The organism is Algoriphagus marinus, assembly GCF_001936475.1.
In the GTDB taxonomy this organism is placed as follows: Bacteria; Bacteroidota; Bacteroidia; order Cytophagales; family Cyclobacteriaceae; genus Algoriphagus; species Algoriphagus marinus.
In genome coordinates this window covers 57,672-115,342 of sequence record NZ_MSPQ01000010.1, presented here as the reverse complement: position 1 = coordinate 115,342, position 57,671 = coordinate 57,672, and the positions used below count along the sequence as shown (strand labels likewise).

55 protein-coding genes (2 of these 55 cut by a window edge) are annotated in these 57,671 nt (G+C 39.5%); 33 read left to right on the top strand and 22 right to left on the bottom strand.

The features are described from left to right. The 3 genes from upp to BVC88_RS16200 all read right to left on the bottom strand — a co-directional run. A protein-coding gene (gene upp, locus BVC88_RS16210) for a uracil phosphoribosyltransferase (protein ID WP_075351768.1) crosses the window boundary here: on the bottom strand, positions 1 to 635 show its 5' portion. Its footprint begins 10 nt before the window's first position; the window shows 635 of its 645 coding nt (coding positions 1–635); it begins with the start codon at positions 633 to 635; its stop codon lies off the left edge, out of view. Between the two features lie 150 nt (positions 636 to 785). Continuing rightward, positions 786 to 2,093: an OmpA family protein gene (locus tag BVC88_RS16205; protein WP_075351767.1), complete on the bottom strand. Its 1,308-nt coding sequence runs from the start codon at positions 2,091 to 2,093 to the stop codon at positions 786 to 788. 274 nt (positions 2,094 to 2,367) lie between these two features. Next, entirely contained in the window at positions 2,368 to 3,654 is a 1,287-nt protein-coding gene (locus BVC88_RS16200; protein WP_075351766.1) for an OmpA family protein, read from the bottom strand. 171 nt (positions 3,655 to 3,825) lie between these two features. Between BVC88_RS16200 and BVC88_RS16195 the strand changes: the two genes are divergently transcribed. The 11 genes from BVC88_RS16195 (at position 3,826) to BVC88_RS16145 (ending at position 15,135) form a co-directional block, all read left to right on the top strand. Beyond that, on the top strand, positions 3,826 to 4,734 hold the full coding sequence (locus BVC88_RS16195) for a M20/M25/M40 family metallo-hydrolase (protein ID WP_075351765.1): 909 nt from the start codon (positions 3,826 to 3,828) through the stop codon (positions 4,732 to 4,734). A 1-nt stretch (position 4,735) separates the two neighbouring features. Beyond that, positions 4,736 to 5,284: a hypoxanthine phosphoribosyltransferase gene (gene hpt / locus BVC88_RS16190; RefSeq protein WP_075351764.1), complete on the top strand. Its 549-nt coding sequence runs from the start codon at positions 4,736 to 4,738 to the stop codon at positions 5,282 to 5,284. A gap of 3 nt (positions 5,285 to 5,287) precedes the next feature. After that, positions 5,288 to 5,860 (top strand): adenylate kinase, encoded by a 573-nt coding sequence (locus BVC88_RS16185; protein WP_075351763.1) that lies wholly within the window; start codon positions 5,288 to 5,290, stop codon positions 5,858 to 5,860. 75 nt (positions 5,861 to 5,935) lie between these two features. Then, positions 5,936 to 6,931, top strand: a complete 996-nt coding sequence (gene obgE / locus BVC88_RS16180; protein WP_075351762.1) for a GTPase ObgE — start codon at positions 5,936 to 5,938, stop codon at positions 6,929 to 6,931. Between the two features lie 106 nt (positions 6,932 to 7,037). Next, positions 7,038 to 7,583: a nucleotide exchange factor GrpE gene (locus BVC88_RS16175; RefSeq protein WP_245803661.1), complete on the top strand. Its 546-nt coding sequence runs from the start codon at positions 7,038 to 7,040 to the stop codon at positions 7,581 to 7,583. A gap of 2 nt (positions 7,584 to 7,585) precedes the next feature. Further along, positions 7,586 to 8,692: a molecular chaperone DnaJ gene (gene dnaJ, locus BVC88_RS16170; RefSeq protein ID WP_075351760.1), complete on the top strand. Its 1,107-nt coding sequence runs from the start codon at positions 7,586 to 7,588 to the stop codon at positions 8,690 to 8,692. A 77-nt stretch (positions 8,693 to 8,769) separates the two neighbouring features. Beyond that, positions 8,770 to 9,657: a hypothetical protein gene (locus tag BVC88_RS16165; RefSeq protein WP_075351759.1), complete on the top strand. Its 888-nt coding sequence runs from the start codon at positions 8,770 to 8,772 to the stop codon at positions 9,655 to 9,657. An 18-nt stretch (positions 9,658 to 9,675) separates the two neighbouring features. Further along, entirely contained in the window at positions 9,676 to 10,569 is an 894-nt protein-coding gene (locus BVC88_RS16160; protein ID WP_075351758.1) for an ABC transporter ATP-binding protein, read from the top strand. Then, complete coding sequence (locus BVC88_RS16155) at positions 10,562 to 11,872, top strand: ABC transporter permease (protein ID WP_075351757.1); 1,311 nt, start codon at positions 10,562 to 10,564, stop codon at positions 11,870 to 11,872. The genes BVC88_RS16160 and BVC88_RS16155 overlap by 8 nt, the downstream gene beginning before the upstream one ends. 207 nt (positions 11,873 to 12,079) lie before the next feature. Further along, entirely contained in the window at positions 12,080 to 13,315 is a 1,236-nt protein-coding gene (locus BVC88_RS16150) for a sensor histidine kinase (protein WP_075351756.1), read from the top strand. Positions 13,316 to 13,554: 239 nt separating this feature from the next. Next, complete coding sequence (locus BVC88_RS16145; RefSeq protein ID WP_075351755.1) at positions 13,555 to 15,135, top strand: peptide chain release factor 3; 1,581 nt, start codon at positions 13,555 to 13,557, stop codon at positions 15,133 to 15,135. Positions 15,136 to 15,355: 220 nt separating this feature from the next. On the opposite strand, the gene BVC88_RS16140 is transcribed toward BVC88_RS16145, so the two are convergent. The 3 genes from BVC88_RS16140 to ade all read right to left on the bottom strand — a co-directional run bounded on the left by BVC88_RS16140 (position 15,356) and on the right by ade (position 18,627). Beyond that, positions 15,356 to 16,561 (bottom strand): DUF4221 family protein, encoded by a 1,206-nt coding sequence (locus tag BVC88_RS16140; RefSeq protein ID WP_075351754.1) that lies wholly within the window; start codon positions 16,559 to 16,561, stop codon positions 15,356 to 15,358. Between the two features lie 60 nt (positions 16,562 to 16,621). Further along, positions 16,622 to 16,849: a hypothetical protein gene (locus tag BVC88_RS16135; RefSeq protein WP_139316591.1), complete on the bottom strand. Its 228-nt coding sequence runs from the start codon at positions 16,847 to 16,849 to the stop codon at positions 16,622 to 16,624. Between the two features lie 152 nt (positions 16,850 to 17,001). Then, positions 17,002 to 18,627, bottom strand: a complete 1,626-nt coding sequence (ade, locus tag BVC88_RS16130; protein WP_075351752.1) for an adenine deaminase — start codon at positions 18,625 to 18,627, stop codon at positions 17,002 to 17,004. Between the two features lie 130 nt (positions 18,628 to 18,757). On the opposite strand from ade, the gene cmk reads away from it, so the two are divergent. The 10 genes from cmk (at position 18,758) to BVC88_RS16080 (ending at position 27,580) form a co-directional block, all read left to right on the top strand. Continuing rightward, positions 18,758 to 19,441: a (d)CMP kinase gene (gene cmk, locus BVC88_RS16125; RefSeq protein WP_075351751.1), complete on the top strand. Its 684-nt coding sequence runs from the start codon at positions 18,758 to 18,760 to the stop codon at positions 19,439 to 19,441. A 3-nt stretch (positions 19,442 to 19,444) separates the two neighbouring features. After that, complete coding sequence (locus tag BVC88_RS16120; RefSeq protein WP_075351750.1) at positions 19,445 to 20,341, top strand: 4-hydroxy-3-methylbut-2-enyl diphosphate reductase; 897 nt, start codon at positions 19,445 to 19,447, stop codon at positions 20,339 to 20,341. Positions 20,342 to 20,474: 133 nt separating this feature from the next. Then, positions 20,475 to 21,830: a Na(+)-translocating NADH-quinone reductase subunit A gene (locus BVC88_RS16115; protein ID WP_075351749.1), complete on the top strand. Its 1,356-nt coding sequence runs from the start codon at positions 20,475 to 20,477 to the stop codon at positions 21,828 to 21,830. Positions 21,831 to 21,835: 5 nt separating this feature from the next. Next, on the top strand, positions 21,836 to 23,050 hold the full coding sequence (locus tag BVC88_RS16110) for an NADH:ubiquinone reductase (Na(+)-transporting) subunit B (protein ID WP_075351748.1): 1,215 nt from the start codon (positions 21,836 to 21,838) through the stop codon (positions 23,048 to 23,050). After that, the gene (gene nqrC, locus BVC88_RS16105) at positions 23,037 to 23,786 is read left to right on the top strand and encodes an NADH:ubiquinone reductase (Na(+)-transporting) subunit C (RefSeq protein ID WP_075351747.1); all 750 of its coding nucleotides are present in this window, start codon (positions 23,037 to 23,039) and stop codon (positions 23,784 to 23,786) included. Before BVC88_RS16110 ends, nqrC begins: the two co-directional genes overlap by 14 nt. 28 nt (positions 23,787 to 23,814) lie before the next feature. Then, complete coding sequence (locus tag BVC88_RS16100) at positions 23,815 to 24,498, top strand: NADH:ubiquinone reductase (Na(+)-transporting) subunit D (RefSeq protein WP_075351746.1); 684 nt, start codon at positions 23,815 to 23,817, stop codon at positions 24,496 to 24,498. A gap of 15 nt (positions 24,499 to 24,513) precedes the next feature. Next, positions 24,514 to 25,125: an NADH:ubiquinone reductase (Na(+)-transporting) subunit E gene (gene nqrE, locus BVC88_RS16095; protein ID WP_075351745.1), complete on the top strand. Its 612-nt coding sequence runs from the start codon at positions 24,514 to 24,516 to the stop codon at positions 25,123 to 25,125. 125 nt (positions 25,126 to 25,250) lie between these two features. Then, positions 25,251 to 25,871, top strand: a complete 621-nt coding sequence (locus BVC88_RS16090; protein WP_075351744.1) for a 3-keto-disaccharide hydrolase — start codon at positions 25,251 to 25,253, stop codon at positions 25,869 to 25,871. A gap of 9 nt (positions 25,872 to 25,880) precedes the next feature. Further along, positions 25,881 to 26,981 (top strand): 6-bladed beta-propeller, encoded by a 1,101-nt coding sequence (locus tag BVC88_RS16085; protein ID WP_075351743.1) that lies wholly within the window; start codon positions 25,881 to 25,883, stop codon positions 26,979 to 26,981. 44 nt (positions 26,982 to 27,025) lie between these two features. Further along, positions 27,026 to 27,580, top strand: a complete 555-nt coding sequence (locus BVC88_RS16080; RefSeq protein ID WP_075351742.1) for a DUF502 domain-containing protein — start codon at positions 27,026 to 27,028, stop codon at positions 27,578 to 27,580. Positions 27,581 to 27,582: 2 nt separating this feature from the next. Here BVC88_RS16080 and BVC88_RS16075 read toward each other — a convergent pair whose 3' ends face one another. Continuing rightward, the gene (locus BVC88_RS16075) at positions 27,583 to 27,777 is read right to left on the bottom strand and encodes a DPP IV N-terminal domain-containing protein (RefSeq protein WP_075351741.1); all 195 of its coding nucleotides are present in this window, start codon (positions 27,775 to 27,777) and stop codon (positions 27,583 to 27,585) included. Between the two features lie 291 nt (positions 27,778 to 28,068). On the opposite strand from BVC88_RS16075, the gene BVC88_RS16070 reads away from it, so the two are divergent. Further along, on the top strand, positions 28,069 to 28,281 hold the full coding sequence (locus tag BVC88_RS16070) for a hypothetical protein (RefSeq protein ID WP_075351740.1): 213 nt from the start codon (positions 28,069 to 28,071) through the stop codon (positions 28,279 to 28,281). Positions 28,282 to 28,397: 116 nt separating this feature from the next. After that, entirely contained in the window at positions 28,398 to 29,465 is a 1,068-nt protein-coding gene (locus BVC88_RS16065) for a BF3164 family lipoprotein (protein ID WP_075351739.1), read from the top strand. A gap of 1 nt (position 29,466) precedes the next feature. On the opposite strand, the gene BVC88_RS16060 is transcribed toward BVC88_RS16065, so the two are convergent. From BVC88_RS16060 to dnaE, 6 genes are all read right to left on the bottom strand, one after another. Next, a complete protein-coding gene (locus BVC88_RS16060) occupies positions 29,467 to 30,369 on the bottom strand; it encodes a TolB family protein (RefSeq protein WP_075351738.1) in 903 nt (300 codons plus the stop codon). A 46-nt stretch (positions 30,370 to 30,415) separates the two neighbouring features. After that, entirely contained in the window at positions 30,416 to 31,477 is a 1,062-nt protein-coding gene (gene selD / locus BVC88_RS16055; RefSeq protein WP_075351737.1) for a selenide, water dikinase SelD, read from the bottom strand. Then, positions 31,452 to 32,486: a tRNA 2-selenouridine(34) synthase MnmH gene (gene mnmH / locus BVC88_RS16050; protein ID WP_075351736.1), complete on the bottom strand. Its 1,035-nt coding sequence runs from the start codon at positions 32,484 to 32,486 to the stop codon at positions 31,452 to 31,454. The genes selD and mnmH overlap by 26 nt, the downstream gene beginning before the upstream one ends. Positions 32,487 to 32,554: 68 nt before the next feature. Next, positions 32,555 to 32,875: a thioredoxin gene (gene trxA, locus BVC88_RS16045; RefSeq protein ID WP_075351735.1), complete on the bottom strand. Its 321-nt coding sequence runs from the start codon at positions 32,873 to 32,875 to the stop codon at positions 32,555 to 32,557. Between the two features lie 91 nt (positions 32,876 to 32,966). Next, entirely contained in the window at positions 32,967 to 33,752 is a 786-nt protein-coding gene (locus tag BVC88_RS16040) for a hypothetical protein (RefSeq protein ID WP_075351734.1), read from the bottom strand. A 95-nt stretch (positions 33,753 to 33,847) separates the two neighbouring features. Then, the gene (gene dnaE, locus BVC88_RS16035; RefSeq protein ID WP_075351733.1) at positions 33,848 to 38,134 is read right to left on the bottom strand and encodes a DNA polymerase III subunit alpha; all 4,287 of its coding nucleotides are present in this window, start codon (positions 38,132 to 38,134) and stop codon (positions 33,848 to 33,850) included. Between the two features lie 343 nt (positions 38,135 to 38,477). On the opposite strand from dnaE, the gene BVC88_RS16030 reads away from it, so the two are divergent. The 3 genes from BVC88_RS16030 to BVC88_RS16015 all read left to right on the top strand — a co-directional run bounded on the left by BVC88_RS16030 (position 38,478) and on the right by BVC88_RS16015 (position 41,876). Continuing rightward, entirely contained in the window at positions 38,478 to 39,188 is a 711-nt protein-coding gene (locus tag BVC88_RS16030; RefSeq protein WP_075351732.1) for a hypothetical protein, read from the top strand. 221 nt (positions 39,189 to 39,409) lie between these two features. Then, complete coding sequence (locus tag BVC88_RS16020) at positions 39,410 to 41,041, top strand: T9SS type A sorting domain-containing protein (protein WP_139316590.1); 1,632 nt, start codon at positions 39,410 to 39,412, stop codon at positions 41,039 to 41,041. A 133-nt stretch (positions 41,042 to 41,174) separates the two neighbouring features. Next, positions 41,175 to 41,876: a hypothetical protein gene (locus tag BVC88_RS16015; protein WP_139316589.1), complete on the top strand. Its 702-nt coding sequence runs from the start codon at positions 41,175 to 41,177 to the stop codon at positions 41,874 to 41,876. Positions 41,877 to 42,056: 180 nt separating this feature from the next. Here BVC88_RS16015 and BVC88_RS21495 read toward each other — a convergent pair whose 3' ends face one another. The 9 genes from BVC88_RS21495 to tilS all read right to left on the bottom strand — a co-directional run bounded on the left by BVC88_RS21495 (position 42,057) and on the right by tilS (position 50,789). Continuing rightward, a complete protein-coding gene (locus tag BVC88_RS21495; protein WP_217694767.1) occupies positions 42,057 to 42,329 on the bottom strand; it encodes a DUF4143 domain-containing protein in 273 nt (90 codons plus the stop codon). Between the two features lie 93 nt (positions 42,330 to 42,422). Next, positions 42,423 to 42,518 (bottom strand): DUF4143 domain-containing protein, encoded by a 96-nt coding sequence (locus BVC88_RS21785; RefSeq protein ID WP_394332888.1) that lies wholly within the window; start codon positions 42,516 to 42,518, stop codon positions 42,423 to 42,425. 87 nt (positions 42,519 to 42,605) lie between these two features. Continuing rightward, the gene (locus BVC88_RS21485; protein ID WP_217694766.1) at positions 42,606 to 42,890 is read right to left on the bottom strand and encodes an ATP-binding protein; all 285 of its coding nucleotides are present in this window, start codon (positions 42,888 to 42,890) and stop codon (positions 42,606 to 42,608) included. A 197-nt stretch (positions 42,891 to 43,087) separates the two neighbouring features. Then, positions 43,088 to 43,153, bottom strand: a complete 66-nt coding sequence (locus tag BVC88_RS21780; RefSeq protein ID WP_394332887.1) for a hypothetical protein — start codon at positions 43,151 to 43,153, stop codon at positions 43,088 to 43,090. A 184-nt stretch (positions 43,154 to 43,337) separates the two neighbouring features. Continuing rightward, a complete protein-coding gene (locus BVC88_RS16005) occupies positions 43,338 to 44,996 on the bottom strand; it encodes a mechanosensitive ion channel family protein (protein ID WP_075351728.1) in 1,659 nt (552 codons plus the stop codon). Positions 44,997 to 45,062: 66 nt separating this feature from the next. After that, positions 45,063 to 47,768, bottom strand: coding sequence for a hypothetical protein (locus BVC88_RS16000; protein WP_075351727.1), 2,706 nt, complete (start codon positions 47,766 to 47,768; stop codon positions 45,063 to 45,065). Positions 47,769 to 47,868: 100 nt separating this feature from the next. After that, positions 47,869 to 48,804, bottom strand: a complete 936-nt coding sequence (gene mdh / locus BVC88_RS15995) for a malate dehydrogenase (protein ID WP_075351726.1) — start codon at positions 48,802 to 48,804, stop codon at positions 47,869 to 47,871. 147 nt (positions 48,805 to 48,951) lie between these two features. After that, the gene (locus tag BVC88_RS15990; RefSeq protein WP_075351725.1) at positions 48,952 to 49,467 is read right to left on the bottom strand and encodes a Crp/Fnr family transcriptional regulator; all 516 of its coding nucleotides are present in this window, start codon (positions 49,465 to 49,467) and stop codon (positions 48,952 to 48,954) included. 2 nt (positions 49,468 to 49,469) lie between these two features. Beyond that, complete coding sequence (gene tilS / locus BVC88_RS15985; protein WP_075351724.1) at positions 49,470 to 50,789, bottom strand: tRNA lysidine(34) synthetase TilS; 1,320 nt, start codon at positions 50,787 to 50,789, stop codon at positions 49,470 to 49,472. A 48-nt stretch (positions 50,790 to 50,837) separates the two neighbouring features. On the opposite strand from tilS, the gene BVC88_RS15980 reads away from it, so the two are divergent. The 7 genes from BVC88_RS15980 to recN form a co-directional block, all read left to right on the top strand. Beyond that, positions 50,838 to 52,508 carry an OstA-like protein gene (locus tag BVC88_RS15980; protein ID WP_075351723.1) on the top strand — a complete coding sequence of 557 codons (1,671 nt, stop codon included), beginning with the start codon at positions 50,838 to 50,840 and terminating at the stop codon, positions 52,506 to 52,508. Positions 52,509 to 52,648: 140 nt separating this feature from the next. Then, entirely contained in the window at positions 52,649 to 53,365 is a 717-nt protein-coding gene (locus tag BVC88_RS15975; protein WP_075351722.1) for a T9SS type A sorting domain-containing protein, read from the top strand. A gap of 65 nt (positions 53,366 to 53,430) precedes the next feature. Further along, positions 53,431 to 54,339: an outer membrane protein assembly factor BamD gene (locus BVC88_RS15970; RefSeq protein WP_083639134.1), complete on the top strand. Its 909-nt coding sequence runs from the start codon at positions 53,431 to 53,433 to the stop codon at positions 54,337 to 54,339. An 18-nt stretch (positions 54,340 to 54,357) separates the two neighbouring features. Next, positions 54,358 to 54,672, top strand: coding sequence for a DNA-directed RNA polymerase subunit omega (locus tag BVC88_RS15965; RefSeq protein ID WP_075351721.1), 315 nt, complete (start codon positions 54,358 to 54,360; stop codon positions 54,670 to 54,672). A 4-nt stretch (positions 54,673 to 54,676) separates the two neighbouring features. Further along, a complete protein-coding gene (gene coaBC / locus BVC88_RS15960) occupies positions 54,677 to 55,885 on the top strand; it encodes a bifunctional phosphopantothenoylcysteine decarboxylase/phosphopantothenate--cysteine ligase CoaBC (protein ID WP_075351720.1) in 1,209 nt (402 codons plus the stop codon). 29 nt (positions 55,886 to 55,914) lie between these two features. Beyond that, positions 55,915 to 56,817: a type IX secretion system protein PorD gene (gene porD / locus BVC88_RS15955; RefSeq protein WP_075351875.1), complete on the top strand. Its 903-nt coding sequence runs from the start codon at positions 55,915 to 55,917 to the stop codon at positions 56,815 to 56,817. A 38-nt stretch (positions 56,818 to 56,855) separates the two neighbouring features. Beyond that, positions 56,856 to 57,671 carry the start of a DNA repair protein RecN gene (gene recN / locus BVC88_RS15950; protein WP_075351719.1) on the top strand. It continues 834 nt past the right edge of the window, so only the first 816 of its 1,650 coding nucleotides appear in the window; the start codon lies at positions 56,856 to 56,858; its stop codon lies off the right edge, out of view.

Here is a 57,671-nt window from a genome sequence, read left to right as displayed (position 1 = left end):
GGACCGAAGGCTAAATCTCCTGCATCCCCCAATCCAGGAACAATGTAAAATTGTTCATTTAATCTTTCATCCATACTTCCAATCCAAAAAGTATGAGGTATGCTTAAATTATCTTTAATAAATTTTATTCCTTCCGGAGCAGCAAACCCTGCCGCAATGTGAATGTGTTTTGGAGTTCCATTTTTAGAAAGTGTATTAATTGACTCTATTAAAGATTTTCCAGTTGCTAGCATCGGGTCTGTTAAGATCAATACTTTTTCTCCTAAAAAAGGACTTGCATGATAGCCAAGATTGATTTTGATTTCTCCATTATTTTCCTCTTCTCTAAAAGCCCCTATAAAAGCACTTTCGGCTTTATCAAAGAAATTCAAAAATCCTTGGTAAAAAGGCAGGGATGCCCTTAGGACAGAAACTATTACAGGATTTTCGGAAGGAGTTAAAATGTTAATTTTAGAAAGGGGTGTTTGAATCAGGTTCGGTTGATAAACGAGAGTTTTGGATATTTCATAAGCCAAAATTTCACCCAAACGTTCTAAGTTTTTTCTGAACCTCATTCTGTCTTTCTGGATGACAGTATCTCTCATTTCTGCCATAAATTGGTTGGCAATAGAAGGAGTTTGAGAAAGGATAAACATGTTTCAAAGATAAAAGAAAAAACCGGCTGTTTAAGGCCGATTTTTATTCTTGTAAAATTTACAAATCTTATCAAATTGTAATTGAAACTATTTAAAACAGGAAAGCCTGATCAATTTTGATCAGGCTTTCCTAATAATATACAGAAAGAATTACTTCACTTCGAAGCTTGCTCTTCTTGCCATTTGTCTTGCATCAGCAGAAGATTTATCAACGCTTGTGTCTTCACCGTATCCTTTGTAGGAAATTCTTGAAGCATCAACACCAGAAGCAACCAACAAATCATATACTGCCTTAGCTCTTCTTTCAGAAAGCTTCATGTTGTAATCTTCTGGGCCTAATTCATCCGCATAACCTTTAACCTCAACACTTACACCTGGATTCTTTTTCAAGAAGTTTGATACGTAGTTAGCTGCGCTAGTAGAGTATCCTAGTGGCTTGTCGCTGTCGAATGCATAGTAAACATTGACAAAGCCGTCATTAATTGCTTTTCTGAGGTAGTCAACTTGTTCTACAATCTTTTCTACTGGACAGCCTCCTGTTGAGGAAGGGCCAGGAAGGAATGGACATTTATCCAGATGATCTGGTGTGCCGTCACCGTCAGAATCCATAGTGGTTCCAAATGAATTAACTCTAGCTCCAGCAGGAGTATTAGGTTCTTTATCCAAATAATCCGGAACACCGTCACCATCAGAATCTTTCAGCATATCTTTAATCCCGCCTATTTGTGAAGCTAATTCTTCTTTAGTCGCATACTTGTCCTCTTGAATATACCAATCTGCATGAGTCTCGTTTTTTCCTAAGTAAAAATTAAGCCCAACGGTGCCAGTCCACCAAGTAGCAGTAGCGTGGACAAAAGGGATTTCTGGAACTAAAGGTCTTCCAATCTGATTAAAGTCATTTCCGTCGAATGTATATCGCTGTCTTCCGTTGACAATCATAGAAATAGTTCCTTGTAAGCTGATTCTATTTGAAAGAGAATACAGCCCTTTTAAAGATGAGTTAAAAGAATAAACATAATCAGGATCGAAATCGGGTAACTTACCTTCTGAGTTAATCCGATTTTCTGATTTTAAAGATCCAATACCTACTCCAAATTCTCCTAAAACAGTAAACCTTTTTGTAAATGTTTCAAACGAAAGGGATCTCCCAATATTCCAGACGCCACTCAAACTAAGACTTAGGTAATCTGTCTTGAATTCAGGACTTACATCTTTGGCTTCACTAAAACTTCCAAATCCAAAATTTCCGGAAAACCCGTAGAATTGGTTGACCATATATCTTCCACCAAAATCGACATGTCCAATATTGAGAGTGGGAGATAAATAGCCGCCTGTGAGTGGTCCCATAGGCTTATTTACACCTAGGTTAGCCTCGATTGACCATTTGTTAAATTCATTTTGGGAGAATACTGTATTGGAAATAAATACAATTGATAAGAATAAGAAAAGGTGTCTCATTTCAAAGGATATTTAATTAGGGTGATTCATTCTCAAAATTATAGAAAAAAGGGGTAAAAAAACTCACTTTCTTTGGTCTTTAATAATAATCAAGCTTAATGATTCAGCACTACTCTAAAACATCAACTTTTAGCAAGAGAATTTTGACTGCCGATGTAAAAGCGAAGAATATTGAGTTTCAATTTCAGTAATAGATTTTTGAAGATCTTAAAATCTACAAAAAAAAGCCTGATCAAATTTGATCAGGCTTTCCTAAAATTATTTCTTGAAAGAATTACTTCACTTCGAAGCTCGCTCTTCTTGCCATTTGTCTTGCATCAGCAGAAGATTTATCAACACTTGTGTCTTCGCCGTATCCTTTGTAGGAGATTCTTGAAGCATCAACTCCAGAAGCAATTAACAAATCATATACTGCCTTAGCTCTTCTTTCAGAAAGCTTCATGTTGTAATCTTCTGGACCTAATTCGTCCGCATAACCTTTAACTTCTACACTTACACCTGGATTCTTTTTCAAGAAGTTAGATACATAGTTAGCTGCGCTAGTAGAATAACCTAGTGGTTTATCGCTATCGAATGCATAATAAACATTCACGTAGCCATCATTTAAGGCTTTTCTGAAGAAATCAACTTGCTCTACAATTTCTTCTACTGGGCAACCGCCTGTAGAGGCTGGACCAGGAAGGAATGGACATTTATCCATGTGATCAGGAGTACCATCACCGTCAGAATCCATTGTCATACCTGAAGAATTTACTCTAGCTCCTGCTGGAGTATTAGGCTCTTTATCCAAATAATCCGGAACTCCGTCACCGTCAGAATCTTTCAACATGTCTTTGATCCCGTTGATCTGAGTAGCAAGCTCTTCTTTAGTAGCATATTTGTCAGCAGCAATGAACCAGTCTGCATGTTCTTCACTTTTACCCAAGTAAAACTGTAGACCAAGAGTTCCTGTCCACCAAGTTCCATTTGCACCATAGAAGCCATTGTCGGTGGAAGGTCTAATAGCTGTAGATCCATCCCATGTAACAGTTTGTCTACCATTCAAGACAGTACTGATATCACCAACCAAGGCGATGTTCTTGCTTAATTTCAACTGAGGTGTTAAACCGAACATAATGGTATAAACATCATCATCGAAATCATTAAACAAATTCTCCTCAGGATTCACTCGACCAATTCCAGCACCTCCATGAAGTAATAATCCAAAACTTCTTGTGAATGATTCGAAATTCATGATTCTTCCAATGTTTGCAACACCTTGAAGATTCATTCTAAAATATTTCGTGTCGAATGGGAGGCTTTGGGAATCATTTCCTTGAGCTTCTCTCATTGATCCAAAACCATAATCCAGTTTTAGGCCAAATTTTTCATTAAACATGTAACGAGCACCGAATTCGATGTGGCCCAAGTTTAACGTAGGAGATAGAAAGTCAGGACCCAGCGGAGCCATTGGCTTGTTGAAACCGCCGCCTACTTCTAGTGACCATTTGTCGAATTCCTGAGCGTTAGCGCCGAATGCTAAGGCACCAGCCATAATTGTTGATAGTATTATTTTTTTCATAACAAAAAATTTTTGTTCAAATTTTAAGTGTTGATAGATGTGAATACAAATTTATAAACTTTTAATTTACTACAAATCTAAATGAATTATTTAAAAGCATATTGCAACAAAAAAATAATTCTAAACTTTTTTTCAAATTAAGTTAATGAATTTAACATATTTTATGCCAAAATGAAATTATTAACTGAAATCCTTAATATAAATGCAGTTTCGGGTGATGAATCTAGCATCTCTGAGTTTTTACTAAGAACAATATACAAACGAAGCGTTACTTGGAAAGTTTCGCCAGAAATATACTTTGGTGAAGAGTTTCATGATTGTATACTTTTGAAATTCGGAAATCCCAAAACTGCTGTTTTTGCTCATATGGATACTGTGGGATTCATGGTTCGATATGCTAATCAGTTGATTAGTATAGGAGGTCCTGAAATAATTGAAGGTTCAGAACTTGTTGGAGAGGATAGACTGGGTGGTATTCAATGTAAATTAATTGGCGATGAAGATGCTATTTTTCATGATTTTCCCAGAAAAATAATTCCAGGAACAAGACTTTCTTTCAAACAAAACCTTAGAATTGATGATCAATTTATTCAGGGGGCTTATCTTGATAATAGACTTGGCGTCTATAATGCACTAAAACTTTGTGAAACTATTTCCGATGGTTGGGTAGTTTTTTCCACGTATGAGGAACATGGAGGAGGGAGTATTCCTTTTCTTTTAGATTTTATCCAGGAAAAAGCACCTATTAAACAGGCGCTTATTTCTGACATTACCTGGGTGACAGAAGGAGTAAGGCATCATGAAGGTGTCGCCATATCTATAAGAGATAAATTTATTCCACGTAAGAAATTTACAGACAGAATTATTGAGCTGGCGACTAGAAGCGGTATACCTTTTCAACTTGAAGTCGAGGCTTATGGCGGATCAGACGGAAGAGAAGTTCAATTTTCCCCCTATGCCATTGATTGGTGTTTCATAGGTGCTCCGGAGGATAACGTACATACTCCAGATGAAAAGGTGTCTTTATTTGATTTAGAGGCCATGATAAATATGTATCAATATCTACTTAAGAACTTATAAAATGAGTATAAGGATCCACAATCAAGAATTTTCACCTTTTCTTGATGAGGCAAAAATTTTAATTGAAGTCAAAAATCTGGGTCAGCGAATCACTAAAGATTTTGAAGGGGAGGAATTGTTGGTGATTGGGGTATTAAATGGAGCCTCCATCTTTATGGCAGACTTATGTAGGGCGATTGATCTTCCTTTGTCTACTTCTTTTATCAAAGTTAAAAGTTATGTGGGCACTGAAAGTTCAGGGAAAATTAGGTCGATTCTAGGTTTAGAAGAGGACATAGCTGGGAAAAATATCTTGATTGTTGAAGATATTGTAGATACGGGAATAACCATGAAATACCTTATTTCAGAAATCTCAAACTTAAATCCAGCTAAGATTTCAATTGCAACTTTGCTTTTTAAGCCAGAGGCTTTTCAGTTTAATTATGCTTTAGATTATGTCGGTTTTGAAATTCCGAATAAATTTGTCGTCGGTTATGGTCTCGATTACGATGGTTTAGGAAGGAATTTACCTTCAATTTATCAGTTATCGGTATCTCAATTAATTATCTAAGGAATGTATAACATTGTACTATTTGGCCCTCCTGGCGCAGGAAAAGGCACTCAAAGTGAAAAGCTTATTCAAAAATATGGATTAACCCATCTTTCAACTGGTGACTTGTTTCGAAAACATTTAGGGGAAGGAACTGAGTTGGGATTGCTGGCTAAAAAGTATATGAATGAGGGTCATCTTGTTCCCGATGAAGTGGTAATTGGTATGGTTGAGGATAAAATCAGCGAGACAAAAGATACCCACGGATTTATTTTTGATGGTTTTCCACGGACCACTGCGCAAGCTGAGGCTTTGGATAAGATGCTTGGAAATCATAAAATGGAGATTTCGGGAATGATTGCTTTGGAAGTTCCGCAAGAGATTTTGAAAGAGCGAATAAAAGAACGTGGCAAGACCTCCAACAGAGTTGATGACCAAGATGATGCTAAAATAAATACAAGAATCAAGGTCTATCTGGATGAAACGCTGCCTGTTGCGGATTACTACTCTGGTCAAAATAAATTAACCAAGATAAACGGTGTGGGAAAAATTGAAGAAATCTTTGCTGAGATCACTTCAGTGATAGATAGCTACTGATTGCCTTTATTTTAGTAATTTTGCATTTCAATATTTGGCTAAGCTTTAAAGCTTAGCCTTTTTCTTTCCAAAAAAATGGCCGATTCCAACTTTATAGATTATGTTAAATTTTGCTCCCGATCAGGTGCCGGGGGTGCTGGCGCTATGCATTTCCGAAGGGAAAAGCATGTGCCTAAAGGCGGACCAGATGGAGGTGATGGTGGAAGAGGTGGTCACATTATTTTAAAGGGAACTACTCAAGTGTGGACTTTACTCCACTTGAAATATAAAAAACATGTCATTGCTGATGGGGGAAAGCATGGTGAAGGTGGACGTAGGACAGGTGCTGATGGGAAAGATATTATTCTTGAAGTGCCTTTGGGTACTGTAGCCAAAGATGCTGAAACAGGAGAAAAAAGATTCGAAATAACTGAAGATGGGCAAGAAGTGATCTTGACCCGTGGTGGTAGAGGTGGACTGGGGAATGATCATTTTAAAACATCTACTAATCAGGCTCCACACTATTCTCAGCCAGGAGAACCTGGAATTGAAGAATGGATCATACTTGAGCTTAAACTACTGGCTGATGTGGGTTTAGTTGGGTTCCCTAATGCTGGTAAATCTACCTTATTGTCATCTATCTCTGCGGCACGACCAGAGATTGGAGATTACCCTTTTACAACATTGGTTCCCAATCTTGGAGTAGTAGCCTATCGAGGGGATCAATCATTTGTAATGGCAGATATTCCAGGGATTATAGAAGGAGCGGCTGAAGGGAAAGGTTTAGGTATTCGTTTTTTAAGACATATTGAGAGGAACTCTATTCTACTTTTCATGATTCCTGCAGATGCTCCGGATTTGACTAAGCAGTATGAGATTTTAATTGGAGAGTTGGAAAAGTATAATCCCGAATTATTGGACAAACGAAGGATTTTGGCCATTTCAAAATCCGATATGCTGGACGAGGAATTGATGAAGGAAATGGAAAAAGAAATCCCCAAAGGAATTCCTTACACTTTTATTTCTTCGGTTTCCCAATACAACCTTGACGTGCTTAAAGATTTAATCTGGCAGGCAATACATCAGGCATAAAGTGCCACATTGTCAGTTTTTGCCAGATGGCAACAATATTGATATGGATGCAAAGCCAACTAGAAGAAATTGAATTATGATTGATGAAGAACAAATAAATCAAGAAATGAACGAACAAGAAGACCAATTAGAAGGGGTAAAAGCAAAGGATAATAAAAATGATGACCCAACTGAATCTTCTGATTCGACCAGTGGAGAAGGTGGGGAAAATACTTTAGAGCTCGAAATAGCAGAATTGAAAAATAAGTATCTCAGACTTTATTCGGATTTTGAAAACTTTCGCAAGAGGACTTCTAAAGAGCGTCTGGATCTGATTTCTACAGCTTCGGAAGAAGTTTTGAAAGATTTGATTCCCGTTGTTGATGATTTTGAAAGATCGCTTAAAGCAAGTGAAAGCGAAAAAGATGCATTTAAAGTTAGAGAAGGAAATCATCTGATTTTTCAAAAATTGGTCAGAATTCTAAAAAGCAAAGGACTTATGCCAATGGAAGATTTGGTTGGTAAGTCGTTTGATGCCGATAACCAAGAGGCAATTACTCAAATACCAGCCCCAACAAAAGAATTGAAAGGAAAAGTAGTAGATGTGGTGGAGAAAGGATATACCCTAGGGGATAAAGTTGTCCGCTTTGCCAAAGTAGTGATAGGAGCATAATTATGGCAAAAAGAGATTATTATGAGGTGCTAGGTTTATCCAAGTCTGCCTCTGCAGATGAGATAAAGAAAGCTTACAGAAAACTAGCAATCCAATATCATCCAGATAAAAACCCTAATAACCCTGAGGCTGAAGATAAATTCAAAGAGGCAGCTGAGGCGTATGAGGTATTGAGTAACCCAGAGAAAAAGCAGCGGTACGATCAATTCGGTCATCAAGGTCTTGGCGGTGGCGGATATGGCGGAGGGGGTATGAATATGGAAGATATTTTCTCCCAATTCGGTGACATCTTCGGCGGTGGCGGCTTCGGATCATTCTTTGGCGGAGGCGGAGGTGGTGGTCGACGGACTAAGAAAGGGACAAACCTTAGATTAAAACTAAAGTTGACCCTAAGTGAAATTGCTAATGGTGTTGAGAAAAAGATCAAAGTAAAGAGACATGTTGTCGCTGATGGTGTTTCTTTCAAGTCTTGCGCTACTTGTCAAGGCTCAGGTCAAATCAAGAAGGTGGTAAATACCATGCTTGGCCAAATGGTCTCTGCCAGCACCTGTGCTGTTTGCGGAGGTAGTGGACAAATCGTTGATAAAAAACCTGCAGAAGCAGATTCCAGAGGTCTGGTTGTCAAAGAAGAAATAATTCCAATCAATATTCCAGGTGGAGTGGCTGAGGGAATGCAGTTAAGCATGTCCGGAAAAGGTAACGAAATCCCAGGTGGAATAGCAGGTGATCTTTTGATTGTAATCGAAGAGCTTGAAGACGATACATTACAGCGAGACGGAAATAACGTCATCTTCGATTTATATATTTCATTCATAGATGCAGCTCTTGGAGCTTCCGTAGAAGTGCCTACGATCGAAGGAAAGGTGAAAATCAAAATTGATCCTGGAACACAAAGTGGAAAAATGCTTCGGCTTAAAGGAAAAGGGATCAAAGATATCAATGGCTACACTCGGGGAGACCAATTAATAATGGTAAATGTTTGGACGCCAACAAATTTATCCAGAGAAGAGAAAAACGTTTTGGAAAATTTGAGATTCTCTGAAAACTTCAAACCGGATCCAGGAAAAGGTGATAAAACCTTTTTTGATAAAATGAAGGATTTTTTTTAAAATTTTAGCCAGAAGCAATTCTGGCTTTTTTTATATTTTTAAAAAACCTTTTGATAGGTAAACCGTAACTTATCCCTATGCTTAAAAATTTGTGTCTGCTTTTCCTATTGCTTGTCGGAGGGGTAAATGCGAGTAAGGCTCAACTAGTCAAGGAGTTCAGAGTCACCGAGTCCAAAGGGTTTGATCTGGTTGCCTTTGAATTCACTTCCTATAAAAGCACTACTCAATTAAAACGGGTTAAATCATCAGACCCCTTATATGTTCATGGGCATCTGGAAAAGGCCAATATTCTTCCTGTTTTTTCCAGTCAAATTTCCAATAATATCCTAAGCGCTTCATTGGTTCATAAAAATGTAGAGTCAGAAAACTTAGGGAAAAGTATCACCTCAAAGTTGTTTGCGGGTGCATCTGAAGACTTTGATCATACTTGGGACCTTGGACTGACCACTAATTTTTTATATCATCTGGATTTTAATCTGGGGATGGGGAAATCAGATTTTGACCTTGCTAATCTGACAGTAAGTCAGCTGAAGATAAGAAGCGCAAGTGCCGATGTACTAGTCCACTACAGCTCAAAAGCACCGAATCAAGTCCTGATGGATACACTTTTGGTTACGCTTAACATGGGGACAGTTCAAGTCGATAAAGCGAATTATACGAATGCCAACAAAATGATTTTCGAGGTAAATTATGGAGCAATAAATCTTGATTTTTCGGATGGAATGTCTAATCAAAGTCAAGTCATCGCTTCCGTTGGTGCGGGTAAACTTTATATTCATCTACCTCCTGATTCTTTTCCAGTTCGAATCAAAATGAAGACTACTCCAATGTGCCGAACTAATTTGCCAAAATATCTAAAGGAATTGGAAAATAATATTTACGTCACCAAAGGTTATAAAGAGTCCGATCCTCGGTTATTAGATTTGATAATTGATGTTGGAGTAGGATCGATTACTGTTGAATAATCCTTACTTTTTGAGCGAATGCTAAAAATCGAAAAATTAAACAAATCCTACGGAGCCAGTAAAGCGCTCACAAATCTAGATCTTGAAGTAAGTAAGGGGGTGGTCTTTGGTCTTTTGGGGCCAAATGGCGCAGGGAAGACGACTTTGATCCGAATCATCAATCAGATTATTGAAGGGGATAGTGGACAGGTATATCTTAATGGTGAACTGCTTGCTCCCAAGCATATCTCTCAAATTGGGTATTTGCCCGAGGAACGGGGCCTGTACAAAAAAATGAAGGTATGGGATCAGATGTTGTATTTCGCCCGATTAAAAGGACTAAGTCCAGCTGATGCAAAATTGAAAATTAAATTTTGGCTTGATAAATTGGAGATGTCTACCTGGAAAGACAAAAAAATCGAGGATCTCTCCAAAGGAATGGCCCAGAAAGTCCAATTTATATCAACGATTATTCATAATCCACCATTGCTGATTTTAGACGAACCTTTTTCAGGGTTTGATCCTGTCAATGCCGAGATTATAAAAAATGAAATTTTAGAATTGAAAGAAAAAGGAACAACGGTGATCCTATCTACCCACAGAATGGAATCTGTAGAATTACTGTGTGATCAGGTTGCTATGATCAATAGGTCGCAAAAAATCCTGGATGGAACGATTAAACAAGTGAAATCCAGCTACAGGCCTGAGGTATTTACGATTACCATTGATCAAATTAAGCAACCTATTCCGCCAGAATGGGCAGCAAAGCAAGATGAAACATCCTATCACTTTACACTTCCGCTGAGTGGCAAGACTCCTAATCAACTCTTACATGAATTGATGGAATATGGAGAAGTGGCTCAGTTTAGAGAGGTCATTCCAAGCATGGAAGAAATTTTTATTCACCAGGTAAAATCAACAGAAAATGGATAAAATCTGGCTGGTGATTCAGCGGGAATACCTCGCACGAGTTAAGAAAAAGTCTTTTTTATTGGTCACACTTTTGACGCCTTTGATCTTCCCTGCCATAATGGGGATTTTTGTCTGGATTGCATTAGAAGAGAAAGACAATCAATCGCTGCGAATCATTGAAGTCGTAGATGATAATAATTTATTCTTCCTTGAAAGTTCTGAACAATATGCTTTCTCATTTTCAAATTTGAGTGAGGAAAAAGCTAAAGAACTGGTTCAAAATGGAGAGCGGTATGGATTTTTGCATATTCCTAACTTTGAGCTGAAAGACCCCAAAGGTATCACTTATTATGGGGAGGAAAACCCAAGCATGAATTTGATTAGCTATCTGGAAAATAATCTAAAAAAGAAAATCGAGGAACAGCGGCTTTTCGAAAGTGGGATTGATCCAAAAATAATCAATGAGGTCAGGACTAAAGTCGCTATCAAATCCATCACTTTGGATGATCAGGGAACTGAAACCGTCAGTGATGCCACAGTAAATTATGCGATCGGTTTTCTTGCGGGGATTTTGATTTACATGTTTATTTTTATCTATGGCAATCAGATTATGCAAGGCGTAATCGAAGAGAAATCTAGTAGAATCGTGGAAATCTTGGTTTCTTCTTTGAAGCCATTTCAGCTTATGATGGGGAAAATTCTCGGAATTGCTGGGGTAGGACTTACACAATTGCTGATTTGGATAGTTTTGATTGGAACGCTGACCACCATTGTCACAGGTTTTCTTGGAATGCAGATGCCTCAGCAGCAAGCTATGGAAATGGCAAACCCTGAATTCTCACAAGGAATGGCAAACAACTCTGACGTAGGTGAGATTCTTCAGGTTCTATCGGGAATCAATGTGACTCAGATTGTCCTTTCTTTTATTTTCTATTTTCTAGGAGGATATCTCTTGTACGGAGCATTATTCGCAGGAATTGGATCTGCAGTGGATGCCCCTTCCGATGCCCAGCAGTTTATGCTTCCGGTTACAATTCCTTTGATTGTGGCGTATATGGGGCTTTTCGTGTTTGTGTTAAATGACCCTAATTCCACTACTTCCTTTTGGCTCTCTATCATCCCCTTGACTTCTCCAATAGCAATGATGGGAAGAGTGAGCTATGGAGTGCCGTTATGGGAGTTAATACTTTCGATGGGGCTTTTGATTAGCGGGTTTTTGTTTACCACTTGGCTAGCTGGCAAGATCTATCGTATAGGTATTCTGATGCATGGTACCAAACCAACCTATAAAACACTTTGGAAGTGGATAAAAACAAACAATTAATATAAAGACCCGGAACTCCATTTTCCGGGTTTTTCTTTTCAACCAGGAAATCACTTCAATTTTTAAATAACTCAAGAAATTTTCATCCAAGTATTTATGGTTTATTTTTACACATAAAGTTTCATATGGAAATCACCATTTTCCAGGCTTGAATCATACTATCCTAAAGATTGCCGAGTTAATTATCCGAGCATCTGAATATTTTGAATGAAAAACCGATTCCAAGACTTGACATCCGGAGATCTTTACAGCAATAAAAAGCAGGTAAAATGGCTTGTGATATTGGTGTCTTTAGTCATTGGTACTGGTTCGATTTGGTACACCAACCGACTTGTTGAAGAACTTAAAGAGCGGGAAAGAAGACAAATCGAGCTGTTGTCAAAAGCATTGGAATATGCTTCTACTACCTCCGAAAACCTCACATTTATTTCACAGGAGATCATTAATCAAAATTATTCGATCCCGATCATAATGGTAGACTCCGAGGGAGATCCATTTGAGTTTCGTAATATCATTTTTAAGAAAAATGCTACCAAAGAAGATTCTGCCAAAACCCTTGAAAAAGAGCTGATTGAAATGCAGGAGGAATATGAGCCGATCTATCTTTCTGAAGCAGATATTCAGGTTTATTACCGCAACTCTGAGCTTTTGCTCAACCTGAAATATTATCCATATGTGCAGCTCGCAGTGATTTTGCTATTTGGAGTTTTGGCCTACACACTTTTTAACCAAAGTAAAATAGCGGAGCAAAATCGGGTTTGGGCAGGATTGACTAAAGAAACAGCGCACCAACTCGGAACTCCAATTGCCTCTCTGATGGCTTGGATTGATTACCTACGAAACTCACCTGTGTGGGAGGAAAATCGAGAAATCATCCAAGAGATGGATAAAGATGTGGTCAAACTGAGAATGGTAACCGAGAGGTTTAGCAGCATTGGGAGTAAGCCAGTAATTCAGCCTGAAAATCTCTACGAAAGCATTGAGGAGACGATTACTTATTTGCGTCCCCGGATTTCTACCAAAGTAGACTTAATTATCAATGCTGATTCCAAAGACCTTGATGCGATGATGAATAAACCACTTTTTGAATGGGTTATTGAGAATATCTGTAAAAACGGCGTAGATGCCATGAAAGGAAAAGGCACCATCACCATTGACGTCATTCAGGATAGCGATAAGTATGTGATTGTGGATATTTCGGACACAGGAAAGGGTATGGAAAAGAACATGTTCAAAAAGGTTTTCAACCCTGGTTTTTCTACCCGTCAGCGAGGTTGGGGATTAGGATTGACCTTGGCAAAGCGAATCATTGAGGGCTATCATGGCGGAAAGATTTTTGTGAAAAACTCTGAAATCGGAAAAGGAACTACTTTTCGAATCGTCCTGCATGGGAGTCAGGAGGGAGCTTCCCAGTTTGTTACGGAAGGAATCCTCGAATATTGAAGATTTACTAGTTTGGCTTAAACGGTTAAAATTTTGGAAAAGAGCTAAATTTTAATAATGAATATGAAATACTAAATGATGAAGGTTTGCCCATTTTATATAAAAACCATCATTTTCAATTTTCAATTTTAAATTCTAAAATCCGTCAATAGGGCTGATTTCTTATAAAACTCCACTTCCAAGCAAGTCCTCATTTTTGGTGGTTTTTCCCTACCTTTGCCCCCTGAAAAACATGACCCATGAGTTTGAATCAAGAAATCCAAAAACGTAGAACATTTGCCATCATTGCTCACCCAGATGCTGGAAAGACGACTTTGACGGAGAAATTACTCCTTTTTGGAGGAGCGATTCAAACGGCAGGTGCCGTAAAATCCAACAAAATCGACACTGCGACCAAGTCTGACTGGATGGCCATCGAAAAACAAAGAGGAATTTCGGTAGCTACCTCCGTGATGGGATTTGAATACAAAGGGATCAAAATCAATTTGCTCGATACGCCTGGTCACCAGGATTTTGCGGAGGATACTTATCGAACCTTGACAGCGGTGGATTCGGTGATCATGGTGATTGATTGTGTGAAAGGCGTCGAGATTCAGACAGAGAAGTTGATGGAAGTTTGCCGGATGCGAAATACGCCTGTGATCTGCTTTATCAATAAGCTTGACCGTGAAGGCCGTGATCCCTATGAATTATTGGAAGAAGTTGAGCAAAAGCTCAATATCCAATGCCATCCGCTTTCTTGGCCTATCGGTATGGGCAAGACTTTCAAAGGGGTTTACAACCTTTTTGATCATAAGTTGAACCTATTTACGCCTTCTCAGCGAAAGCTGAGTGATGTGCGTCAGGAATTTGAAGATGTAGCCGATCCCGAACTTGATAAATTGATCGGGCCAAACTTCGCGAGTCAACTTCGTGAAGATGTGGAGTTAATTGAGGGAGTGTACCCTGAGTTTGATACGGAAGCTTACCTATCGGGGAAAGTTGCCCCTGTTTTCTTTGGTTCGGCGGTGAATAACTTCGGCATCAATGAGATGTTGGATACTTTTATTAAGATTGCTCCAAAGCCAAAAAGCAGAAAGACAGATACGCGTGAAGTGAAACCAGATGAGTCTAAATTCTCTGGATTTATATTCAAGATTCACGCTAATATGGATCCGAACCACCGAAACCGAATTGCTTTCTTGAGAATCTGTTCCGGTAAGTTTGAGCGAAATAAACCCTACAATCACGTCCATGGACCGAAGCCGCTTCGTTTTTCTAACGTAACGCAGTTTATGGCACAGGACAAGGAAATCATCGACGAGGCATTTCCTGGAGATATTGTTGGTCTTTATGATACTGGAAATCTAAAAATCGGTGATACGCTGACTGAGGGTGAAGACATGGTTTTTACAGGTATTCCAAGTTTCTCCCCTGAGATTTTCCGTGAAGTGGTGAATAAGGATGCAATGAAAACCAAGCAGCTGGAAAAAGGCCTCAAGCAACTGATGGAAGAGGGAGTTGCGCAGCTATTTACATTCGATATGGGGTCTCGAAAAGTAGTCGGTACAGTCGGTCAACTTCAGTTTGAAGTAATCCAATTCCGATTGAAAAACGAATACAATGCGACGGTGGAGTTTCAGCCGATGAATCTCTATAAAGCCTGCTGGATTACCTGCAAAGATAAAAAGCAGCTCGACGAATTTGTCCGCTCCAAGAATCGTCACATCGCACATGACAAAGATGGAAAGCTGGTCTTTATGGCCGAGTCCAAAGCCTGGTTACAAATGGTGCAGGACAATTATCCGGATATAGAATTTCACTTCACATCCGATCTTTAATAAAACAGATTGGTAAACACGAATTTCTCTCCACTAAACAATCCCTTATCACTCAGTTTCAGGTCAGGAATAACCAGCATCTACCAAAGCTTCGCTTGGAAGTAAAGTAGCTCAAAGGAGAATAGGTGGTTTTGGAATAGGGGGACGAGGAGACGGTGATGTTGATTCAAGTTCGGACATAATTACTTGGTATCATCCACCTATTTAAGAAATACACCTACTATTTCTCAGAATCTTCTCCGATGCTTATTGGGTTAAAAAGATCAAAAACAAAAAGGTCTTCATTTTGAAGATAAAGGTCTTTCCTGAAGATGGCCAATCCCTTCCTTGTTAGAAAAATGGAAGAAGGATCATGGGTATTTGTTGTGAATGGACTTTCTCCAACCTTTTCAAAATTTTCATTGAACGTTATAATTGAAAATGAAAACTTTTTGTCCCCTGCGAGAACTTTGTCTCGTGACGGTCTTAGGATGGCTATTCTATAAAATATATTTCTCCAATGATCATATATTAGCCCCCGGTATTCTGATGTAGAGAAAGCATGAACATTTTCTTTCTCGTCTCGTTCATTTGGGTTCCTTGAGGTAAAAAATGCAGGATCATCTTGATATGGAATTATCTCTTGGATAAAATCAGACTTAATAATATGTTTTTCCTCTACTCCATTGATTAGGTCTATTTCATAAACTTGATGATCCACAGGGTAACTGATGATGACTTTGTTTTTACCCAAATTCAAAGCAATACTAGGATCATATTTGAAGTAGGCTCCCCAAAAGGCCTTAGAGTAAATTTCTGGGAGAGTGGTTAAGTAATCAATTTTACCATTCTTTAAATCCAGCTTTAAGAGACTTGGGTAACCGGTAAAGTCTTCTTCATAATTTTGGATTCCACAGGAGAGAAGCAGGAAGTTGTTCCAAATATGTATGGGACTCATAGTAGAACTATTTGGAACTGGGAAGTTTGTGGAGCCTGAATAATCAGTCACCGTATACTTTTTGATAATTTCTCCTTTTCCATTGATCAGATAAAGCGGACTCGTCTGTCTATTGAATAAGAAAATAGAATCAGGACTATGGTGATAATGGGCTGATACGTAACCAATGTTTCCAACTCCGTTTGGACCTTCAATTTCTAGTGTGATTTGATCAAGAAGTTCACCTGAATCGCTATCAAATGTGATAATTTTTTGACTGTCTGAATCTAAGTAGCTAATGATTTCCTCTCCATTATGAAGAAAAGTAGAGATTGAGTTAGTCCCAAAACGCATGGTTGGATTAGCTTGTAATTTCAATTGGCCCACAACTTTCATAGCCATTTTTTCGGTGGACATTGTAAGGTTGCTGCTTCTGTTTTTTTCTTCCGTATCCTTCGGTACTGAACAAGAAATGCTGATCATCAAAAAAATGTATAAATGTTTTTTCATAGTTGGATTTTAAATAAAACTTCCATCTCCATGTTTGGGAGATGGAAGTGAGAAAGAAGATCATCCGATGCTTGGTGGATTATTGTCTTTGACCAAAGTGCCGTTACATGGAGTTCCGCTTCCGCTGTCAAAGTAGCAGATATCTCCGTCGCCGTAAGGTGAAACACGACATTTGCCTCTGTTATTTTGAGGTTGGGAGGAGGTTGTACAAACTCTCTGTGCGTCAAAGCCTAAAACCAAGGAGTAAGAAAGTCCCAAAATACTAACCAGCATTGCTAATTTTTTCATTTTTTCTAAAATTTAAATTTAAGGATTGAGTTGATTTTGGGAATGCCTAGAATTTCCCGATTTGATCAATGGCCAAAAAGATCACTACCAATATAGTAGTCGCAAAAAAAAAAAAACAAACTAAAAGCAAAAATTTTTGAAAAATAAATAGTTCACATTAAAAACACCTCTTCAAACTCAAATTTTTGCCCACTAAATAATCCTTTATCACTCAATTTCAAGTCCGGAATTACCAGCAAGGCCATAAAGCTCAAGGTCATAAAGGGGGAGCCCAATTTAGATCCCATGTCTTTTGAAAGTTGATCAATCCGTGTATACGCAGCAGCCACTTGATAGCCATCCTCAGCTGACATAATTCCGCCTACATGCAAGGGGAGAATTTCTTCTTGGCTTCCCAATACTGCAGAAACTCCTCCTTTTGCTAGGATAAGCAAATTTACCGCCCTACAGATCGATTCATCATCCACACCAACTGCAATAATATTATGTGAATCATGTCCTACTGAGGAGGCGATCGCTCCGGAATTTAGTCCGAAGTTTTTGATGAAAGCTACTGCCGGCCGAGCATCTTTGTAGCGGTTGACCACCGTGATTTTAAGAATATCGCTGGCAGGATTGGAAACTGCAAAGCCATCTTTAATCAGAATATCTCCAGAAGTTTCAGGGGTAATCAATTGCCCATCCAAAGCTTCGATGACGCGCACTTTGGTGCCTTTTGCTGATAGTTGGAAATCCAAGGGACTTTTCAACGAAGTGTTGAAATTATTGATCAGTTTATTCTTGACCCTCTGGATAAGCGTTTTGCCATTTTCGGCTACTTTTTCTCCATTAATATAGGTGGCGAGCACCTCAAACTTTTCGAGGTCTTTGACCAAAATGAAATCAGCAGGATCATCTTTGCGAAGCTGACCCACTTCCATGGAATAATGGGAAATCGGATTGAGGCAAGCTACTTTTAATACATCGAAGAGATCTTTCCCCTTTGCGATAGCCCGAGCTGCTAGCTCGTTGATGTGGCATACTGCTAAGCTATCGGGATGCTTGTCATCCGAGCAAAAGAAGAGCATGTCGGAGTAGTTGTCCATCAGATCGATCAGCGCTTCAAAGTTTTTGGCAGCAGAACCTTCCCGAATGGCGATTTTCATCCCCAGCTTGATTTTGCCAAGCGCTTCTTCATAAGTGAAGCATTCATGATCGGTGCTTGGGCCTGCTTTCACATATTTTTCTGCCAGCTCTCCTTTTAAGCCTGGTGCATGCCCATCGATTGGTTTGCCGTATTTCTGGGAGATCCGAATTTTCTCCATTACCACCGGATCCTGATTGACCGTTCCTGGCCAATTCATCATTTCGGCTAAATAATGAATTTCTTTTCTACTCATCAATTCCTCAATAGCTGACACGTCGATTTCTCCTCCGGCAGTTTCAAAGGGAGTTGCAGGTACACAGGAGGGAGCGCCGAAATAAAATTTGAAAGGAACCTGCTTTCCGTTGGCAATCATGTAATCTACACCTGCCATCCCGCAGACATTGGCAATCTCATGCGGGTCTGAGATGGTCGCTACCGTGCCATGAACCACCGCCAGTCGAGCAAACTCAGAAGGAACTAACATGGAAGATTCCACATGCACATGTGCATCGATAAACCCCGGCATCAAATAAGGAAGGCCTGGCTCAGGAGCAATGCTGGTGATGTTCTGAATTTTGGAATTTTCCAGACTGAGTAAAACTGGATAAATTTTCCGATTGGGGATATCTACAAATTGCGCTTTGAGCTGCATGAAAATTGGGGCTTGGAAAAGATGATGTAAGTCAAATTACTAGCAGAGCTTTCGGGGATTGAAGGATCGGTTTAGATTAAAACTACTATATTTGCGCCTGAATTAAAAAGCGGAAACGCATAGTTTTTAGATGGGTAAAATCGTCATTGCTATCGATGGGTATTCGGGTTGCGGAAAAAGTTCAACTGCCAAAGCGGTAGCAAAAATTCTGGGTTACACCTATATCGACTCAGGAGCCATGTATCGGGCTGCTACCTTACATTTTTTGAATGAAAATCTTAGACCTTCCAAGCCGGAAGAGGCCATTCAAGGACTCCAAACCCTTTCAATTTCTTTCAAAATAAATCCGGAAACGGGACTTCAGGAAACTTATTTGAATGGGAAGAATGTGGAGGATGAGATTCGCTCGATGCAGATTTCGCATAGAGTAAGTGAATTGGCAACTGTCGCATCGATCAGAAGAGAACTCGTGGCCCAGCAACAGCGTTTGGGGAGTGGCAAAGGTGTAGTAATGGATGGAAGAGACATTGGATCTGTCGTTTTTCCTGACGCAGATCTGAAAGTTTTCATGACTGCTAATCTAGAAACCCGAGCTAAACGTCGACAACTGGAACTCCTTGAAAAAGGACAAACCGTGGATTTGGAAGAAATCAAAGAAAACTTGGCGGGTAGAGATGAGGTAGATTCTTCGCGTGCTGAAAGTCCTTTGATGAAAATGTCAGATGCGGTAGAGGTGGACACAAGTAATTTAACTTTTGAAGGTCAAGTGGCACAAATCGTGCAACTGGCTAAGGCCAAAATTGAAATGAATTAGGATATGGAAGTAACGATCGATAAAAATTCAGGCTATTGTTTCGGAGTAGAATTTGCCATCAAAATGGCAGAGGATGAAATGGAGCATAGTGAAAAGCTATACTGCTTGGGAGATATTGTTCACAATGACATGGAGGTAAAGCGGCTAAGCGCGAAGGGTTTAGAGGTTATTGACCGGGAGCAATTAAGCCAATTGAGTGATTGCAAAGTATTGATTCGTGCACATGGTGAGCCACCTGAAACGTATAAGACTGCCATTGAAAATAATATAGAATTAATTGATGCTTCCTGTCCGGTAGTTTTGAAACTTCAGCATCGGGTAAAAAATGCCTTTGATAAGATGGAGCGTGAAGAAGGTCAGATTGTTATTTATGGTAAAAAAGGTCATGCTGAAGTGATCGGCTTGACTGGTCAAACTTTAGAAAAAGCAATTGTGGTCATGGAAGATTCTGATTTGGAAAAAATCGACTTCACCAGACCGGTTACCCTTTTCAGCCAAACTACCAAAAGCACCAAAGGCTTTTACGAAATTTCCAAAAAAATAGAAGAGCGGATTAAAGCTTCTAAGGGAGAATTGACGGAGCTGGATTACAATGCAAATGATTCGATTTGTCGCCAAGTCTCAAATAGAGAGCCCCAGCTTCAGCGATTTGCAAAAGAAAATGACGTGATTCTATTCGTGTCAGGTAAGAAAAGCTCCAATGGAAAAGCATTGTACCAAGTTTGTTTGAATGAAAATTCTCGAAGTTTTTTCATTGAAAACGAAACAGAGTTGGACTTGGAGTGGTTTTCAAAAGATGATAAAGTCGGGATTTGTGGAGCAACTTCAACCCCGATGTGGTTAATGGAACGGGTGAAAGAGTATTTAGAACTTCATTCTGAGCAAGTGTTAACCGTTTAAAAATGAGCGATATCGGGATAATTTACTACCGCTCTGGTAAAAGTTCAAAGATTAAACTTCAATTAACCCAAAAATAAAAAGGTTATTTATTAGATTTGGGGCGTTTTTCAAAGGCTCATACTTAAAAACAGATATGTCTAAAATAGTGAAGCTTAAGAAAGGTTTTGACATCAATCTAGTGGGAAAAGCAAAGCAAGAGCTTGCTAATTTCGCTGCCGCTCAAACTTTCGCAATTAAGCCAACGGATTTCATTGGGTTTCAACGCCCTAAAGTCCTTGTCAATGAGGGAGACACTGTGAAAGCAGGTACTCCCCTTCTGATCGACAAAGCCATGGATCAGGTCATCTACGCATCACCTGTTTCTGGAGAAATTGTCGAAATCAAACGAGGCGATCGCCGAAAACTACTCGAAATAAAAATATTGGCTCACAAAGCCATGACTTTCGAGACTTCCGAAAAAGTGAATCTTGCATCAATTGATCGAGATACATTAGCTGCAAAGTTGGCAGGAAGTGGAGTTTGGCCAAATATCATCCAGCGTCCTTTTGGGATTGTAGCTAACCCTGCAGATACTCCAAAAGCGATTTTCATTTCTGCATTTGATACCCACCCTTTAGCTCCTGATTACGGATTTACCCTACAGGGAGAAGAAAAATACCTTCAGGCCGGTATTGATGCTTTAGCGAAACTTACTTCTGGGAAAATTCACCTTAATGTAGATGGATCTAAGCCAGTTCCGGCAGTATTTTCCGGAATACAAGGAGCACAGATCAATCAATTTTCAGGTCCGCACCCAGCAGGAAATGTCGGCGTACAAATCCATCATTTAGATCCGATTAACAAGGGTGAAATTGCTTGGACCGTCTCTCCAACTGGTGTTGTTCAGATTGGAAAGTTTATCTTGGAAGGTATCTACGATTCTTCTAAAGTAATCGCAGTGACCGGTTCAGAGATTACTAAACCATCTTATGTAAAGACATTTAGTGGAGCTAACGTTTCTACTTTTGTAAAAGGAAATTTAAACTCAGGACATGTAAGAGTTATCTCTGGCAATGTGCTGACAGGTGAAAAAATTCATTTGGAAGGCTTTCTAGGTTTCTATCATAATCAAGTTACTGTTATTCCTGAGGGAGATTATTACGAGTTCCTTGGATGGGCAAAACCTACAACGGAAAAGTTGAGCTATCATAGAGCTCTGGGCTTGTTGTCTTTCCTTTCTCCAAAAAAGGAATATGTTCTGGACTCAAATGGTAGAGGTGAGGAGCGAGCATTTGTACAAACGGGCGTTTTTGAGTCGGTGACTCCAATGGATATTCTTCCGGTTTATTTGTTGAAAGCTATTTTAGCCGAAGACTTTGATGAAATCGAGGAGTTAGGAATCTATGAGATTGTAGAAGAAGATTTAGCACTTTGTGAATTTGTGGATGTATCCAAGCATCCGGTGCAGGAGTTGGTAAGAAAAGGTATAGAATTAATCCAATACAGTTAATCCATATGAAGTTTCTAAGAGATTTAATGGACAAGCAGCGACCTCTTTTTGAAAAGGGAGGCAAGCTTGAAAGTTTATATTACGCATTTGAAGCAGGTGAGACATTCCTCTTCAGCCCTAATCATACCACTGGTATTAAGGGGGCTCAAGTAAAAGATGCTATTGATTTGAAGCGAATGATGATCACCGTTGTGGTGGCAATGATTCCAGCTTTGCTTTTCGGTATTTATAATACAGGGCATCAGCATTTATTAGCAACCGGTGGAACTGCTGGTCTTTGGGATAACTTTGGTGACAAGTTCACCACAGGGTTGATCTTAGTACTACCTATCGTAATTGTAGCTTACGCTGCAGGAGGTATGGTTGAAGCAGCTTTTGCTGTGATCAGAAAACATCCAATCAACGAAGGTTTCTTGGTCACGGGAATGTTGATTCCTTTGGTGGTCCCTGCAACAACACCACTTTGGCAAGTTGCACTAGCCACAGTTTTTGCCGTTGTGATTGCAAAAGAGGTATTTGGTGGTACAGGGATGAATATCCTAAACGTAGCCATGACTGCAAGAGCATTCTTGTATTTCGCTTACCCTGCTCAGATTTCAGGTGATCAGGTATGGACTTACCTAGGTGATAAAGTAGCAGTAGATGGCTTCTCAGGAGCAACTGCTCTTGCTGTGGCATACAATGCAGGGGTAGATGGCGTTCCGGTGACGGAGGCCTTATCCACTCACAATTCAGCGATAGGAGCAGATTTATTCAGTTTCTCAAATATGTTTATGGGATGGATCCCGGGTTCTATAGGTGAAACATCTACTTTAATGGCTATTTTAGGCGCTTTGATTCTGATCGGAACTGGAGTGGCTAGCTGGAAAATTATCCTTTCTGGTTTTGCAGGAGCCTATATCATGGGATTTGTAATGAATCTTTTTGCAGTAAATGAATACATGGCAATGCCTCCTCAATATCATTGGGTAATGGGAGGGTTGGCTTTCGGTATTGTTTTCATGGCAACCGATCCAGTGTCCGCAGCTCAGACTGAGACAGGAAAATGGATTTATGGTTTGTTGATTGGTTTCTTGACGGTAATTATCCGTGTGACCAATCCGGCTTATCCTGAAGGAATTATGTTAGCAGTGTTGTTTATGAACGTATTCGCACCGCTAATCGATTATTATGTAGTTAAAGCAAACAAAACAAGGAGGTTACAACGTGCAACAGTCTAACGCATATATTATTACATTCTCCGTCATTTTGACGGTTGTATTAGGACTTCTTCTTTCAGGCACTTCCCAAGTATTGGGGCCAATGCAGAAGGAAGCTATAGCCTTAGATCAGAAAAAGCAAATTCTTGGTGCAGTGATTTCTGGTGATGAAATCGCAGCCATGACTCCGGATGAAGTGAATGCTTATTACGGAAGTCATATAGCTTCTACTGTAGTGGATATGAACGGAAAAGAAATCGCAGGTGCTACTGCTGAAGGTGTTGACGTTGCAAAGAATTATAAGAAGCCAGTAGAAGAGCGTCAGTTTCCAGTTTACATTTTTCATGAAGAAGGAAATGTTGCATCTGTAAAGTCTTACATCTTCCCACTTTATGGAGCTGGTCTATGGGATGCGATCTGGGGATATCTTGCCTTAGGCACTGATATGAATACTGTAGGTGGAATCACTTTAGCGCATGCAGGTGAAACCCCAGGACTAGGTGCTCGAATTACTGAGCCAGGTGTTCAATCAAGATATGAAGGAAAGGAAATCTTCAATGAGTCTGGAGAGCTAGTAGCAATCCAAATGCAAAAAGGTGAAGGAAAAGATTACTCAGGTAATCCTCACCAAGTAGATGGAATGTCTGGAGCTACCATCACTGGTAATGGAGTAAATAATATGCTAATCAATTACCTCGGGTATTATAAGGCATACATTGAAAGTAAAAAGTCTTCCACAGCGGTAGCGTCACTTTAATAGAAAATCAACTCGTTAATACAAAAACATGAGTGCTGAAACTATAGAAAAAACGATTGAAAAGAAGCCAGCGGAAGCGCTTTTTTCAAAACGAAGAAAAAAATTAGTATCTGACCCGTTAGTGGATGATAACCCAATTACCATACAGGTATTGGGGATTTGTTCGGCTTTGGCGGTTACTACTCAGATGAAGCCTACTTTGGTAATGGCCATTTCGGTTATTTTCGTAGTGGTGATGTCAAACTTGACTATCTCGCTAATGCGAAATACCATTCCAAGCCGAGTACGAATTATCGTACAGCTTGCTGTGGTTGCTACCTTGGTAACTTTGGTAAGTGAAGTTTTGAAGGCTTTTGCATACGATATGTATAAGGAGCTTTCGGTATTCGTTGGTTTGATTATCACCAACTGTATTGTAATGGGGCGTCTTGAGGCATTTGCCTTAGGAAATAAACCATATGATTCTATTCTAGATGGCTTCGGGTCGGCATTAGGTTACTCTTGGATCATCTTGGCTGTAGCTTTCTTTAGAGAACTTTGGGGTTCAGGAGCAGTATTCGGTATTCCGGTATTTGAATATGTATCAAGCCTTTTCGGACCTGATTTCAAATTAGCAACCAATGGACTTATGGTGTCTCCAGTAGGAGCATTTATCATCCTAGGATTGATTATCTGGGTACAGCGTACCAAAACAGGTTATGTTGAACACTAAATAGAAGCTGAAAAAATGGATTTATTTAATTTAGGTATTCGGTCGATCTTTATCGACAACATGGTTTTCGCTTACTTCTTAGGAATGTGTTCTTTCCTAGCGGTATCCAAGAAAGTAAGTACTGCGATTGGTCTTGGTGCTGCCGTAATCTTCGTGTTGACGGTGACCGTGCCGGTAAACTGGCTATTGAATGAGTTTGTGTTGAAGGAAGGTGCGCTTTCCTGGATCAATGGAGAACTTGCATCAGTCGATTTATCATTCTTAAGATTTATCATGTTCATCGCGATTATTGCTGCGATGGTTCAACTGGTAGAAATGGTCGTTGAAAAATTTGCTCCTGCCCTTTATGGCGCTTTGGGTATTTTCCTTCCTTTAATCGCAGTAAACTGTGCAATTCTTGGAGGATCGCTATTTATGGCTCAGCGTGACTATACTTTAGCTGAAGCTTCTGTTTATGGCTTCGGGTCCGGTACAGGATTCTGTCTTGCAATTGTTGCTTTGGCAGCGATTAGAGAGAAGTTAAAATATTCTCATGTTCCAAATGGTTTGAAAGGGTTGGGAATCACCATGCTTTTGACAGGGTTGATGGGATTAGCATTTATGTCTTTTATGGGTATCGATTTATAATCTGCTGCTCAAACAGAAATATCAAGGCTCTGAATTAATTTTCAGAGCCTTTTTTGTTTTCGGTAGGAAAGTATTCGCCTGAAGTTTTTAACTTTTGAAAAGTTCAATCAAACCCAAACCTTGCCATGAAGTATTTATTTTCAATTATTGCGCTCTTTATCTTCACATTTCAACTTTCTGCTCAGTCCGGAGAATGGATTGAGTTATTCAATGGGAAAAACCTGGATGGCTGGAAAGTATCCGAAAACCCTCAATCTTTCAATGTTGAGGATGGAGTAATCAAAGTAGCCGGTCCCCGCGGTCATGCTTTCTACATGGGAGAAGTCGGAAATCACGATTTCAAGAATTTTGAAGTAATGGTGGAACTGAAAACTATGCCGAAAGCTAATTCAGGCATTTTTATCCATACCGAATATCAAGAGAATGGCTGGCCAAATAAAGGCTATGAAATTCAGGTTAACCAAAGCCACAGCGATTGGCGAAAAACCGGTTCTGTTTATTCCTTTCAAGATGTTCGAGAGACCTATGTTCAAGATGGCGAATGGTACACGGAACATGTGATCGTACAAGGAGATCAAATCACTGTCAAAGTAAATGGTAAAATAATCAATGAATACGATGAATCAGAAGTCAGAACAGGAGATCTTGGCGATAAAAAATTGAGCTCAGGTACCATTGCGCTTCAAGCTCATGATCCGGAAAGTGTGATCTATTATCGAAGCGTTAAAATTAAGATTCTGGATTGATTTTAGAATATGATTAAATCTAAGTCAGTTTGGCTTTCCCTTTTGATTTCTCTTTTCTTTATAAGTGCGTGTGAAAATGCACCGCTTGAAAAACCGACTGAATTAATCACTATAAAAGTAGCCTCAGAAAACAGATTAAGTATTTCTGAAATTTTTGAAGAACCTGAAATCATCGAATTGGAGCAATGTGATAGTTGCTTGATAGGTGATATTAATAAGGTTTTAAAAGATGATTCTGGGTTTTATATTTTAGATCGAAATCGCGCAGAAGCAATTTTCAAATTTGACTTGGAGGGAAATTTCATCTTTAAAATTGATACAAAAGGAGAAGGACCTGGACAATTTAAACTCCCATTTGATTTTGATCTTCTGGAAAATGGGGTAGAACTCTTCATTCTGGATATGAACAGCCGAAAATTCTTAGTTTTCGATAAGTCTACCGGAAGTTTTATTCGAGAGTTTTCCTACTCAACTTTTCAGGTTGAAAATTTCATCGCTTTTTCCAATGACTTATTTGCAGTCGAGGTAGATGGGAGAAATACTGTAAGTGAGAAAAAGAATCTTGGTCATATTGTGAATTTCACCCTTAACGACACGATTTTTAAAGGGATTCTTGACTATCCAAAAACAGTGGTCATGTTTTATGGTCAAGAATTTACTAAATCCAGCCATAGTTTTCTTTTTAGTAGGGCATTAAATGATACCATCTACACGGTTTTAGAAAATGAATTCAAACCAAAATATTTTCTCGATTTCGGAAATAGAAAAGTATCAACTGAGTTGAAGATCTTAGACATTATGGAGCTGGGACAAGGAATCCAAAAAGAGGCCTCTTTCTTTTCTTTAGGGCGAAATTTTGAAAATAGTAAGTATTTGATCTTCAATTGGGCGAATGAAAAAGAATACGAGCAAAATGGAATTTACTTTAAAGGTAAAAGTGAATTCTATCATCTAGTATCAGAGAACTCGTTATTCAGGAATCCTTTTTTTATGGATGAAGAAAGTGTCTTCACTTTTTACTCCAATACAGATAGGAATTTCTCTCCTTTACCAAATGAATATATTCAAAAAGAAAATTTCTATTTGGCTAGGTTTTTATTCAAGGATTAGGAATTTGGACTATCATTTAATTTAGATTTCATTTTATAAAGTTTATGGATTTTACTTATCGTAGAATTGTCTCCTATTTCTTAAGAGGACTGCTATTCCTTACACCGATCACAGTTACCGTTTATATTATTTATCAGACTATCCTCTTTTTGGATAATTTGATACCGGTACCTATTCCGGGAATAGGAATTCTGATGGTCTTAGGCTTGATTACCTTCTTCGGGTATTTGGCTAGCCTCTTCTTTGCAAAGCCTTTCTTCGAGTGGTTGGAGCGTGGTCTGATCAAGATTCCATTAGTGAATTTGATCTATACCAGTATCAAAGATCTGATGGGGGCATTTGTGGGTGATAAAAAGAAGTTCAATTCTCCAGTCATTGTACAGATAAGTGATCACCTTTCCAGATTGGGCTTTATCACCCAAGAAGATATGTCGGAGATCGGATTTCCGGAATTGGTTGCGGTATATTTTCCACACAGTTATAATGTGTCGGGAAATGTTTTTCTCATATCACGGGACAGAATAAAATCACTGCCAGGTGTCAAGAGCTCCGATGTGATGAAATTTATGGTTTCAGGTGGGGTTTCGCCTCTGGGATAATTTTATTGGTGATACCTCACAAACGCAATCCAATCTCCATCAGGAGACCAGGAGTGAATATTGATGGTTCCTTGACCTCCATATAAAACCGGAGTTAGATCTTTGATTTCTTTTGTCTCCACATCAAATAGTCGAAGCTTAACATCTTTCCCAAATGGATGAGATCCTTTTTGATCTTCGAGATAGGAAATGATCACTGCTGATTTATTATCCGGTGAAGGATTCCATTATTGATTTTGGTAAAAATGTTCTCAATCTATTTTCTCATATCACGGGATAGAATCAAATCACTGTCTGTTGACAAGAGCTCCGATGTGATGGAATTTATGGTTTCAGGAGGGGTTTCTAGTTTAAGATAAACTAATTTTAAAAATAAGGTAACGTAAAAGGTAAATAAGTTAACTAATTACTTGCTTCTTTCTTTCTTTCTTTCTTTGGGAATAGTCTAAAGGACTTTTAATTTATCTTTTTACTTAAACCAATAAGCTATGATTAAAAAGGTCAAATTCATCTTTGCAGGTTTGGCAATGATTTTCGTCACTTCCTCCCCCTCTTTTGGGCAGGTTGAAGAGCCTGCTCCTCCAGGGGGAGGGTATCCACAATACCATGTTTGTTGTCAATCCCAAAGCACAGGATGTTGGGCTAGAGATGGCTCTTATTTCCCAACAGATTATGTTTATTATGGTCATTTTTGCCCATAAATCTAATATTTGAGGAAGGTGACTTCCTCAAATTTTATTTTTAGTGACAAAATTTTTATGAGTTTTGTAAACCCATTTAGATATTCAAATTCTTATTAAGAGTAACCTTATTTCAAATGAAACTATTTATTAATTCAATATTTTTTATGTCTTTGCTTTTTGTTTCCTGCAATTCCAAACAGCTGAATGTTGGAAAGTTCAATCCTGAAACAGTGGAGGAATTCCAGTTAATTTCTAAAAAGTATAATCATCCAATTTTGTTAAATCCCTTGAAGATTTTTGGAAAAGGAAAGTTTTTATTTGTTTTTGAGGATCGGAGAATTCCGCCAGATAGTCCATTAATTCATGTTTTTGATTTAGTCAATTTTGAACATAAAATATCTAAAGGGAAAATGGGGTTTGGCCCTTTAGAAATTCCTTCCGCTGATATTTTTCTACCATGGGATAACGACAATTCTTTTTTAGTATACAGTGGTATGGATAAAAAATTTGTGAAATACAATTTAAGTGACTCTTTATTATCGGGGGAAGAAGAGTTTAAAATGCCGGTTTCGAATACACCTTTGGGGTTATTTTATTTTTTGCCAGACTCTTCATTTATAGGAATGTCCACTTTTGATGATAATAAATTTGTAGAGGTTGATTTTAATGGACAAAAAATAGCTGGATATGGCAAATGGGATATTGTAGAAGGAAAAGAGGATTTGTCTAATTTTCATCATTTTGTATTGAATAACGGCTGGTTTAAAACAGACGAGTCTTTTGAAATATTAGCCAATGCTTCCATTTTTCGTGATAGGCTTGAAATATTTAATAATAGCACAAAAAAAATTATTACAATTGATGGCCCCTCTTTAGAGCTTCCACCTTTTGAATATTATGGAGAGAACATGCCTTTAAATATCCCCATCTCTAATCCGTTTAGATACCGTGATGTTTTTATTTCAAATGAAAAAATATACGCGTTATATGGTGGCTTAACTGAAGAACATTACAAAGAAACAGGAGAATTAGCTTTAAAGGTTTTCATTTTTAATAGAGAAGGTGTACCTCTTTATCGTTTCAAGTTGGATCGCTCAATTCGATCCATAGTAGTCGATGAAGAAAGTGGGAAATTGTATGGATTGACAACTGATGAAGATCCAGGTATTGCCATATTTGATTTACCAAAGGATTTTAGATAAATCACTTATGATACCTCACATACGCAATCCAATCTCCATCAGGAGACCAGGAGTGGACATTGATGGTGCCTTGCCCTCCGTAGAAAACCGGAGTTAGATCTTTCATTTCTTTTGTCTCCACATCTAATAGTCGAAGCTTAACATCTTTCCCAAAAGGATGTGATCCTTTTTGATCTTCGAGATAGGAAATGATCACTGCTGATTTATTATCCGGTGAAGGATGCGGAAACCAATTGTCCAAGTCATCATTGGTCAATTGCTCCGTTCCACTTCCATCAGGTTTCATCCGATAGGATTGCATCCTTCCGGTTCGGTGCGAATTGAAATAGATCCATTTTCCATCATAGGAATATTCCGGTCCATCATCGAGTCCTTCTGCATCGGTCAGCCTGATTTCCTTTCCACCTGAAGTTGGGACCGCATAGATATCCCATTGCTTGTCTCGCATCGCGCAATAGACTAGAGTCTTTCCATCTGGACTGATGCCATGCCAGTAGCTGGGATAGTTGGGGGTGATTAGTTTGGCTTCTCCACCAGCCAGTGGCATCACATAAATTCTAGAACCCAAACCTTTTTCATTCTTGCTGAAGACAAGGGTTTTGCCGTCAAAACTCAATCCATGATCATTATTGATAGTGGATACTTTTTCCGGAAAAATCTTCCCAAGATTATTTCCTTCCAAATCAATTTTCACCAAAAATCCAGCTGCATTAATCAGCAAGTACTTGCCATCTCTAGACCAGTTTGGCGCTTCAAAATGTCGCTTTTCTTTAAGAATGGATTTTTCTTCGCCTGTCTTGACATTCAGGAGGACTAATTCACTGCTAGTGCCTTCTGGTACTTGTGCCATTAATGAAACTGAAAAACATAGGAGTGCGAAAATAAAGCAAAATAAGGTTTTCATGGCTTTTGGGCTTGGTTTCTTTAAATATAAGAAACTCAGCGCCAGCTTATACTAAAACTTCCACGACTTGCTCTGCCTTTTCTACAAAAGTGCCAATCTGCCAAATCGATTGCTTCGATTCGGACATCGCTTGAAGAAACCAATCCAATTGTGCTGGATCTACCGCCAGCATCAAACCGCCACTGGTCTGTGGATCACAAAGTTTGACTAAGTCCATTCCTACCACGCCTTTTGTTTTGTCTGAATAGGTATTCCAGTTTCGGTAGGTATTATCTGGAAAAATAAACTGGTTGATGTATTCCTGTACGCCAGCGATCATTGGGAGTTTTTGTAATTCGATCACTGCTGATAGTCCAGCTCCTTCACACATCTCGATCAAATGACCCAAAAGTCCAAAACCTGTCACATCTGTCATGGCATGCACTTCGGCATGATTCCCCAAAACTTCCCCAATTGAATTTAAGCTGCAAGTTGTATCAATCAGTTTGGCGTAATCTTCTTCAGAGATTTTTTGTCTTTTTAAAGCTGTAGCTAAAACGCCAACGCCCAATTCCTTGGTCAGAAAAATCAAATCTCCTGCCTTTGCACCTTTATTCAATTTGATCTTTTTGGGATGAATAATCCCATTTACAGAAAGCCCAAAAATTGGGTCTTTTGCCGCAATACTATGCCCTCCTGCCAATTCAATTCCAGCAGTTTTACAAATGCTCTTTGCACCTTCCATTACTTTGGCAGCTAATTCAGGAGCGAGTTTTTCGACCGGCCAACTTAAGATTGCATTGGCAAAAATTGGTTTACCACCCATAGCATACACATCCGAAAGCGCATTGGCTGCTGCAATTCTTCCAAAATCAAAAGGATCGTCTACAATCGGAGTGAAAAAATCTACTGTGTTGATTACCGCAATTTCTTCCGAAACTTGGTAAACTGCAGCATCATCTTTTCCGGAGTTTCCCACCAAAAGATTGGGGTCAGTCTGGGTAAAAGAGCCACTTGCATTGAGAATCTGATCAAGTATAGCTGGGGCGATTTTACAGCCGCATCCGGATCCCTCGCTCCATTCAGTTAGTCTGGTAGGTTGCTTAGGAGATGAGTTTATGTCTAGCATGTATTAGTTGGTTTATAGCTTCTGATTCAGAAATTCCTTCCAAATCAAGTGAAATAGTCTGCTTTGATTCGTGCTTGTCCAAGTCGAAATCATAAGCCTTGTCGTAATAGAGTAGGAGGTTGGCAATCCAATCTTCGTGATTGTCTTCCACGATGGCTTCAATTGCTTGTGAGGTCCTGAGGCCTCCCAGTTTCTTTTTGAGTCGAAGGACAGCTTGAATCAAATCATCTTTCGGTAAAATGGCGTATTCTGAAGCAATCAATTTGATTCGTTCCGTTTCACTTCGATGGATGTCCACCAAAGGCGCATTGAGCATTTGCTTGTAAAATAAATCCGGTAAAATCAATCGTCCGATCTTCCGACTTTCATTTTCAACCCAAGTAGGTCTGTCTGCATTTAGTTTTCCGATTGCCTCTGCCAGTAAGTTTTCAAATTGCTCTACGGTAGGTTGAGGAGCTTGGCCAATCGCTCCGAAACTTGATCCTTTGTGATTGGCAAGTCCTTCCAAATCCAGAATTTGCTCTCCTTTTTCTTTTAAAAGTTTTAGGTAGAGCGTTTTTCCGGTACCAGTTCGCCCTGCCAATACGATCAGATTTACTTTGCTTCTAACCAAATTGAAACTATGTGTTCGATAAGTCTTATATCCACCAATCAATCGATAGACTTCAAAACCTACCATCGTTAGCAACCAAGAAAGAATTTGGCTCCGCATTCCTCCGCGCCAGCAATAGATCAGGATTTTTTTATCGGGAAACTCCGCTAAGGCTGATTTTTGGATTTCATGAAAACGAGGTCCTACCAATTCAAAGCCTTTCAAGGTAGCGGCTTCCGCTCCTTTCTCTTTGTACAAAGTGCCTACAATTACCCGTTCGGCATTATTCAGAATGGGGATATTAATGGCGTTTGGAATGTGACTTTGATCAAATTCGCCCTCGCTTCTCGCATCAATGATTGGAAGCGTTTTTCGCATTTCAAAAAATTCTGGAAGTGTAATTAGGGTTTCTGCCATGGCTGGGTGAAGTTAAAAAAAAAGCCGCAAGGAATACTTGCGGCCAGAATTGATTCTAAGCTTTTGGCTTAAAGTTGTGCATCTAATTTTTGAGAAAGTACAGATTTTGGAACTGCTCCAACTTGCTTGTCTACGATAGCTCCACCTTTGAAGAATAGAAGTGTAGGAATAGAACGAATCCCAAAAGCTTGCGCTACACCTGGGTTAGAATCCACGTCAACTTTACCGATTATTGCTTTTCCTTCATAATCGCCAGCAAGTTCTTCCACTACTGGTCCGATCATTTTACAAGGTCCGCACCACTCTGCCCAGAAGTCAACCAAGATCGGTTGCTCAGATTTGATGATTTCTTCAAAGTTTGCGTCGGTAATTTCTATTGCTTTTGCCATTTTATGTGTTGTTAATATTTTAAGATTTCAAATTATAGGTTCTAAAGTGAATTCAAGTTTAATAAGTTCCAAAGCGAAAAAAAAACTCAGACTACTCAAAATAAGTAAACTTCCATTTATTCAAAACTTGCTGACCAAATTGAAGCGAATATAAAATTTCTTCTACCACCTGATTCTGGTTATTGTATTTAAATTCCATAAAAGACTCATCCGTACCAATCTGTCCTTTCGGTTTTTTTGCAATCAAATTACCGTCTAAGTCATATTCATATTGTAAAACATAATAGGGGATTCCTGCTGATTGATCATAGTAGAAATGTTCTTCAGAAATCTTCTTTGAGCCATCTGAATAAAAAAATTCCGCAAAATCCCCTTCTCCTGTAACTCTTCCTGAAGTACTTTTTATTCTTCCTTGATCATCGTAAGTATTGCTGATTAAAATTTTGAAATCTGTCCCATCTCCTATTAACACATTTTTTAATCGGCCTTCCAAATTGTATTCATATTTTCGGTTTGAGAAAAATGTCAATCCAAATTCACCGACAATAAAAACCTTACTTGAGGTCATCAAACCTTTATTGTCAAAATAATTTAAAACATAGCCAGAGGGCTCATTTTCTTTGTTTGTGGTTATTTCTAAAATAGGATTTCCTGCTTTGTCGTAATAATAATCGACATCGTAATCCCCAGTAGATTGATTGAAATAGAAGTAAGTTTTTCTTTTAAGTTTACCTTTTGAGCCTAAGAGTTCTCCTTCCAATACTTGGTTCAATTCCGTGATATTTGGATTATCAACAAGTTCCTCAATAGGCGATTCAGGTTCGTTGCAAGCGCCAAACAATAAGATCAGGATCGATAGGTAAATTGACTTTTTCATAAATTTGTAAAAGAATGATTATCAATGAGAATTAGATAACGAAGGTTTCAATTTCAAGTTATTCAAATGTCATATTAATTGTAGTATTAGCTGGATTAAACCACCTTATACATCACTTCAGGAATCTGTTTCAATTCTTTGATCATCTCTGCACTAGGATCGATGGAGAATTTTTTGGAGAAAAGCTCCAATGCGATGTTTTCCTTTCGGTCGATCACGTCAAAATAAAGCTTTGCCTCACCTTTGTACTTCTCAGTTATGGATTGCAGTTTTTCCATCAAATCGTAAGTCAGATCATCCAAGTTGATATTTACCCGGATGCCTTTCACCATTTTTCCACGAACTTCACTCAATAGCATGATACTGCTGATTTTGAATTCCAGCTCATTTTCATTCCAGCGCTTGGGTTCTACTTTTCCTGTCAAGAAAACAAACCATCCAGACATGAAGTATTCTTTAAACTTCACATAATCTTCGCCGAATAGGAAAAAGGTAAACGAACCTGCATAATCTTCCAGCGTCAGGGTACCAAAGGGTTTTCCGTTTTTGGTAGTCCGATGTGCAAAGCTTTGTACCGAACCAGCCAATTTGATATCACTTCGGTTTCGTAGACTGTCTAAGTCGGTCAGGTCAGGAAGAGTGGCATTCGTGAAGGACTCGATCTCTAGCTTATATTGATCCAAAGGATGTCCTGAAATATAAAGTCCGACGACTTCCTTTTCGATATTAAGTTGCTGAAGTTGGGAGAAAGGTTCCATCGGAGAGATGGTTGGCATGGGTACCGCCATTCCACCTGATCCGCCACCAAACATGCTAAACTGCGAAGAATCTTCTTCCTGTTGGATTTTCTGCGCATACTTGGTCGCTTTTTCTATCAGGGTAATGTCTCCATCTGGAGCTTCAAGGTATTGTCTTCGATGATGCTCCGGAAAGCAGTCAAAAGCTCCAGCCATTGCCAAAGCTTCCATGGTCTTTTTGTTCAAAGCCTTCGAACTCACTCGCTTCGCAAAGTCAAAGATATTTTTGAAAACTCCGCCTTTCTCGCGCTCCTTGATGATTTCCTCCACCGCAGCCGAACCTGCACCTTTGATTGCAGCCATTCCAAAACGGATTTCTCCAGCTTTATTTACGGTGAATCCACTTTTCGATTCATTCACATCCGGTCCTAAAACTGGGATCGCCGCACGCTTACATTCCTCCATAAAAAACGTCACCTGAGTGATATCATTCATGTTATTGCTGAGAACAGAGGCTAAATACTCTGCAGGATAATGTGCTTTCAAATAAGCAGTTTGGTAGGCTATCCAAGCATAACAAGTCGAGTGCGATTTGTTAAATGCGTAGGATGCAAAGGCCTCCCAATCTGTCCAGATTTTAGCGAGTTTTTTAGCGTCATGACCTTTTGCAGATGCTTGTTCGACGAATTTTGGCTTCATCTTGTCCAAGACATCCTTTTGCTTTTTACCCATTGCTTTTCGCAACACGTCTGCCTCACCTTTGGTAAAGCCAGCTAATTTTTGCGAAAGCAACATCACTTGCTCTTGATAGACAGTAATACCATAGGTTTCCTCCAGGTATTCCTTCATGTCATCCAGATCGTAATCGATGACCTCCGTTCCATGCTTTCGTTTGATAAAGGAAGGGATGTAAGCCAATGGACCTGGACGATAAAGGGCATTCATGGCAATCAAATCAGCAAAAACAGTAGGTTTCAATTCCCTCATGTATTTCTGCATTCCGGCAGATTCATACTGGAAGATCCCTACGGTCTCGCCTCGTTGGAAAAGCTCATAAGTTTTTTCGTCATCGATCGGAAACTCATCCGCATCGAGCTGAATTCCATGCCGCTCTTTCACGATTTTGATGGCGTCCTTGATCAGAGTCAGGGTTTTCAGACCCAAAAAGTCCATTTTCAATAAGCCCGCTGATTCTACTACCGAGTTGTCAAACTGAGTACAAACCATCTCTGAATCCTTAGCCAAAGCTACTGGGACAAAATTGGTGATGTCATCCGGCGTGATAATTACCCCACAGGCGTGAATCCCAAGATTTCGAACTGAGCCTTCCAGCATCGTTGCCTGATTGATTGTCTTGGCTGATTCATCCTGACCTTTGGAGATCCGAATCAATTCATCGGCTTTGGCAATCATTTCGCCTTGACCTTTGAGTTTGTCGGAGATCGCAGCCCGATTTCCCTGAAGTGCAAAAAGTGCTTTTAATTTAATATCAGGAACAAGATTGGCTAATCTTCCAGCTTCTGCCAAAGGCAAATTCAATACCCTTGCTGTATCTCGAATCGCTGATTTGGCAGCCATGGTGCCGTAGGTGATAATCTGTGCTACCTGATTTGAACCGTATTTTTTGATCACATAATCGATCACGGACTGACGACCTTCATCGTCAAAGTCAATATCAATATCGGGAAGTGATACTCGGTCAGGATTCAGGAATCTCTCAAAAAGGAGATTGTATTCAATGGGATCAATATTGGTAATACCAGTACAAAAGGCAACAGCTGATCCTGCTGCGGATCCACGACCTGGACCTACCGATACACCCATTTTTCGAGCTTCGGCAATGAAATCCTGGACAATCAAGAAGTAGCCTGGATAACCTGTTTTCTCAACAGTCGCCAATTCAAAATCCAATCGTTCTTGGATTTCCGGAGTAATTTCTTTGTAGCGTTTTTTAGCTCCTTCGTAAGTCAGATGACGTAAGTAGGCATTTTCACCTCGTTTCCCTCCATCTTCGGAATCTTCCGGATGGACGAATTCTTCAGGAATATCAAACTTTGGAAGTAGCACTTCACGGGCAAGTTTATAAGCTTCCACTTTGGCTACAATCTCATTTGTACATTCGATCGCTTCCGGAAGATCTGCGAAGAGTTTTTTCATCTCATCCGGCGTCTTCAGGTAGAATTCGTCATTTGGAAATCCGTATCGGAATTCTCTACCTCGCTTCCCAATATATTTCTTCGGCTTGTCATAGAGTTCGCCATCCTTCACGCAAAGCAAGACATCATGGGCTTTAGCATCCGTCTTTTCGCTGTAATAGGTGTTATTTGCTGCGAAATACTTGACATCGTATTTGTGAGCAAGTTCCAGTAATACCTCATTTACTTTTTCCTCTTCAGGGACTCCATGACGGTTGAGTTCTACATAAAAATCTTCCCCAAATTGTTCCTTCCACCAAAGAAAAGCCTCTTCGGCTTGGGTTTCTCCCACATTCAGGATCAAATAAGGAATCTCTCCCCAAAGCCCTCCCGTGGTTGCTATTAAATCACCTTTGTATTGAAAGAGCAACTCCTTATCAATTCTTGGGACATAATAAAAACCCTCAATATTAGCATAGGAAGCTAATTTGGCTAGATTATGATAGCCGGCTTTGTTTTTAGCTAATAGGACAGTTTGGTAGCCGTCGTCTTTATTGCTTTTGTTTTTGCGATCACGACAAAGGTTAAATTCACAACCTAAAATGGGCTTGATCTCTTTGGCCATGGCTTCCTTCACAAAGTTGAAAGCTCCCATCATATTTCCATGATCAGTCATGGCAATTGCAGGCATGCCCAGGGCTTTCGCCCGAGCAATCATGGCCGGGATCTCAGAGGTAGCCTGGAGCACTGAAAATTGACTGTGTACATGAAGATGTGTAAAAGGCACATCCGTCAGGTCAGAAATATCTGCTTTGCCAGCTTGCTTGAGGATGTCTTTTGCGGCAGCTTTTTGGCTGTCTTTTGCTTGCGCAAAGTTGGCTTCTTCCAACTTTGGTGCTTCATAGATTACTTCCGAAATCTCGATTCCAGCTACTGTGGCTTGTACCCCTTGATTGATTAGACCGAAAAAGCATCGTGCTGTGGCGTCCACGTCATAAGCTGCATCGTGCGCATCGCCAAAGCCTTTTCCAAACAACTTTTGATGCAATTCGGTAAGCGTTGGCCATTTGAATTTTCCGCCCCTTCCTCCCGGTAATGCACAGAAATCAGTAGAGATATCCTTAGTATCCAACTGGGTAGCTGTGAGCGGCATGGTAGCTTCCGCCCGCAGGTATTCTGATCCGACGACATTGATATCAAACTCAATATTATGTCCGACCAAATAGGTGGATTTCTGGACATCATTTTCAAAAATCCCCAGAATCTGTTTTAGATCATGACCCTCGGCCAAAGCTCGCTTGGTAGAAATGCCATGAACTTTTTCCGCATTATAAGGAATCGTAAATCCTTCCGGTCGGATGATGTAATTGTGATTCGAGATCAGATTGCCCTTAGCATCATGCAGTTGCCAGGCGAGTTGGACAAGCCGCGGCCAGTTGTCCACATCAGACATAGGGGCATTGTAATTGCGGGGAAGACCGGTGGTCTCGGTATCAAAAATTAAATACATACAGCTCGGGATTTGAGACTTCAAAATAGGGCTAATCTGCGAAAGGAGACAAAGGATTGGGGGTAATTGTCAGAGAAGGTTCCTTAGTTCTTTTCCGAAACCCAAAAATACGCTTCCAAATAGTTAGAGCGTAAAAGTCATTGAGTTATTTCACCTATTTTAATGTGATTCATTTTTTAGACCACGAACTACTTTTATGATTGGGTATTGTGTATAAGGTTAGATAGTAAGGTTTTGCATCCAAAAAATTACTTTAGGAAAGATTAGTTCATTGCTAGGAAGGCTGGGGGAAAGTTTTTAATATTCATGAGTCTTTAGTAGTAGGTTCAATCGTTGACATCCCATGAAATTCTTTTTCTGCTCCGTTTATTTTGGCTTTTGCCTTTTGCTTTTTTCTGCTTCAGCTGCGCTGGGACAAGAGTCTAATCCATTTTTTTTGACTGAGCAAAAACAGACACTCGGGATATCCGGTGCCTTTAATCCCCGATTTGTCTTTGAGAGGTCGCCTGGATTGCCGGTGGATATCATCTACAGAAGATTCAATACCCAAAATCAGGCCTTTCGAGCGCGTATAGGTGGGGCGCACAGTAAGGTATCGGAGGAATCCGGGGTCTTCTATGACAGAGAATGGAACTCCAATCTGGGACTGGGAATAGGATATGAATGGCATCATCCGATCAATACCAGATTTACCTGGTATTACGGGGGAGAGCTGGGAGTCACCTATTACTGGCTTGATCGGGATCAAGCGAAGCCCTTTGTTTTTGAGGGAGTACCTCAGATACAACTAAACCAGAGCACAATTAGAACTATTGAATTAGTATTACAGGGATTAGGTGGTATCAATTTCCAATTAAATAGAAAGTTTTTTTTGATAGTAGAGCAAAGCATCACTTTAAGTTCTCAAAATTACGATTCAATTGAGTTTGGTGATTTGATACCCATAAATCCACCTTTTGATGATAACATAGGTTCATCTGGTTTTGGCGAAGGGGTTATTAAATATAACAGAGTATTCTTTCAAACAAGTTTAGGTATTCATTTTAAATTTTAATCCATGAAAAATTCTTTTCTAATAATCCTGTTTTTCTTTAGTTGGTTAAGTGCAATAGCTCAAATTTTGATAAGTGGTCCAACGGATTTAATTTGTGCGGGTGAACCTGTGGAATACTTTGTTTTCGAGGCATCCGCCCCAGTAATTGTATTTACGAGTGGAATGTCACAAATGGAGTGTTCTCCAATGGGCAGACTACTATACAAGGCACCTATTTCCAAGTGAGCAGCGTTTCGGTTATATGGAATAATGTTCAATTTCAAGGGGGACAAAGTATTCCAAAGGGAACTATTAATGTAGGGGTATCTGGATGTTCGTTACAACCAAACGAGCAATCATTTAGGTCAGCAGATGTCGTTATAAAAACACTAAATAACGTGACGCCTGGTTCGATAAATGGCAGTCCTTCTTTTACGATTGGCACTTCCCCAACTCGAACTTTTTCGATTCCTCGACTTCAATTTCCTGGCACTGGACAGTTTGGAGGAAGCATATCAATTGCTTATGCGGATAGTTACCAGTGGATAATTCCAGCAGGCTGGCAAATAGGGTCTACTATAAGTGATGGAACAACACCCATAACAGGTCTTGGCTTTTCAGTACTTATTCAGTCAAACTCCTGCACTGGTAATGGTGAAAAAATAAAAGTCAGGGGTTTTAGTAGCTGCGGCCCAGGATATGTGAGTAATTGGCGGGAACTTACCGTAGTTAGAAATTTACCTGCCATCAGCTTCAGTCAGGCTCCTCCTGATAATATCATTTGTTCAATTAATAGCCCTATCACGGTATCAGTAAACCCCGTTGCAGGGGCTGAATCCTATACGTGGACTAAGCCAAGTGGGTGGTCAGGGACGAGTACAACTAATTCCATTACACTTACCCCAAATGGTACAAGTGCAGGTGCCGTCTCAGTGAGGGCAAACCTATGCGGTACTCAAACCAACCTTCTTAGCAAAACCATAAATCTTCAATTGTTTGACCCCCAAGCCCCCCCGACTGTAAATGGACCGCTGGTTGTTTGTAATTCAGCGACCTATACATTGTTTAACCCCGCACCAATGACCACGACTACTTGGACCATCAGTCCATCAAGTTTGGTAACAACTAGCAGTGGTACCGGATTTAATGAATTGGTCACAAAAGCTAATGCCAGCTCATCCGGAACTGCAACTATCACTTTCAATTTAGCAGGACCTTGCGGACCTCTTCCTCCATTTACTAAAGAAATACAGATTGGGGTCGTTAATCCCTCTCAAGCGACAGCTACAGGAACTTGTGGAACTGGATCACTTTGTTTTGTGTGTCCTGGCAATACCTATGTCTTCACTGCTCAGCCCCCTTTAGGTCATCAAACAAGCTACAGTTATCAATGGACAAAGCCATCAAATTGGTCGGTGATCAATCAAAGTGCTAATACTATAACGCTGTATGTCCCTCAAAACAATCCTGATTTCTTCCCACCTGTCAGGTTCAGTGTGAATAATGGCTGCGGTTGGTCAGGATTTAGCGGGCTTACTGTAGCACCAGGACCAGGCTGTGGTGGCTATTACTACAGTTACAGCATTTACCCTAACCCTTCATCGCAATTTTTGACTATTGAGCCTCAGTTAAAAGAGGAATTCAAGAAGATTGAACCCGAAATACACGATCTATTTAGGAGTATGGAGGCTGAGTTAATGCCAGATCCTTTCGTTGTAAGCGTTTACAATGTGAACGAGGAACTCTTATTCGAAACAAGCTCCAAGGGAGAAAAGGTGACTATTTCACTAGAAAAGTTTAAATCAGGCAATTACTTCGTCCATATTCAAAATAAAACTGAGGTGATTCGAAAGCAAATAATTGTAGAAAAGTAAGTGTTAATTATAGACTTGCAGGAGAAAATGAAAGTCCTGCAAGTCTTTTCCTATTCCTTGTAAAATGGTTGTTAAGAGAATAATTTTTGTAGCAGTTTTAGGTCTTATTTCTCTCTCCGTCTTATCGCAAGAGATGGACGAAAGAGACTCTCTAATTTCAAGTCCTAAAGACTCTTGGATGGTAGGAATCAATACCCACTTATTCCAGAGCTTTGTGACCGAGGATCTTTTTGGGGGTGATAGCCTCAAAGCGGCTCGAATAGAGTTTATGGGTAGAAAACAAGTTAAGAATAATCAGGCTTTAAGGTTTCGACTTTTTGGGGGTTTTGACACATTTTTCAAGGAAAGTAAATCCAATTTTCCTAATGCTCCCGGCAGGGAAGAAACCTTTCGAAGCATTGGTACTGTCATAGGCTACGAATGGCAATTCCGCATAGCGAGCAGATGGTACGGCTACTATGGGATGGATCTGGAGTGGAATCTAGCGCGCAGAAAAAAAATTCAATATGGTGCTGGCTTTATGACAGAAGAAAATATTCCAACTCAAAGATATGAGAGGCATATTGATTTGGAGAACTCGTTTTCGGGTTTGCCATTTTTTGGTATCGGCTTTAAGGTAACCGAGAGGTTACTTGTCACTGCTGAATCAAAAATAGTATTATCATACAGTCATAAGAAACGGACATTTGAGGAATCGATCATGGAAAATCCTGATCCCCTCACCGTGGAGGTCCCGATCACTCCACCTGTGAAGTACCAAGATGATATCCTAAACAAGGATTGGCTATTTTCTTTCTTGCCTTACAATGGAGTGGTGATTAACTATAGATTTTAGCTCAGCAATTCAATTGTGCCGAAGGGATGAATTCTTGAGAAATCCAATTTTTTTCAAAGAAAGAACGATGCCAATAATATGTGCTTTCCACACTACACATTTTATAGAAAAATGTATTCTTCAGGATATAAAGCATCCTTCTTCTTCTCCTCCCAAAGGGCGTAAATCATCTTTTTGGCTTCAAACTAATGATGAATCCAGACAAGAAATCACTTTGCCTTGTAAGCGATTTTGATTGGAAGTTCCGGCATAAATGTTTCCTTTTTCGGAGATAGTAAGGTCTGAGGTCTCTCCAAACATAGTCAGATTATTAAAATTTTCAGTCAATACTGTGGTACTGGCCTTCATCTCTAAGATCTCCAAGGAAAGTCCTTTGTCTAAGAGTAAGTCTACCTCGTTGCCATTATTGTCCCTCCAAAACCATGGACTTTCATTTTGATACTGATGATGCATTTACTTTTGGAATTCGGCGATCATCAGATTCTCAAATACTGCACCCTTCACCGAATGAGTGAGCAGTTGCTCTTTCTTGGTAATCTTCAGCAGCTAGCACAAAAGCCCTGTGTCATAGAAATAGAGCTTTGGGGTTTTGACCACCCGCTTGGTGAAATTCTTATGAAATCGATACAGTTGAAAGGTGATGTAGCTGGACTCTAATGGTGAAAGCCAAGCTTTGGCGCTAGGTTGACTGATTCAAGCTTCATTCCCCAAGGCACTCATATTCAGCAGCTATCCTGCCCAAGCTGCGCAGAGCCCCAAGAAGTTTTGAAATTGCCTCAAATCTCTGACGACCATCAATTCTGTCACCTCCCTGTCGAAGTAGGTTTGGATGTAATTCGAGTAAAATACACTGGGCGAAATCTTCCGATCATACAAAGCAGAGTAAAAGCCATGTATCAATTGGTCAAAAGGATCGTCTGCTAGTAAATCCGAAGCTGAGAGCTCTCTTGTGTCGAGCGGGAGAAGTTTGAAAATAGCTACTGTACCGGTTAAACTTCGGGTGATTCTCTCCATGAAGTGAAAGTTTTGCGAGCCGGTAAGGATGTATCCACCCATTCGATCAGGACGACTATTAACGGGCGTCTGCAGGTAGGAAAAAAAGCTGGCGCTTACTGCACCTCGTCTAGGATTACCTGATCGTCGTATGCTGCAGGAAAACCATTTGGGTCTTTAAGCCCAAAATCTCTATTATCTGGATTCTCCAAACTGACTTAGCGATAGTCTGGAAAGAGTGTCTTCAAAAGCGTAGTCTTTCCCGACTGCCTTGGGCCAGTGATTGCCAGTATGGGGTATTTGCTATGATATTCCCGTATTGTACTGTATTTCTGTCGATTAATTACTTCATTTGCTACAAACGAACGTATAATTTTGAAATTGTACAGACTTTATACAGCTTCGATTCCTAAAAATTACAGTATTTAAAAGATTTGCTCAATAGACGAAACGATTAATTGGTCCGAATTAGGTCTTTTTATTCAGAGCAGTATTCATGAATTCGCCGAGCTTGTTTTGGTAGAAAGCCGAATCCGAATTGTATTCTGGTACCAAGCCTTTCTTTTCTGGGAAAGACTCCATGTGAAGTGTCTGGGTAGGAAAGGCAAATCGAACTCCGAGCGTATTGGCTAGCTTAACCGTTTGAACCAGGATTTCATGCCGGCAAGCCAACTCTTCGCCCCAAGTGGGCACTTCGAAAAATATGTAGAACATAATGTCTTGGCTATAGGAAGAAAGGTTGTTGAAATAGATATGGTACATATCCTTTCGAGTATGTGGATGGGCTAGTACTATCTCTCTTAGTCCTTTGACAAATTCCTCAATCAATTGTGGAGGGGTATCGTAAGTAACTGTAAGTGTGGTATAAAATCTCCTGTATTGCCTCAGTCCGTGATTATCCAAGGTGGCATCTGCAATTTTACCATTTGGCACATACATCAGTGAGTTGCGGAAAGTCCGGATTCGAGTAGATCTAAATCCAACTTCTTCCACGGTGCCATCGATATCTCCTGAAGTAATCCAATCTCCTACTTGAAAGGGTTTGTCGATGAAAATCATAACCGAACCAAAGAAGTTTTTGATCGTGTCTTGCGCTGCCAAAGCAATAGCCACACCACCAATGGATAAGCCGGTCAGGAATGGAATGATATCCAGATTCAGCCCATCCCGAAGGATAAATAGCGTACCAATGATCACGACAAAAGCTTTTAGCGTTTTGCGCAGCAAGGGGACAAGCTGATCATCGAGAGTTGATTCGGTTTTAGTCGCTAATCGAGCAAAATAAGCTGCAAGAACATTTACTAATTTGTAAAAAATCAAAGTGATCAAAAATGGCTTTAGCGTCCTAAAAATCACCAATACCCAAGACCAAATCTCTGTGGGTAATTGCAGCACTCGAATCATAATCGACAGTAAGAGGACGATAAGGTAAAAGCTGGTCACACGAGCCACAGGAAGAAGGTAATTCTCTCCCAATTTCCCATATCCAAACCTTTTGAAGGAGTAAAGCAGCACATTATCTACTGCTACTGTAAAGATCCAATGTGCCAGAAACACCAAAAGGATTAGAATAAAGATTCCAACCAATTGCCAAAGCTGAAGACCGAAATATTCTTGAGTTCCTATTTTTGGAAGTATATTCAGCAGTTTGGCTGTGCCATATGGGTAGGTTTCCGAGTGTAGTTCTTCAATCTGGCTAACAGAAAAAGAGGAAAATTTCCATTCATTTCCTTCTTTTTCCAAAAAGATTCCGGGAAGATTTTTTTTATCAAAGTAATAGATGAGTTCAGCACCTGAGGTGCTATCCCGATAATTTTGATCATTTGGGATTTCACTGGTTCGAATGATCACACCTTTACCTTCAAAAACCTGCTTGAGTTGTACAGCAAGTTTTTCTGCATCAGGATTTTTCATTCCCGAGACATCTAATGTCTTACCAGCTTTCGTTGGTTCAAAATGGGATTCTTCGAGATTAAAAAAGAAGGTGAGTGTTGTATGATATGGAGAACTGAGATTTACCTTTTCTCCTATTTTTGGAAGGTTCTTATCCTCTGTAATCAGTTGTCCTATAGACTGATTACTGATCAGAAAGGAAAGAAATAGAAAAAGGAAATATTTTTTAATCATGAATCAATTGTATTTGAGTGCAAGTTACTGATTCAGGCTGCCCTGCCCAAAGGAAACTCTGTTTTGCTAATCTGCCAATTGGAATTCTGTCAGGGTTTTGCCTGAGATGGTCCGGATCAAATATTGTCCGTTGCCGGGTTGATACGATATCTGTATAGGCCCGACACTTTCAAGGGGCATTGTGGTCAATAGCTTTCCGGCCAAATCATACAAATAGGTAAAGCCTTGGGTTAGGTCTGTAATAGCAACCAGTTGTCTACTTGCTCCAAAATCAAAATACTGATAAGCTAATCCCTCGGCTGATGCTCGAACATTGAAAATAAGCTGCTCATTTCGATCCAGTACCTGCACTTCATTGAACTGACGAGAAATAAAAATAAAGTCGGATTCATCAGAACTAGGGATAATCAAAAATTCATGATCCCGATCCCCTTTTACTAACTGATTTCGATAAGTAACCTCACCGTTGAAATTCGTATGGATTACCTCTCCATCTGAAGAGATTCCCACCAGAAGGACTGTCTTCGAACTTGGGTCATTCCATGCGACAAGTTTGGAATCGAATGAATCTGCCAACTGAATTGGAGATTTGGTCTGAAGTTCTCCGCGTCGGTTAAAAAGATGAAACTGACCTTTTTCAGAAAGTGAAACCATAAAATCTCCTTTACTAGGGACACGATAAAAAGCTGGCGGACCTATTGTTTTTGATTTTACAGAGAGCGGGTTCCAGCCTTCCAACTGGATTCCGGTTTTATCCAATAAGTAAAGGTCTCCATTTGTCGTGGAAATGAAATAACGATAATCTTTGGAGTTGCTGTAATCGACTAAATTCAAGTTATGGATTTGCTTTCCGCTTATCTTGATCGGGTAATTTGGCAAAGGATTTCCCAGCCGATCAATTCCATATAGGTAATCAGAAGTGGCAACTAATAATTGAAGCTTTCCATTTTTATAATAATCAATTTGGAAAGCATCCGAAATTATTGGACCTGAAAGCTGTTTTGAATAAACTTCTTTTCCTGCGGCATTGATCACATGAAGAATGTTTTGATCATCCTGTACCAGAATATCTTCTGTTTTATCCTGATAATTGATGATCACTTTCGGGCCATAGTTTAGGGAATTCGAAAATGAGATTCTATTGCTAGGGGATAGGGAGATGGCCTCATTGGATTGAATAGTTGGCTTGGCCTCACTCGAATAGTGAAAAGTCAGCGTCCCAATCTGATTACCCTGGATTTGATTAATTCTGAAATTAATCGCTCCAAAGGACCGAAACGAGTTAGAATATTTCTGAAGAAAGGAACTCCAAGAAGGATTGGTATCAGCAACCCAAGAATCCCAAATTAAATCAACGAGGAAAAGCTTATCAAAACCTGAAGTCGGATTGAGAAACTGCGATTCTTGAGGGCTTCTGCTAGATTTACCCCAAGTATTTTCAAGTCGGATGTCATCCAATATTGACTTCATCGCCTGCTGAGTGTTAGCAAAAATCAAGATGTCATTTTGGCTTGAAACAAAGGTCTGAATGAAGCCTTGAAATTTTCCTTCAAATATATGTGCTGGAAACTCTTCTTCTGGGATGTAAATGATCTCTTGTCCTTGGTAAAATTCCTGATTGCTTTCATTTTCAGTAGAAAGGAATTCCTTTAGTAATTCTATAGGAGTTTCTGTTGAGTTTGTTCGAGCAAGGAGCACTTTGTTATTTGTGGCTCCGCCTGAGTTTTCCAGTTCCAAAAAATACAACTCTCCTGTAAAGCTGTCAAAAAATCCCCTGTCGATTAATTTACGTTGAATCTCTCCACTCAAAGTAGATCTACCTGAAAATGCGCGATTGCTAATTTTTTGAGTTTCAAAAATACTTTCAAGATTGATCTGGGTGATACTCCTTGTTTGATTTGGAATTAGATTTTGAATACTGCCAAGGTTGGCTGCAATCGAAGGTGTGAAATTGACTTGATCGCCATAAAAAACTGGCCCTGAAAACTCCAATTCATTTTCTTTTAAATTCAAATCAAGTGCTACAACTCCATTTAATATATCAAAGCTTTCAATAATTGCTGATTCCCTTTCTTTTCTAACTCCCTTCAGCAGACTTCCAATACTTTTTCCTGAAAGTAATAATCTTCCGAGCCCTGAATTATTCAATGGTTCTGCCTTATTTAAGTCAAAAAAGCTTCCTGTATTTCCATTAACATAGAATCTTATGGCTTCCTCAACCAAAAAAGAAGATTCGGAAATTATGGCTAAATCGCCTACATGGGTGATGCTCCAATCCTGTGTATTATCAGTATTGAAGTACTCAAATACAGCTTTATCTGAATAAGTTCTCGTTTGGAATTGTGATCCAGTGGGGATTTGGCTTTTTAATTCTTCAATCAACCCCAAAGTTTCATCCTCGCTGAGATTGACTGTGAAAAGTAATTCGAAGCTTTCTATTCCAGTGGGGTGAAGACTGATTGAGGTCTGTCTGCCAGCGAGTTTTTCCAGGATTTGACTTCCTCCTCCCGATAGGCTATCAAGCGCTTTGAGTTGAGAAGATAGTTTTTGAAAGCCTGGAAAAGTTTTTAATATTTCCCAAGAAGGATCCTCAGTTAGGGTCTTCCAGGTTGTGCCAAGTTGAGCTGTTTCAAAAACAAAAACAGCATTATTGCTGACTACTTCGAGATTGTTAAGCTTGCGAGAGGAAAAGTAGGTGTGATAAACCCAATAGCCGGAAGCGGCAAAAAGAATTAAAAAAATAAGAATAAGTAGGCTTTTCCAGATTTTCACAGTTTTCGAGTGCTTCGGGGGTAATAATACAAAAATCAGACCTGGGACATCTGCTATTGAGAGCGAGCCTCCAAGGTCTGATTAATTTGATATTTGAAAATTACTTTCCAAGATTGTCTAGCACATTCATTACTTCTTTCACATGTCCTCGTGAAGTTTCAAGTAGTGCTTTTTCTTCAGCATTTAGATCGAGTTCAATAACTTTCTCTACACCATTTTTACCTAGAATCACAGGTACTCCAAGGTAGCAGTCGTCAATTCCATATTCTCCATCGAGTTTGATACAAACTGGGAATACTCTACGCTGATTTTTAAGAATAGCTTCAACCATTTGAGCTGCAGCAGATCCCGGAGCATACCATGCTGAGGTCCCCATTAGCTTCACTAGTTCACCACCACCAAATTTGGTACGCTCGATAATTGCGTCCAATTTATCCTTTGCTACCAATTCTGTCACAGGAATACCTGCAACTGTAGTATATCTAGGAAGTGGAACCATCGTGTCTCCGTGACCACCCATTAGGATTGCCTGTATTTCTTTAGGGGAAACATTCAATTCCTCTGCCAAAAAGGCTCTGTAGCGTGCTGTATCCAAAATTCCAGCCATACCGATCACCTTATTTCTGTTCAACCCTGAAGTCAAATGGGCCTGATAGGTCATTACGTCAAGTGGGTTGGAAACCACGATAATAATGGCATTTGGAGAGTGCTTTACTACGTTTTCAGTAACTGACTTTACAATGCCTGCATTGGTTTCGATCAAATCATCTCTGGTCATTCCTGGCTTTCTTGGTAAGCCGGAGGTGATTACAACGACGTCCGAATTGGCAGTTTTGCTGTAGTCACTTGTACTACCTACTGTTCGGCTATCGTACTGATTGATCGGTGCCTTTTGAAATATGTCAAGTGCTTTGCCTTCAGCGACACCTTCTTTGATATCGATTAAAACAATTTCTTCAGCGATTTCGCGATAAGCCAATACATCTGCGCAAGTTGCGCCCACATTTCCGGCTCCTACTACGGTTACTTTGCTCATAATTAGATATTGATTTTTTTAAGTATAGTTCCTGCTAAAAAGCGGGGCTAAGTTATTAAACAAAGGCTAGGAATAGAAGTTCAGCCAAGAATACTTTGTTCCGAACATGGATTTTTATCAGAAAGGAAACTATCTGATCGGATCGGCCTATTCAAACATTTGCCGGAGACTGAAAAAGCCAAATGATTCCCGATAGGATCGGAAAAGGCGCTGATTATTTTCGTTATAATACTCTGACAAGGAAGTCATCATTTTAGCTTTGATTTTGGGATTGCTGTCAAAAATCTCCTGAATCGCAAAATGAGGAATCACAATCAGCTCAGCTTCTTCAGAAGTAATCAATGCAGTATAAGTCCGTTTCGCATTTTCCAGAAGTGAATTTTCCCCAAAAGCCTCACCTTTCTTGATTTCAAGGATAGTTTCAAAATTATCTTTGATATCAATAGTCAAGCATACTTCCCCTTTTTTGACCAAATAAAGCGCCTGACTAGGGTCTTTACTGAAAAAAACAACTTCATCACGCACGTATTTCCGATGGTGCATCGCCGGAATAAAACGGGACATTTCCTTATTTCTTAATCGCTCAAAAAACTTGATCAATCCCAAGAAATCAAACATGTGCTGTTCGTCTTCGGTGTAGGTTTTTGAAAATGGATTCATCATAGTCAGCTCTTTTTAAAGTAAAGAATTTTGCGAGTAGCGGCGGTTGTTTTGGCCCAGTCAGCGATTCGATATCCTATCACCCATGCAATTTCGCCATCAGAAATCAACACTTTGACCAATGGTTTTTTTATTACAGGCACTTTCAAATCTATTAAAAAGTCGGAGATTTTTTTGCTGCTTTTCATTCCGAGAGGTATAAACCTGTCACCTAATTCCCAGTTTCTAACTGTTAAGGGGAAAGTAAGCCGATCAAGGTCAAGCATCGCATTTGTTCGATGTGAATCGATGGTCACTCCGGAGTCGATTTTTAAAATTTCATACTCACAATCAGGCAGGTTTAATTTAATTTCTGAGCTTTCTATTTGAATTGCTTCGAAAGGGGCAACTGTCGGAGCTAAGAATATTTTCTCTCGGTCTATATTCAAAATGTGACTTCCCGATTCAAATATTTTCCCAGACTCTCTCTTTCGAATACTTTCATAAATATCCTGGGACTGATCCGAGTTGAATCCGTATGAGCGTAGCCAAAAATAGATCAAACTTGCGGCCCCAGTCATATGCATAATATCAGGAATCGAAAGGCTTTGGGCTCCTTCTTCCGATTGGATATTTGCTTTGATCCATTGGTCAAAAAGACCACTGAAAGCTTTTCCTGTATCCTTTAATCGCTCAAAACTATTGATCAGATTTTTTTTTGAGTCCGAAGAAAAACCGTATAAGTGAGGTAGAATATCGTGGCGAAGTTTATTCCTCTTGTAGTCGGTTTTTAGATTGCTGCTATCCTCACGCCACCCAATTTTATTCTGCTTGGCAAAAATTTCAATTTGCTCCCTTGAAAAAGGAAGTAAAGGACGAATGAGGTGTCCTCGCTTTTCTGCCATCCCATAAAGCCCTTCAATCCCTGTCCCTCTGAGCAAATTCAAAAATATCGTCTCAATTTGATCGTCTTGGTGATGAGCTAGGATTATTCCTTCGAGATTTCGATCTGACCGGATTTTTTCAAACCATTCATAGCGAATTTCACGGGCTGCCATTTGGGTGGAAATGTGAGATTCTACAGCAAATTCCAATGTTTCTGCTTGATGGAAATGGGCTGTTTTTGAATTGGATTTTGCCCAATCTTGGACAAATTTCTCATCACCATCACTTTCTTTGCCCCGAAGGTGAAAATTAACATGAGCAACCTCAAATGGAATCTCTGCTCGAATCAAAAGTTCGCCAAGGCATATACTATCCAGGCCACCACTGCATGCGAGTAGATAGGTTTTGGAAGGATTTAACAAAGATTTACTGCCGATGTGCTGGATAAAAGCGTTTACCATTGATCAAAAATATCATTTTCTACTAATTTTGCGCACATTCACGTGCACATGACTCAAAAGCTCCTATCGCTATTTCTATTCACTTTGTTTTTTTCAGGAATTACTGGAAAAGTAATAGGCCAAGCCTCCTCCACTTTGGAAATCAGGCAGGCGGATGTGTTGGAAGGTGCGGAGGGATTTGAGCGATTGATTGGTTCTGTACGAATGAAAAATCAGAATACTTTGATTTACTGTGATTCGGCACATTTTTTCAGGATGGAAAATAAGGCTAGACTTTTTGGAAATGTAATTATAGAAGATGAAGTTGATTCTGTAAAAACAAGAAGTGCCTACGCAGAATACGATGGAAACACCAAGCTGGCCAAATTGAGAAATAAGGTGGTATTCACTAATGAAGCTACCACTTTATATACCGAATACTTGGATTATGATCGACTTGCAAACATCGCTTATTATTACAACGACGGAAAAGTCGTTGATTCTGTCAATGTTCTGACGAGTGAGCGAGGTAAATATGAAGTAAACCTGGAGCGGATCACTTTTCAAAATGAAGTGGTGCTAGTCAATCCAGATTATACCATGAAGACAGATTATTTGGTCTATCTGACTGTCCCAAAGACTGCTGAGACAAAGGGTTTAACCAATCTTGTATCAAAAGATGGAAATAAATTAGATGCTCAAGAGGGGAGTTTTTACAATACTCAATCCAAGCAGTTCCGTTTTTTTGATGGAATCGTAGAGACAGAGACAAGCCGGATCAAAGGGAAAGAGTTGTTTTATGATGAACTGGCAGCTTATTATAAGGGTGAAAAAGATGTCAGTGTTTTAAATAAAGAACGGCAAGTAGAGATATTTGGAGATGTGGGTGAATACTGGGAAGAGCGAAAATATAGTCTGGTACATGGAAATGCTTTAGTCAGAAGGTACTTTGAAAAGGATACGCTATACATGACTTCTGATTCGCTTATTTCTCAGGATAATGAAGCAGATTCCGCCAAGTTTTTGCTTGCATTTCGAGCTATCAAAATTTTGAATAAAGATATTTCCGGTGTAGCAGACTCCTTGGTTTATAATTATTCTGATTCATCTATCAGGCTATTCCAAGATCCAGTAATGTGGAACAATAAAAGTCAGATCTCCGCAGATTCGATGGTTTTTTATATTGTAAATGAACAACTCGATCGAGTTTATCTGAAAGACAATGGTTTTGTGATCACACAAGATACTCTGTTCAATTCGAACCAAATGAAGGGAAGGACTTTGAATGGCTATTTTGAAGATGGTCAGATCAGTCGTCTCGATATTGACGGAAACGGGGAGTCTCTGTATTTCGCACTGGAGGGTGATACATTGACTCAGGGTGTGAATAAAACATTGAGCGCTACCATAAAGCTCAGATTTGCCGATGGAGTTATTACTCGGGTGACTTATGGCGTAAAGCCAGATGGGCGATTTACTCCTTTCCAGATGTTGGATGAAGAAACATCAAAACTGAGTGGATACAATTGGAGAATTGAGGAAAAGCCAAGTATGGAGGATATAATCGACTGGCGCAAAGTAGAAGAAGTGGATCCAAAAGCAAAAAATCTTTTTAATCTTCCCGATGCCCAACTAAGGATGCCTACTGAAGATGAGATTCGAAAATCTATAGAAAAACGAACTCAAACAACAGGAAAAAGGAGTTTGAATCCGAAATTAATCTTGAAGGAAAACGAGTAACGACATCTTTCTAAAATTATTTTCTAGGGGTTAACAGAATTTAACCGCAGATTTCCTGAATCTGATAACCTTCAAGCTAAATTTGTCCGTATATTGAATACAGTTTTAAAAACTGAAGAGCTTATAGATTAAAATTCTACATGAACAGATTGCTGATACTTTTTACATGCCTCTGGCTGTCGCTTCCTATTTTGGGAAGTGCGCAGCAAGTTCGTGTGCTCAGCGAAGCCCTTGAGTTCAACGGGGATTTGGGAACCACTCAACGAAAAACCGTAATTCTTCAAAACGATTCTGATCAGCAAAAAACCTTCTTTCTTAAGAATTTGAAAGGAAATATAGGCTCTTCTCAAAGCATTAAAGTATGTATTGGAGACCAATGTTATGATCCTAAAAGAGATCTTGCCAAGATAAAACTAACGCTGGAACCAGGGGAAATAGTTACTGATTTGTATTTGGATTTTCAGATGGGAATCGCCGAGACTCGAGGTTCTTTTGATCTGTTCTTCGCAAATGAAACTAATATCAGGGAAACATTCGTTGTAGAAGCGGTCTATGAAGTTGCTAACGCAGAAAATAAAGTAGACGAATTCGACTATAAGGAGATAATTCTAAGTGATGTATACCCTAATCCAAGTAATCGAATAGCACAATTTGACTACGAATTTAAAAACTCAAAAGTTAAAGCGAGGATTGCAATAAATAGTTTTATTGGAAATCCCATTGTGGATTATGAGCTTGATCCAAGTAGGAAATCACTGATAATTAATGTGTCAGATTTCAATCCAGGTGTGTACTTCTACACACTTTTCCTTGACAATAAAAATATTGTCACCAAGAAGCTCGTTGTGAAGAAGTGATCTTCATGCCATTTCACAACCCATTTGAATCCGAATAATTATCCCGTATATTTGCGGTCTTGAAAATGAAAATGCGCGTACAATCCATTCTAATTCTGATTATTACCTTAGCCTTCGCTTCATGTGGGCCTTTCAATAAATTGGAGAAAAGCACCAATTGGGAAGAGCTATATAAAGGCGCGAATGACTATTATCAGGCTGGAGAGTATAATAAAGCGATTATTCTATATGATAAGGTGCTTCCCGTGATTCGTGGGAGTGAAAAAGCCGAATTAGCTGATTATAACTATGCGAATTGTCACTTTAAGACAAAGAGATACATCGAAGCAGCTGGTTATTTCAGTAATTTCTATAGAACCTATAATCGAAGTCCATTAGCAGAAGAAGCATTTTTTATGAATGCATATTCACTTTATTTGGATTCTCCTGATTATAATTTGGATCAACAAAGTTCACAAGAAGCAGTTTCGGCTATTCAGCAGTTTGTGACAGCTTTCCCAGGATCGGCAAGCTATGAGCGAGCCATGGAGATGCTAGTAGATTTGCAAAGTAGATTTGAAGAGAAAGCCTATCAGGAATCTTCTATGTATTACAGGTTGAAAGACGGTTTGTATCCGGGTGATTTCTACCGAGCTTGCATCATCAATTTTCAGAATTTCGCGAAGGACTATCCTGAAAGTAAATACAATGAGGAACTCGCTTATAAACTGGTAGAAGTTAGTGCTGGTTATGCAAAAAACAGTGCTTACCAAAAGAAGGAAGAAAGGTTGAATGATGCGATTGGATTTGCTTCAACCTTTTACCGAAGATATCCAAGCAGCCAATATACTGGTGAGGTAAAAAAATATGAGGAACAAGCTAAAAAAGAGCTTGTAGACCATATGGAACTGAAAACGAAATACGCAGAGCAAGCCGCTGCACAGGCAGCAAAAGTTACAACTGGCCCTCCTGCGGAAACAAAAGAAAATAAGTAAAACATAACTAATAAGCACATGGCTACTAATCCATCGATCATTACAAGAGATTTGGACAAAATCGCAGATAAGACTGGTAATATTTACGAGTCACTTCATGTCGTGGGACAGCGAGCAAAGCAGATTTCAAATACTCTTAAGGAAGAATTGAATAATAAGCTTTCTGAGTTTGCTTCTACTGTAGATAACCTTGAAGAAGTATTCGAAAACAAGGAGCAAATCGAAATCTCTAAATTCTACGAAAGAATGCCTAAGCCAAGTACTTTGGCAATGGAAGAATTTATCGAGGGAAAAGTTTACCATAGATTCCCTGAAGAACCACAAGGGGAATAATCTTATGAGCCTTCAGGGTAAGAAAATTTTATTAGGGGTGACTGGCAGCATCGCTGCATATAAGTCGGCTCATCTTACTCGATTATTGGTCAAAGCTGGAGCAGAAGTGCAAATCATTATGAGCGCTTCTGCTTCTGATTTTATCACCCCTCTCACCTTAGCTACACTTTCCAAAAATCCCGTCTTAAGTCAATTTAAGAAAGACGAGACTGGAGAATGGAATAATCATGTGAAGCTAGGTCTCTGGGCTGACTTATTTTTAATAGCACCAGTCAGTGCAAATACTCTTGCAAAATTTGCGAATGGGCTTTGTGACAATCTTTTATCGGCAGTATATCTCTCTGCTCGTTGCCCAGTGATGCTTGCCCCGGCAATGGACTTAGATATGTATCAGCACCCATCGGTACTGGCAAATATGTCCAAGTTGAGATCATTCGGAAATCAAATCTTAGATGCTGAATCCGGTGAGCTTGCAAGCGGGCTATCAGGTCAAGGCAGAATGATGGAACCTGAGCACATCCTTTTGGAACTCCTTCGATATTTCAATTCCTCACAAGAGTTTAAAGGAAAAAAAGTCTTAATTACAATGGGACCCACCCAGGAAGCGTTAGATCCTGTGAGATTTATCAGTAATCATTCCAGTGGAAAAATGGGGCTGGCACTTGCCAAGGCTTTTCAGGAAAGAGGAGCTGATGTTTACGTAGTTTCAGGTCCAGTTTCTTTAGAAGTTGAAAAGGAAAAATTTCATTGGAAGGATGTTAACACTGCAAATGAAATGTTCAGAGCATCCTCATCAATTCATCCTCAGATGGATATTTGTGTTTTTGCAGCAGCTGTAGCGGATTATGCACCAGCAAAAGTCTCAGAAGAGAAAATCAAAAAAAGTGATTCTAACGTGATTTTGGAGTTGAAAAAGAACGTGGATATCGCCGGCGAACTTGGAAAATTAAAAAAGATAAATCAAATCCATGTAGGCTTTGCCTTGGAGACTGAGAATGAAAAAGAGAATGCAAAGGCTAAACTTCAAAAAAAGAATTTTGACCTCATAGTTCTAAATTCGACGAGGGAAGAGGGAGCTGGATTTAAACTCGACACAAATAAAGTCGAGATTTTTCAAGGCTCAGGTCAATCGGTTTCTTCTGAAGTTTCTTCGAAGGATGTAATTGCAAATTTAATTTTGGATCAGATCAAAACTATCCCAGTTTGGATTTGAACATGGATATTTCTTTATCTTTTAGATTAATGAAAAAAGCCCTGCTTCTTTTACCACTATTCCTGATGACTATAGTAGCTTTTTCCCAAGAGCTCAATTTTACGGTTATCATTAACAGCGATAGATCTAGAATTCAAAACACAGATGTTTTCAATCAAATGAAAACCAGTTTTGAGCAATTTCTCAATAGACGATCCTGGACTACTGATGAGTTTCGGGGTGAAGAAAGAATCAAGGGTAATCTTTTGATTACAATAAACGAAGTGCCGCAGGTTGGGAGTTATAATGCCACTGTGCAAATACAAACTGTTCGTCCGGTCTATGGAACGAATTTCGAAAGCTTACTTTTTAATTTTGCAGACCGAAACTGGAATTTTGAATACATCGAATCACAGCCCTTAGAGTTTAATCGATTTACTTATTTAAATAATATCAGTTCATTGCTAGCCTTTTATGCACACATTGCATTAGGAATGGATTATGATTCATTCCAAAGTCGAGGTGGAGATGACTTTTTTGAGATCGCAAATGACATTGTCAACAATGCGCAAAAATCCGGGAGACAGGGCTGGGGACAGAGCACTTCTGATCGAAGAAATCGCTACTGGTTGATTAATGATATTTATATTTCTTCAGTTTTTTCAAAGATTCGTGATGCCTATTACTTATATCATAGACAAGGTTTGGATATTCTTCAAACTCAACCGAATCAGGCCTATCAAAATATCCTAGAATCAATTCGAATTCTGGCAGAAGCCAATAAAGCTCAGCCTAATGGAATTTTTACGATTTCCTTTATGGATGCAAAAAGCGATGAGATTTCTCAAATATTAAAGAATGCTCCATTGGATATTCGGACTGAAGCTGTCGAATTATTATTGGAAGTAGATCCCAATAATGCGAAAAAGTATAATGATTTGCTGAAAAGCTAAATTCGTTTTTCTAGTTTTACCAACCGATTTTATCCATCATGCTCAAATCACTAAGCATCGCTAATTATGCCCTGATAGACCAGCTGCTCATGCAGCCTGGAGTAGGATTGAGTATGATTACCGGGGAAACTGGTGCAGGAAAATCGATTATGTTAGGTGCTGTTGGGATGCTGCTTGGTAATCGTGCAGACACTAAAGTCCTTCTACACGAGGATAAGAAATGTGTGATTGAAGGGGTTTTTGAGATTGGGAATTATGGGTTGACCAAGTTTTTTGAGAGCGAAGATTTGGATTATGATGCTACTTGTATTGTCCGGAGAGAAATCAGTCCAAGTGGTAAATCCAGATCCTTTATCAATGATACACCGGTTTTGCTTGAGACGCTCAAGATTCTAGGTGCCAAATTGATGGATGTTCATTCTCAGCATGACACCCTCCAATTAGGCTCTGGAGAATATCAACTTGGTTTGATCGATGCATTTGCACAGACTAGCTCTGAGACAAAAGAGTATAAATCTAACTTTAGAACTTATAAAGCTGCCCAAAAGAAATTTGAGGCTTTGCAGCAACGTGCTATTGAGCTGAAAAAGGAAGCAGACTTTAATGCTTTTCAACTCGAAGAACTCAGTGCGTTGGGGCTTAGAGAGGGGGAGCAACATGAACTGGAATCTTCTCAGGAAATCCTCGAAAATGCAGAAGAAATTAAACTTAGGATGAATGAGATGCTTCATTTACTCCAAGATGAGGAGGTAGGGGTTCTTAATGGAATGACTCAGCTTAATAATGGAATGCAGGCGCTTTCTAAACTGGCTCATGTTTATGAAGAATTGAGGACCCGCTTTCAATCTTTACTA

What these genes read in the sequence shown, in the direction of transcription:
- BVC88_RS16205 (WP_075351767.1), bottom strand. Translation starts at nt 2,093, where the DNA reads ATGAGACACCTTTTCTTATTCTTATCAATTGTATTTATTTCCAATACA.
- BVC88_RS16200 (WP_075351766.1), bottom strand. Translation starts at nt 3,654, where the DNA reads ATGAAAAAAATAATACTATCAACAATTATGGCTGGTGCCTTAGCATTC.
- BVC88_RS16195 (WP_075351765.1), top strand. Translation starts at nt 3,826, where the DNA reads ATGAAATTATTAACTGAAATCCTTAATATAAATGCAGTTTCGGGTGAT.
- hpt (WP_075351764.1), top strand. Translation starts at nt 4,736, where the DNA reads ATGAGTATAAGGATCCACAATCAAGAATTTTCACCTTTTCTTGATGAG.
- BVC88_RS16185 (WP_075351763.1), top strand. Translation starts at nt 5,288, where the DNA reads ATGTATAACATTGTACTATTTGGCCCTCCTGGCGCAGGAAAAGGCACT.
- obgE (WP_075351762.1), top strand. Translation starts at nt 5,936, where the DNA reads ATGGCCGATTCCAACTTTATAGATTATGTTAAATTTTGCTCCCGATCA.
- BVC88_RS16175 (WP_245803661.1), top strand. Translation starts at nt 7,038, where the DNA reads ATGAACGAACAAGAAGACCAATTAGAAGGGGTAAAAGCAAAGGATAAT.
- dnaJ (WP_075351760.1), top strand. Translation starts at nt 7,586, where the DNA reads ATGGCAAAAAGAGATTATTATGAGGTGCTAGGTTTATCCAAGTCTGCC.
- BVC88_RS16165 (WP_075351759.1), top strand. Translation starts at nt 8,770, where the DNA reads ATGCTTAAAAATTTGTGTCTGCTTTTCCTATTGCTTGTCGGAGGGGTA.
- BVC88_RS16160 (WP_075351758.1), top strand. Translation starts at nt 9,676, where the DNA reads ATGCTAAAAATCGAAAAATTAAACAAATCCTACGGAGCCAGTAAAGCG.
- BVC88_RS16155 (WP_075351757.1), top strand. Translation starts at nt 10,562, where the DNA reads ATGGATAAAATCTGGCTGGTGATTCAGCGGGAATACCTCGCACGAGTT.
- BVC88_RS16150 (WP_075351756.1), top strand. Translation starts at nt 12,080, where the DNA reads ATGAAAAACCGATTCCAAGACTTGACATCCGGAGATCTTTACAGCAAT.
- BVC88_RS16145 (WP_075351755.1), top strand. Translation starts at nt 13,555, where the DNA reads ATGAGTTTGAATCAAGAAATCCAAAAACGTAGAACATTTGCCATCATT.
- BVC88_RS16140 (WP_075351754.1), bottom strand. Translation starts at nt 16,561, where the DNA reads ATGAAAAAACATTTATACATTTTTTTGATGATCAGCATTTCTTGTTCA.
- BVC88_RS16135 (WP_139316591.1), bottom strand. Translation starts at nt 16,849, where the DNA reads ATGAAAAAATTAGCAATGCTGGTTAGTATTTTGGGACTTTCTTACTCC.
- ade (WP_075351752.1), bottom strand. Translation starts at nt 18,627, where the DNA reads ATGCAGCTCAAAGCGCAATTTGTAGATATCCCCAATCGGAAAATTTAT.
- cmk (WP_075351751.1), top strand. Translation starts at nt 18,758, where the DNA reads ATGGGTAAAATCGTCATTGCTATCGATGGGTATTCGGGTTGCGGAAAA.
- BVC88_RS16120 (WP_075351750.1), top strand. Translation starts at nt 19,445, where the DNA reads ATGGAAGTAACGATCGATAAAAATTCAGGCTATTGTTTCGGAGTAGAA.
- BVC88_RS16115 (WP_075351749.1), top strand. Translation starts at nt 20,475, where the DNA reads ATGTCTAAAATAGTGAAGCTTAAGAAAGGTTTTGACATCAATCTAGTG.
- BVC88_RS16110 (WP_075351748.1), top strand. Translation starts at nt 21,836, where the DNA reads ATGAAGTTTCTAAGAGATTTAATGGACAAGCAGCGACCTCTTTTTGAA.
- BVC88_RS16100 (WP_075351746.1), top strand. Translation starts at nt 23,815, where the DNA reads ATGAGTGCTGAAACTATAGAAAAAACGATTGAAAAGAAGCCAGCGGAA.
- nqrE (WP_075351745.1), top strand. Translation starts at nt 24,514, where the DNA reads ATGGATTTATTTAATTTAGGTATTCGGTCGATCTTTATCGACAACATG.
- BVC88_RS16090 (WP_075351744.1), top strand. Translation starts at nt 25,251, where the DNA reads ATGAAGTATTTATTTTCAATTATTGCGCTCTTTATCTTCACATTTCAA.
- BVC88_RS16085 (WP_075351743.1), top strand. Translation starts at nt 25,881, where the DNA reads ATGATTAAATCTAAGTCAGTTTGGCTTTCCCTTTTGATTTCTCTTTTC.
- BVC88_RS16080 (WP_075351742.1), top strand. Translation starts at nt 27,026, where the DNA reads ATGGATTTTACTTATCGTAGAATTGTCTCCTATTTCTTAAGAGGACTG.
- BVC88_RS16070 (WP_075351740.1), top strand. Translation starts at nt 28,069, where the DNA reads ATGATTAAAAAGGTCAAATTCATCTTTGCAGGTTTGGCAATGATTTTC.
- BVC88_RS16065 (WP_075351739.1), top strand. Translation starts at nt 28,398, where the DNA reads ATGAAACTATTTATTAATTCAATATTTTTTATGTCTTTGCTTTTTGTT.
- BVC88_RS16060 (WP_075351738.1), bottom strand. Translation starts at nt 30,369, where the DNA reads ATGAAAACCTTATTTTGCTTTATTTTCGCACTCCTATGTTTTTCAGTT.
- selD (WP_075351737.1), bottom strand. Translation starts at nt 31,477, where the DNA reads ATGCTAGACATAAACTCATCTCCTAAGCAACCTACCAGACTAACTGAA.
- mnmH (WP_075351736.1), bottom strand. Translation starts at nt 32,486, where the DNA reads ATGGCAGAAACCCTAATTACACTTCCAGAATTTTTTGAAATGCGAAAA.
- trxA (WP_075351735.1), bottom strand. Translation starts at nt 32,875, where the DNA reads ATGGCAAAAGCAATAGAAATTACCGACGCAAACTTTGAAGAAATCATC.
- BVC88_RS16040 (WP_075351734.1), bottom strand. Translation starts at nt 33,752, where the DNA reads ATGAAAAAGTCAATTTACCTATCGATCCTGATCTTATTGTTTGGCGCT.
- dnaE (WP_075351733.1), bottom strand. Translation starts at nt 38,134, where the DNA reads ATGTATTTAATTTTTGATACCGAGACCACCGGTCTTCCCCGCAATTAC.
- BVC88_RS16030 (WP_075351732.1), top strand. Translation starts at nt 38,478, where the DNA reads ATGAAATTCTTTTTCTGCTCCGTTTATTTTGGCTTTTGCCTTTTGCTT.
- BVC88_RS16015 (WP_139316589.1), top strand. Translation starts at nt 41,175, where the DNA reads ATGGACGAAAGAGACTCTCTAATTTCAAGTCCTAAAGACTCTTGGATG.
- BVC88_RS21495 (WP_217694767.1), bottom strand. Translation starts at nt 42,329, where the DNA reads ATGCATCATCAGTATCAAAATGAAAGTCCATGGTTTTGGAGGGACAAT.
- BVC88_RS21485 (WP_217694766.1), bottom strand. Translation starts at nt 42,890, where the DNA reads ATGGAGAGAATCACCCGAAGTTTAACCGGTACAGTAGCTATTTTCAAA.
- BVC88_RS16005 (WP_075351728.1), bottom strand. Translation starts at nt 44,996, where the DNA reads ATGATTAAAAAATATTTCCTTTTTCTATTTCTTTCCTTTCTGATCAGT.
- mdh (WP_075351726.1), bottom strand. Translation starts at nt 48,804, where the DNA reads ATGAGCAAAGTAACCGTAGTAGGAGCCGGAAATGTGGGCGCAACTTGC.
- BVC88_RS15990 (WP_075351725.1), bottom strand. Translation starts at nt 49,467, where the DNA reads ATGATGAATCCATTTTCAAAAACCTACACCGAAGACGAACAGCACATG.
- tilS (WP_075351724.1), bottom strand. Translation starts at nt 50,789, where the DNA reads ATGGTAAACGCTTTTATCCAGCACATCGGCAGTAAATCTTTGTTAAAT.
- BVC88_RS15980 (WP_075351723.1), top strand. Translation starts at nt 50,838, where the DNA reads ATGACTCAAAAGCTCCTATCGCTATTTCTATTCACTTTGTTTTTTTCA.
- BVC88_RS15975 (WP_075351722.1), top strand. Translation starts at nt 52,649, where the DNA reads ATGAACAGATTGCTGATACTTTTTACATGCCTCTGGCTGTCGCTTCCT.
- BVC88_RS15970 (WP_083639134.1), top strand. Translation starts at nt 53,431, where the DNA reads ATGAAAATGCGCGTACAATCCATTCTAATTCTGATTATTACCTTAGCC.
- BVC88_RS15965 (WP_075351721.1), top strand. Translation starts at nt 54,358, where the DNA reads ATGGCTACTAATCCATCGATCATTACAAGAGATTTGGACAAAATCGCA.
- coaBC (WP_075351720.1), top strand. Translation starts at nt 54,677, where the DNA reads ATGAGCCTTCAGGGTAAGAAAATTTTATTAGGGGTGACTGGCAGCATC.
- porD (WP_075351875.1), top strand. Translation starts at nt 55,915, where the DNA reads ATGAAAAAAGCCCTGCTTCTTTTACCACTATTCCTGATGACTATAGTA.